The organism is Bacillus sp. K2I17 (assembly GCF_002209985.1).
GTDB lineage: Bacteria > Bacillota > Bacilli > Bacillales > Bacillaceae_G > Bacillus_A > Bacillus_A wiedmannii.
Genome location: NZ_NJGF01000028.1, coordinates 1 through 56,037, shown reverse-complemented (window position 1 = coordinate 56,037; position 56,037 = coordinate 1). Strand labels below are relative to the sequence as shown.

Here is a 56,037-nt window from a genome sequence, read left to right as displayed (position 1 = left end):
TGGCATACTAGCAAACAGTCGGTTAATTCAATCTGCAGAAGCGGCCACTTGCTTATCAGATGTACGACTTGGTATTGATTTAGGATATATAAAAGGTGTATCGAGAAATATTTTGACTGAGCTAATGGTTCTTACACAACCAGGCATTTTACAACAATATGCAGGTGGACCTTTAGGACCAGAAGAAAGAGATTATCGAAGAGCAACCTTAATCCGTGAGCGATTACGTATTGAAAAAAACTAAGCGCAAGTAGGAGGCGATTTCTATGATGTTTGGAAGATTTACAGAAAGAGCACAGAAAGTATTAGCTTTATCTCAAGAGGAAGCAATTCGTATTGGGCATAATAATATTGGAACAGAACACATTTTACTTGGGCTTGTACGCGAAGGGGAAGGAATTGCAGCAAAAGCGTTAATTGCTCTTGGATTAAGTCCAGAGAAGGTTCAAAAAGAGGTAGAAGCGTTAATTGGACGCGGAACAGAAGCTTCTCAAACTGTACATTATACACCGCGTGCTAAAAAGGTTATTGAGTTGTCTATGGATGAAGCTCGTAAATTAGGTCATTCTTACGTTGGAACAGAACATATCTTACTTGGTTTAATCCGTGAAGGTGAAGGTGTAGCAGCACGTGTTTTAAATAACTTAGGTGTTAGCCTAAATAAGGCAAGACAACAAGTATTGCAACTCCTTGGAAGTAATGAAGCAAGTTCAGGTCACCAAGGTGGTTCTTCAACGAATGCAAATACACCGACACTGGATAGCTTAGCACGTGATTTAACAGTTGTTGCACGTGAAAATCGTCTAGATCCTGTTATCGGTCGTGGTAAAGAAATTCAACGTGTAATTGAAGTTTTAAGCCGTAGAACAAAAAATAATCCTGTATTAATTGGAGAACCTGGTGTAGGTAAAACGGCAATTGCAGAAGGATTAGCACAACAAATTGTAAATAATGAAGTTCCTGAAACATTAAGAGATAAGCGTGTTATGACACTAGATATGGGTACAGTTGTAGCTGGAACGAAATATCGTGGTGAATTTGAAGATCGTTTAAAGAAAGTTATGGATGAAATCCGTCAAGCTGGAAACATTATTCTATTTATTGATGAACTTCATACATTAATTGGTGCAGGTGGAGCAGAAGGTGCAATTGATGCATCTAACATTTTAAAACCATCTTTAGCACGCGGAGAGTTACAATGTATTGGGGCGACAACCTTAGATGAATATCGTAAATATATTGAAAAAGACGCGGCTTTAGAAAGACGTTTCCAACCAATTCACGTTGATGAGCCAAGTTTAGACGAATCAACTCAAATATTGAAAGGTTTACGTGATCGTTACGAAGCGCATCACCGTGTATCTATTACAGATGATGCAATTGATGCAGCTGTAAAGCTTTCAGACCGCTATATTACAGATCGTTTCTTACCAGATAAAGCAATTGATTTAATTGATGAAGCTGCTTCAAAGGTTCGCTTACGCTCTTATACAACACCACCAAATTTAAAAGAGCTTGAAGTAAAACTTGAGGAAATTAGAAAAGAAAAAGATGCAGCTGTGCAAAGTCAAGAATTTGAAAAAGCTGCTTCCTTACGTGATATGGAACAACGCTTACGTGAAAAGTTAGAAGATACGAAGCGTCAATGGAAAGAGCAACAAGGAAAAGAAAACTCAGAAGTGACAGTAGAAGATATTGCAAATGTCGTTTCTACGTGGACTCGTATACCGGTTTCTAAACTTGCACAAACAGAGACTGATAAATTATTAAACTTAGAATCCATTCTTCACAACCGTGTTATTGGTCAAGATGAAGCGGTAGTAGCTGTAGCGAAAGCTGTTCGTCGTGCTAGAGCAGGATTGAAAGATCCGAAACGTCCGATTGGTTCATTTATTTTCTTAGGACCAACAGGTGTAGGTAAAACAGAACTAGCAAGAGCATTAGCGGAATCTATGTTCGGTGATGAGGATGCAATGATTCGCATCGATATGTCTGAGTACATGGAGAAGCATTCGACTTCTCGTTTAGTTGGATCTCCTCCAGGATATGTTGGATATGAAGAAGGTGGACAATTAACAGAAAAGGTTCGCCGTAAGCCATATTCAGTTGTCCTATTAGATGAAGTAGAGAAAGCTCATCCTGATGTGTTTAACATTTTACTACAAGTATTAGAAGATGGTCGCTTAACGGATTCTAAAGGGCGTACAGTTGATTTCCGTAATACAATTGTTATTATGACATCTAACGTTGGTGCAGATGCGTTAAAACGTAATAAACATCTTGGATTTAACGTACAAGATGAGAGCCGCGATTATTCAGATATGAAAGGTAAAGTAATGGATGAACTGAAAAAGGCATTTCGTCCAGAATTCTTAAACCGTATTGATGAAATTATCGTGTTCCATATGCTTGAGAAAAAACATATTCAAGAGATTGTAACACTTATGGTGAATCAGTTAGTGAAGCGCTTAAAAGAGCAAGAGATTGAATTGCATTTAACAGAAGGAGCGATTTCAGCCATTGCTGATAAAGGATTTGACCGAGAATACGGTGCTCGTCCGCTTCGTAGAGCAATTCAGAAACATGTAGAAGATAGACTATCGGAAGAACTTTTAAAAGGTGCTATTGAGAAAGGACAAAAAGTTATCTTTGATGTTGAAGGGGAATCATTTGTCATTCATAGTGCTGAAAAGGTAAAATAAGTATAGACAAACTAAGAGGGCTACGAGATAGCCCTCTTTCTTGTACGAGAAGGATAAACTGTTTATAGATGAAAGTGAAGTGAAATATAAAACGATATGGCTAAAAAGAAAACAAAATTCACATGTCAAGAGTGTGGTTATCAGTCACCAAAATATATGGGGAAATGCCCTGGTTGTGGTCAATGGAATACGCTTGTTGAAGAGATGGAACCGGTTGTATCATCAAGACGCCTTAATTATGCCAATGCAATTCAATCGGAAGTAACAAAACCAAGACGCCTAACAGAAGTAGAAACAAAATCTGAGGCACGTATTGAAACGAAATTCCAAGAGTTTAACCGTGTACTTGGTGGTGGGATTGTAGATGGATCCTTAGTACTTATTGGTGGAGACCCTGGGATTGGGAAATCAACATTGTTATTACAAATTTCATCGCAATTAGCAGATTCTTCATATGATGTACTATACATATCAGGTGAGGAGTCAGCAAAGCAGATTAAACTTCGTGCAGATCGTTTGCATGTAAAGGGTAGTAATCTATTTGTTGTAGCAGAAACTGATCTACAGCGAATTGCAGCGCACATTGAAGAAATGAATCCGGCTTTTGTTGTTATTGACTCTATTCAAACGATACATTTACCTGAAGTGACGTCAGCCCCAGGAAGTGTAGCGCAAGTACGTGAATGTACAGCGGAATTAATGAAACTTGCAAAAACGAAAGGAATTCCTATTTTTATCGTCGGACATGTAACAAAAGAGGGGGCAATTGCAGGACCTCGTATGTTAGAACATATGGTCGATGCAGTTCTTTACTTTGAAGGAGATCGTCATCATACATATCGTATTTTGCGAGCTGTGAAGAATCGTTTTGGCTCCACGAATGAAATGGGTATTTTTGAAATGAAAGAGCTCGGTCTTGCGGAAGTCTTAAACCCTTCTGAAATTTTTCTTGAGGAAAGACCCGTTGGAGTCGCAGGATCAACAGTAGTTGCCTCAATGGAAGGAACAAGACCGGTTTTAGTAGAAATACAAGCATTAATCTCCCCTACTAGTTTTGGAAACCCTCGAAGAATGGCGACGGGAATTGATCATAACCGTGTATCGCTTATTATGGCAGTGCTAGAAAAAAGAACAGGTTTATTATTGCAAAACCAAGACGCATATTTAAAAGTAGCAGGTGGTTTGAAATTAGATGAACCAGCAATTGATTTAGCTGTGGCTTTAAGTATTGCTTCAAGTTTTAGAGATAAATCTACGACACCAACTGATGCAGTAATAGGAGAAGTAGGATTAACTGGAGAAATAAGAAGAGTATCAAGAATTGAACAACGTGTACAAGAAGCAGCTAAATTAGGATTTCAACGTGCTATTATTCCTAGAAAAAATTTGGGAGGATGGACAATTCCGGATGGGATTGAGGTAGTAGGTGTATCTAATTTAGGGGAAGCGCTTCGTTTGACATTAGGAGGCTAGGCTATGGAAGAAAACAAGCAACGTGTCAAAAGTATGATTAATATTTTACAGCTCGTGGCCCCAGGAACACCACTGCGCGAAGGGATAGATAATGTGCTTCGCGCACAAACAGGGGGACTAATTGTTCTTGGATATAATGAACAAATTAAAAGTATTGTTGATGGGGGATTTCACATTAATTGTGCATTCTCTCCTGCTAGTTTATACGAATTAGCAAAAATGGATGGGGCACTTATTTTAAATGAAACTGGAAGTAAAATTTTAATTGCAAATGCACAGTTAGTTCCAGAGGCATCTATTGATTCTATTGAAACAGGTATGCGCCACCGGACGGCAGAGCGTGTAGCAAAGCAGACAGGTAGTCTCGTTGTGGCTATTTCACAAAGACGTAACGTAATTACACTATATCAAGGGAATTTACGTTATACACTAAAGGATATAGGTGTTATTTTAACAAAGGCAAACCAAGCTATTCAAACGTTAGAAAAATATAAGGCTGTATGGAATGATGGTATTACGAATTTGGGCATTCTAGAATTTGAAGAAGTCGTTACAATGTCCGAGGTGGTTCATGTGTTACATAGTGTTGAAATGGTACTGCGGATTAAAAATGAAATATTGAGCTATATTCATGAGTTAGGAACGGAAGGTAGGTTAATTCGTTTACAACTTACAGAACTACTAGCTGATTTAGAGGCAGAGGCAGCGTTATTAATTAAAGATTATTATCAAGAAAAAACACAAGACCATCATCAAATTTTGAAAAAGTTACAAGATCTTGCGAATACACAACTTCTAGAGGATAGCGATTTAGTTAAATTGCTTGGCTATCCAGGACAAATGAGTTTAGAAGAAAGTGTGACGCCGAGAGGATACCGAATCACAAGCAAAATTTCGCGCGTTCCGCCACTTATCATTGAAAATTTAATTAATCGATTTAAGACTTTGCAAGGTGTTTGTCGAGCAACTATTAATGAATTGGATGATGTGGAAGGAATTGGAGAAGTAAGGGCGAAGAAAATACGAGAAGGCTTAAAAAGAATCCAAGAGCATCTCTATATGAGTAGACACAATTAAGAATATTACATTGATTCCATAATATAACGACACTAGAACATTTTTGGTATAAGATATGGTATATTGGTAAATAAAACTATTTATAAAAAAACACGTCCGCTTTTGCATTCGGCGTTTTGATTAGCGAAACAATGGTTAATAATGAGTAGGAGGTGGTTGGATGTTAAAACGGATTGTACAGCTCTTCTTTCTAGTAATTGGCGGAGCGTTAGGGATTTACTTAATCCCAAAAGTTATTAATGTATTAGACATCGGTGCCGTTCCTTTATTGGAAGGATCGTATGTTCGTGCAATTATTGGTGCAATTATTTTATTTTTAACAACATTTTGGCTTGTAGATTATATTGTTCAACTTATTAAGCATATTGAAGAGGCTCTTGTAAAGGCGCCTGTAGCGGATGTTTTATTTGGTACATTAGGGTTAATCTCTGGTCTTATTGTTGCATATTTAATTTTAATACCAATTCGTGAATTTACAATTCCAGTTATTAGCACAGTGTTGCAAGTGTTCTTTACTCTTTTACTTGGATATTTAGGATTCCAAGTAGGGTTTAAAAAGAGGAATGAACTGCTAGGATTATTTACATTACCACAACGTGGGAAGAAGAAAAATAATAATAGTGAGAATGAAGAAACTGAGGTAGAAGAATCTACAACTCATTGGAAAATTCTCGATACGAGTGTAATTATCGATGGGCGTATTGCTGATATTTGCCAAACAAAGTTTTTAGAAGGAACAATTGTGATTCCACAATTCGTGTTAGAAGAACTTCAGCACATTGCCGATTCTTCTGATGCTTTAAAGCGTAATCGTGGTCGCAGAGGATTAGATATTTTAAATCGTATTCAAAAAGAGATGCCGATTCCGGTAGAAATTTATGAAGGCGATTTCGATGATATTCAAGAAGTGGATAGCAAACTTGTAAAGTTGGCGAAAATCACTGGTGGAACGGTAGTAACGAATGATTTCAATTTAAACAAAGTTTCTGAATTACAAGGGGTAACGGTGTTAAATATTAACGATTTAGCTAATGCAATTAAACCTGTTGTACTCCCAGGTGAAGAACTGAGTGTTTATGTTGTCAAAGATGGAAAAGAACAAAATCAAGGTGTTGCATATTTAGATGATGGCACGATGATTGTAGTAGAAGATGGTAGAGAATATGTAGGTTCACAACTCAATGTGCTTGTTACTAGTGTGTTACAAACATCGGCTGGGCGTATGATTTTCGCCAAACGTAAATTATTAGAAAAAGCATTATAAGTAGAGGATTATTAATATGTATACATTAATTATTCCAGCAGCTGGTCAAGGTAAGCGGATGGGTGCTGGTAAAAATAAGTTGTTCTTACTTATTAATGAAGTACCGATTATTGTGCATACGTTACGTGCTTTTGAAAAAGATAAAGCGTGCAAAAGTATTATTATGGCAATTAACGAAGAAGAACGTCCGTATTTTGAAGAATTAATGCAGAAGTATCCAATTGAAAAGCCAGTACAATTTATTCAGGGCGGAGCCGAAAGACAAGATAGTGTATATAACGCCATTCAGCATACTAGTGATGTTGAGTATGTTCTTGTACATGACGGCGCGCGTCCATTTGTAACGAACAAAGTGATTCAAGATGTATTAACTGCAGCGGAAAAATATGGAGCGTCCATTTGTGCGGTACCAGTGAAAGATACAGTTAAGAAAGTAGAGCAGGGTATCGTTGTCGAAACGGTAGAAAGATCTCAGCTTAAAGCTGTACAAACACCACAAGGGTTCGCTGTTTCTCTTTTGTTAGAAGCTCATAGAAGTGCAAAACAGGGTTGTTTCCTTGGTACAGATGATGCAAGCCTCGTAGAACGTATCGGGAAGCAAGTAGGTGTAGTAGAGGGGAGTTACTATAATATTAAAGTGACGACTCCAGAGGATTTATTAATTGCTGAAAGTTTCCTTCATGTTCAAAAGAAATGAAAGTGATGATTATAGCGAAAAAAAGCTCGGCAACAGCCGGGCTTTTCTTTATAAGGATAGCGATATAATATAGAATCATAAAGCTCTGTAGTTTAGCTTGAGGAGGATGTAAAAAATGTTTCGAATCGGACAAGGTTTTGATGTGCATGAGTTTGCGGAAGGTAGACCGTTAATTATTGGTGGAATTACAATTCCTCATGAGAAAGGATTAATTGGTCATTCAGATGCAGACGTATTGTTACATACGATTGCGGATGCATGTTTAGGTGCAATTGCAGCTGGGGATATTGGAAAGCATTTCCCTGATACAGATCCTGCTTTTAAAGATGCTGATTCAGCTGTATTGCTGCAAAAGGTTTGGGAATTTGTACGTGAACAAGGTTACGAGTTAGGGAATCTAGATTGTACAATTATTGCTCAAAAGCCAAAGATGGCACCGCATATTGAAAGTATGCGTAAACGTATTAGTGAACTATTAGAAACGTCTATTGACAATATCAATGTAAAAGCAACAACAACAGAAAAATTAGGATTTACAGGTAGAGAAGAAGGAATTGCTTCTCAAGCAGTTGTTTTATTACAGAAAAAATAATGGTTTTTAATTCGTAAGATGGATAATCACATTTTTTTGGTGTACAATTATAGAATGTGTTGACATTAAGAATGGAAGGTGTACCAATTATGGAAAAGCAAGTGAGAGTGCGCTATGCGCCAAGTCCAACAGGACACTTACATATCGGAAATGCGCGTACGGCATTATTTAATTATTTATTTGCTCGTCATCAAGATGGTAAGTTTATTATTCGTATTGAAGATACTGATGTGAAACGTAATGTTGCTGGTGGAGAAGAAAGCCAATTAAAATACTTGAAATGGCTCGGTATGGACTGGGATGAAGGTGTTGATGTTGGTGGTGAATTTGGACCATATCGTCAAACAGAGCGTTTAGATATTTATAAAAAATTATATGAAGATTTATTAGAACGCGGTTTAGCTTACAAATGTTATATGACAGAAGAAGAGCTAGAAGCAGAGCGTGAAGGACAAATCTCTCGTGGTGAAACACCGCGTTATGCTGGAAACCACCGTGATTTAACTGAGGAGCAAATGAAGGGATTTGAGGCTGAAGGCCGCATTCCGAGTATTCGTTTCCGTGTACCGGTTGATCGCGACTACACGTTTAAAGATATCGTAAAAGATGAAGTTGCATTCCATTCAAATGATTTCGGTGATTTCGTTATCGTGAAAAAAGATGGAATTCCAACTTATAACTTTGCGGTAGCAGTAGATGATCACTTAATGGAGATTACACATGTACTTCGTGGTGATGATCATATTTCAAATACGCCAAAACAAATGATGATTTACGAAGCTTTCGGTTGGGATATTCCGCAATTTGGTCATATGACTTTAATTGTAAACGAAAGCCGTAAAAAGTTAAGTAAGCGTGATGAATCTATTATTCAATTTATTGAGCAATATAAAGAGCTTGGATATCTTCCAGAAGCGATCTTTAACTTTATTGCACTACTAGGTTGGTCGCCAGTAGGAGAAGAAGAAATCTTCTCTCAAGAAGAATTTATCAAAATGTTCGATGCAGCTCGTTTATCAAAATCACCTGCATTATTTGATTCTCAAAAACTAAAATGGATGAACAACCAATATATGAAAAAGCAAGATTTAGATACGGTGGTAGAATTAAGCTTACCGCATCTAGTGAAAGCTGGACGTATAGGTGAAACTTTAAGCGAACAAGAACAAGCTTGGATTCGTGATGTAATTGCGTTATATCATGAACAAATGAGTTTTGGAGCTGAAATTGTAGAGCTTTCTGAAATGTTCTTCAAAGATCATGTTGATTATGAAGAAGAAGGACAAGAAGTATTAAAAGGTAAACAAGTACCAGAAGTACTTCGTGCATTTGCGAGTCAAGTAGAAGCACTAGAAGCGATGGAACCAGCAGCGATTAAGGCGGTTATTAAAGCAGTGCAAAAGGAAACAGGTCATAAAGGTAAAAACTTATTTATGCCAATCCGTGTTGCAACTACTGGTCAAACACATGGCCCAGAGCTTCCTAATGCTATTGCACTTCTTGGAAAAGAAAAAGTTTTAAATCGTCTTCAAAAAGTAATTGGTTAACATTTTCTAGATTTAGAAATATAATAAGTATACTTAAAACCTAATAAGGAAAAGCGACGAGAAGGAGAAGTAGAAAATCAGGCTTTTTACAGAGAGAACCACCTTTAGGCTGGAAGTGGTTTATAAGCGGATTTTTGAAATGCCCCTTCGAGTCTTCTGCTGAACAGCGAATTGTTTTGTGAAACGTCTTAGGGCGTAAAGTAAGCAGAAGCGGTGTACACCGTTATCATAGATGAGTTTGAGGCTTTCTTTAGCCTAAACAGAGTGGAACCGCGCTTATAAGGCGTCTCTGTCAATATGACAGAGGCGTCTTTTTTATACCGTAAAAATGGGTATGAGTATAAGTTTTATCCCCGTGTATAAAGATTTAGGGGGATAAGTAGGGAGTTAGTTCACTCGAAAAAGCAGCCCATAAAGGGGAGGGAGCGTCGATGTTTAAGAGGCTTCGGGAAGATATTGAAGTCGTTTTTGAACAGGATCCAGCGGCAAGAAGTTATTTCGAAGTCATTTTGACTTACTCTGGATTACATGCAGTTTGGGCCCATCGAATTGCACATGCTTTTTATAAAAAGAATTTCTTCTTTATTGCACGTTGGATCTCACAAGTTAGTCGTTTTTTTACCGGTATTGAGATTCATCCAGGAGCAACAATTGGTCGTCGTTTTTTCATAGACCATGGAATGGGGGTTGTAATTGGAGAAACGTGCGAGATTGGTGATAATGTAACGATCTATCAAGGTGTTACATTAGGTGGTACGGGTAAAGAAAAGGGGAAGAGGCACCCTACAATTCAGGATAATGTATTAATTGCAACAGGTGCTAAAGTACTAGGTTCTATTACAGTTGGAGAGAATTCTAAAATTGGAGCAGGGTCTGTCGTATTAAAAGAAGTGCCTGCACATTCTACAGTTGTAGGTATACCTGGCCGAGTCGTTATTCAAAATGGAGTAAAGATCGGTCAAGAATTAAATCATTCTGACCTTCCAGACCCAATTTTTGATAAGTTAAAGGTCATGGAAGTAGAACTTGATAAATTGAAAAAACAACTTGAAGTAAAGGTAGAAAGGAAGGATAAAAATGACTATTCACATTTATAATACGTTAACGCGTCAAAAGGAAGAGTTTACTCCATTAGAAGAAAATAAGGTAAAGATGTATGTGTGTGGACCTACAGTTTATAACTATATTCACATTGGGAATGCAAGACCACCTATGGTATTTGATACGGTACGCCGTTATTTAGAATATAAAGGGTATGATGTGCAGTATGTATCTAACTTTACTGACGTAGATGATAAATTAATTAAAGCAGCAAATGAATTAGGTGAAGATGTGCCGACAATTGCTGACCGTTTCGTTGAAGCGTATTTTGAAGATGTAACGGCACTAGGTTGCAAACATGCAACAGTTCATCCGCGTGTAACGGAAAATATGGATATCATTATTGAATTTATTCAAGAACTTGTGAATAAAGGATATGCATATGAATCAGAAGGTGATGTGTACTTTAGAACGAAGGAATTTGAAGGATACGGTAAATTATCGCATCAACCAATCGCCGACTTACGTCACGGTGCACGCATTGAAGTAGGAGAAAAGAAACAAGATCCTCTTGATTTTGCTCTATGGAAAGCTGCGAAAGAAGGAGAAATCTTCTGGGAAAGCCCTTGGGGGAAAGGTCGTCCAGGCTGGCATATTGAATGCTCAGCAATGGCGCGTAAATACTTAGGAGATACAATCGATATTCATGCTGGTGGTCAAGACTTGGCATTTCCTCATCATGAGAATGAAATTGCGCAGTCTGAGGCATTAACAGGAAAAACATTTGCACGTTATTGGATGCACAATGGATATATTAATATTAATAATGAGAAGATGTCTAAGTCACTGGGGAACTTCATTTTAGTTCACGATATCATTAAGCAATATGATCCACAGCTAATTAGATTCTTTATGCTATCGGTACATTACCGTCACCCAATTAATTTCAGTGAAGATTTACTACAAAGTACAAATAACGGACTGGAAAGAATTAAAACGGCTTACGGTAATTTAAAACACCGTATGGAAAGTAGTACTGATTTAACAGATCATAATGAGAAGTGGTTAGCGGAACTGGAAAAATTCCAGACTGCATTTGAAGAAGCAATGAATGATGACTTCAACACTGCTAATGCAATCACTGAGTTATATAATGTAGCAAATCATGCAAATCAATATTTACTGGAAGAACATACGTCTACAGTTGTAATTGAAGCATACGTAAAACAACTTGAAACATTATTTGATATTTTAGGGTTAGAATTAGCGCAAGAAGAGTTGCTTGATGAAGAAATTGAGGTACTTATTCAAAAGCGCATTGAAGCTCGTAAAAATCGTGATTTTGCGTTATCGGATCAAATTCGCGATGATTTAAAAGACCGTAATATTATTTTAGAAGATACCGCTCAAGGTACAAGATGGAAAAGAGGATAAGAATGATTGATGCAAAGCAATTAAACAGCTTAGCGTTAGCATATATGGGTGATGCGGTATATGAACAATATATCCGCTATCACCTACTTCAAAAAGGGAAAGTTCGTCCTAATCAATTGCATCGATTAGGGACAAGCTTTGTTTCGGCAAAAGCGCAGGCGAAAGTTGTTTATCATTTATTAGAGACAGCATTTTTAACAGAGGAAGAAGAGGCGGTACTAAGAAGAGGGCGTAATGCAAATTCAGGTACTGTCCCGAAAAATACTGATGTACAAACATATCGATATAGTACAGCCTTTGAAGCGCTAATTGGCTATCATCACTTATTAAATAATCGTGAAAGATTAGACGAAATTGTATATAAGGCAATTGCTGTTTTAGAAGAAAAGGAAGGGGGCACATCATCATGAGTAGTGAATATATTATCGGACGTAACCCTGTAATTGAAGCGTTACGCTCAGGAAGAGATATTAATAAAATTTGGATCGCGGAAGGTGCTGCCAAAGGACAAATACAAATTGTACTAGCACTAGCGAAAGAAAATAAGATTATTTTACAACATGCACCAAAGAAGAAGTTAGACCAGTTAGTTGAGGGGAACCATCAAGGTGTAATTGCTCAAGTGGCTGCATATCAATATGCTGAGCTAGAAGATCTATTTAAAGTGGCAGAGAAGCGTAACGAAGATCCGTTCTTCTTAATTTTAGATGAAATCGAAGACCCGCATAACCTAGGTTCTATTATGCGTACTGCGGATGCAACAGGAGCTCATGGAATTATTATTCCGAAAAGAAGAGCTGTGGGACTTACTGCATCAGTTGCGAAAGCATCGACTGGAGCAATTGAATATATTCCTGTTGCACGTGTAACGAATTTATCTCGTACAATCGATGAATTAAAAGAACGTGGACTTTGGATTGCTGGTACAGATGCAAAAGGGAAAACGGATTACCGTAATTTAGATGGTAAAATGCCAATTGGATTAGTAATTGGAAGTGAAGGAAAAGGTATGAGTCGTATTATTGGTGAAAAATGTGATTTCTTAATTACTTTACCGATGGTCGGTAAAGTTACATCCTTAAATGCTTCAGTAGCCGCAAGTTTGTTAATGTATGAGGTATATCGTAAGCGTCACGAAATTGGTAAATAAAAAATGAACGATATTTTAATCGTTGACGGTTACAACATTATCGGAGCTTGGGGAGACTTGAAGAAACTACGGGATGTAGATTTGCAATCATCAAGAGATGCACTGATTGATAAGATGGCGGATTACCAAGGATACACAGGTACAAAGGTAATGATAGTTTTTGATGCTTATACAGTCCAAGGTATTGAAAAAAAGATGAAACAATCGCGTGTGGAAGTCATATTCACGAGGAAGAATCAAACTGCAGATGAAAAGATAGAGCAGCTTGCGATTGAGCTTAGAAATATAAATACGCAAATATATGTTGCGACTTCTGATTATACGGAACAATGGGTTATATTTGCGCAAGGTGCTCTTCGGAAATCTGCACGTGAATTGGAGTTGGAAGTACAAGCGATGGAGCAACAAGTAAGAAGGCGTACACAAGACACAAAAGAAAAGCAACCCGCCATGCGAAAGATATTTAGTAAAGATATTACAGAAAAATTAGAAAAATTAAGAAGAGGAGAGCGTTGAAGCATTGACGCTCTTTATCTTTTTACTGTATAATATTGCTAAATAAATAGCGGTCGGAGGGATCAAGGTGGAAGCAGGCTTCGTAAGTGTAGGCGACGTTACATTTCGTGATTTAGAGGATGAGGCAATCGTTGAGTTAGTTCGAAAAGGTAATACTGACGCTCTAGAATATTTGATTCACAAATATAAGAACTTTGTTCGCGCGAAATCGAGATCTTATTTCTTAGTGGGTGCCGATCGAGAAGATATTGTTCAAGAAGGTATGATTGGATTGTTTAAAGCGATTCGTGATTATAAAGAGGACAAGCTGTCTTCATTCAAAGCATTTGCTGAACTGTGTATCACTCGGCAAATTATTACCGCTATTAAAACAGCAACAAGGCAAAAACATATTCCGTTAAATTCATATGTGTCTTTAGATAAGCCGATTTATGATGAGGAATCTGATCGGACATTATTAGATGTTATTTCGGAAGCGAAGGTAACGGATCCTGAAGAAATGATTATAAGTCAGGAAGAATATACAGACATAGAATCTAAAATATCTGAATTATTAAGCGATTTAGAAAGAAAAGTGCTTTCTTTATATCTAGATGGTCGTTCTTATCAAGAGATTTCGGAACAGTTAAATAGACATGTGAAATCTATTGATAACGCTTTACAGAGGGTGAAGCGGAAATTGGAACGATATATGGAAATGAGAGAGAGTACCACTTTAAATTCATAACAAATGCTACAGGTGTAAAAAATCACCTGTTTTCTTTTTGTAGAGAGTGCAAAAGGCATGTCATTGACATTGTCTTTTGTTGTATGATACATTTTTAGGGACATAATGTTACAAGGTTGGTGTAACTAATGAGGAAAAAAGTTGTACTCTCATGTGAAGAGTGTAAAAATCGAAACTACTCTACGATGAAAGATACGAGCTCAGTAGAGCGACTTGAAATAAAGAAGTTTTGTAAAACATGCAATCAGCATACAGTTCACAAGGAAACAAAATAAATAATTGAAATAATACACTGGAGGTCCCGTAGATGCGTTTAACGAACTTTTTCGGCGATGTAGGTCGCGAAATGAAAAAAGTAAGTTGGCCTAAAAAAGATGAATTACTCCGTTCAACAGCGACTGTTATCGCTACAGTTGTCTTCTTTGCGATTTTCTTCGCAGTGGTTGATATGGGCATTTCTTCTTTAATTCGGTTAATTCTTGGTTAATTCTTGAATAAGAAGCACTTATCCATGATATAATGTTATTTATAAGAACTGTGTAAAGGCCCGGTGAACGGGTTTTTTCATTTGCGCAAAAAAATGTACGTCAGGGAGGGAAGGACGCTCGTCCTAAATGAATGGAAAAAAGTTGGTATGTTGTCCATACTTATTCTGGATATGAAAATAAAGTAAAAGCAAACCTAGAGAAACGTGTAGAATCAATGGGTATGCAAGATAAAATTTTCCGTGTTGTTGTCCCGGAAGAAGTAGAAGTAGAAATGAAAAACGGTAAAGAAAAATTAATGAAAAGAAAAGTGTTCCCAGGTTATGTATTAGTAGAATTAATCATGACTGATGACTCTTGGTATGTTGTACGTAACACGCCAGGTGTAACTGGGTTCGTTGGTTCTTCTGGTTCTGGATCTAAACCATCACCTCTATTAGAAGAGGAAGTGGTTACCATTATGAAGCATATGGGAATGGACAACGAAGTGGTTGATTTCGACTTTGAACTTCATGAGACAGTGCGTGTAAATGAGGGGCCATTCGCAGATTATACAGGTGCTATTGAAGAAATTGATGTGGAGAAGAAAAAGGTTAGCGTGCTTGTGGACATGTTTGGTCGCGAGACTCCAGTTGAGCTTGACTTCCATCAAATTGAAAAATTATAAAATGAAACTTGAAATGAATTGTAAAAAGTGATAATATCTTTTAAGTCAGTACGTCTTCGTTATCGGAGACGTTTTTTGAAAGATTTTATCCTTACAGATAAAATATGACGTGGGAGGGCAAATCACTGTCCAATTGACCACATCACGGACTTAAGGAGGTGTGTCTCGTGGCTAAAAAGGTAATTAAAATGGTAAAGCTTCAAATTCCTGCAGGTAAAGCTAACCCAGCTCCACCAGTTGGTCCAGCATTAGGACAAGCAGGTGTTAACATCATGGGCTTCTGTAAAGAGTTTAACGCTCGTACAGCTGATCAAGCTGGTCTTATCATCCCTGTTGAAATTACGGTATTTGAGGACCGTTCATTCACTTTCATTACTAAAACTCCTCCTGCTGCTGTTCTTCTTAAGAAAGTAGCTGGTATTGAGTCTGGTTCTGGTGAACCAAACCGTAATAAAGTGGCAACTGTTAAGCGTGATAAAGTACGCGAAATCGCTGAAACTAAAATGCCTGACCTAAACGCTGCTAGTGTAGAAGCTGCAATGCGTATGGTTGAAGGTACTGCACGCAGTATGGGCATCGTTATCGAAGACTAATTCGATTTGTTTTTTTAAAAAGGTTGCGGGTCTGGAATTCCAATTCGCAACCTTTATTATCGTAAATGATTATCGTTTTTAAATAAATGGATGGCGCGCATCCTCAGGTTATACCTGAAAATAAGCGTAAACGTGGGAGGTTATTCCGCTAAAACCACATTCGAGGAGGAAATAAAAATGGCTAAAAGAGGTAAAAAGTACGTAGAAGCTGCAAAGCTTGTTGATCGTGCAACTGCTTACTCTGCAACAGAAGCAGTAGAATTAGTAAAGAAAACAAACACAGCTAAATTTGATGCGACTGTAGAAGTTGCATTCCGTTTAGGTGTTGACCCTAAGAAAGCTGACCAACAAATCCGTGGTGCAGTTGTTCTTCCACACGGTACTGGTAAAGTACAACGTGTATTAGTATTCGCTAAAGGTGAAAAGGCTAAAGAAGCTGAAGCTGCTGGAGCTGACTTCGTAGGCGATGCTGATTACATCGGTAAAATCCAACAAGGTTGGTTCGATTTCGATGTAGTAGTAGCAACTCCTGACATGATGGGTGAAGTTGGTAAACTTGGTCGCGTATTAGGACCTAAAGGTTTAATGCCAAACCCTAAAACTGGAACAGTTACTTTCGATGTAACTAAAGCTGTTAACGAAATCAAAGCTGGTAAAGTTGAATACCGCGTTGATAAAGCTGGTAACATCCACGTTCCAATCGGTAAAGTATCTTTCGAAGATGCTAAATTAGTAGAAAACTTCGGAACAATTGCTGACACTTTACAAAAAGTTAAGCCAGCTGCTGCAAAAGGTACTTACATGAAGAACGTAACAGTTGCTTCTACAATGGGACCTGGCGTACGTGTAGACGTTTCTACATTAGCGTAAAATTTGGAAGTTGACTTCATAAAGAAGTTTTTATATAATCATTTATGTTGTGAATTTAATTAGTGTACCGTAGACAGTAGGTGTCAATAGACTTAATTTCCTACCTAGGTGTTAATATACGAAACGGAATTTTTTTCTGTGACTATATGCCTCCATGTCTACAAGTTGGGCATGGAGGTTTTTAGTGCACTTTCGGTACATCTTCTATATAATCTACAGGAGGTGTAATAACATGAGCAAAGTAATCGAAACTAAACAACAAGTTGTAACTGAAATCGCGGACAAACTTCGCGAAAGTAAATCTACAATCGTTGTTGACTACCGTGGTTTAACAGTTTCTGAAGTAACAGAATTACGTAAAAACTTACGTGAAGCTGGCGTTGAGTTCAAAGTTTACAAAAACTCTTTAACTCGTCGTGCTGCAGAGTCTGCTAAAATGGCTGAGTTAAACGAATTCTTAACAGGACCAAACGCAATCGCGTTCAGTAACGAGGATGTAGTTGCTCCTGCGAAAGTATTAAACGACTTCGCTACAAAACATGAAGCTTTAGAAATTAAAGCTGGTGTAATCGAAGGTAAACTTGTAACACTTGATGAGGTTAAAGCTATCGCTACTCTTCCATCACGTGAAGGCTTACTTTCTATGCTTCTTAGCGTTCTTCAAGCTCCAATCCGTAACCTTGCACTTGCTACTAAAGCAGTTGCAGAACAAAAGGAAGAGCAAGGCGCTTAATTTTTTAAAAGATAATTACTTGTTATCTATAAAACAATACAAACCTATTTAAGGGAGGATATTTACAATGACTAAAGAACAAATCATTGAAGCAGTTAAATCTATGACTGTATTAGAACTTAACGACTTAGTAAAAGCTATCGAGGAAGAATTCGGCGTAACTGCTGCTGCTCCTGTAGCTGTAGCTGGTGGCGCTGGTGAAGCTGCTGCTGAGAAAACTGAATTTGACGTAGTACTTGCAAGTGCTGGCGCTCAAAAAATCAAAGTTATCAAAGCTGTACGTGAAATCACTGGTCTTGGCTTAAAAGAAGCTAAAGAATTAGTTGACAACACTCCAAAAGCAATCAAAGAAGGCGTTTCTAAAGAGGAAGCTGAAGAAATGAAAGCTAAACTTGAAGAAGTTGGCGCTGCTGTAGAAGTTAAGTAATTAACTTTTGATGCTTTAAAAAAAGCTCGCTCTCATGCGAGCTTTTTTTTTAACTGTAAAGAAAAGAGGTGGCCATATGGCAGACCATTATTTTTCTAACGACCCTTCTAGTAAAAGTGATCGTAAACGATGGGAATTTACACTTCGTGGATCTCAATTTACTTTCTTATCTGACCGTGGGGTGTTCTCGAAAAACGAAGTGGACTTTGGTTCTCGTCTTTTAATTGAAGCGTTTCAAGTGCCAGATATTAAAGGTGATATATTAGACGTAGGTTGTGGATATGGACCAATTGGTTTATCGTTGGCGAAAGAGTTTCAAGACCGTAAAGTTCACATGGTGGATGTGAATGAAAGGGCGCTTGAGCTTGCGAAAGAAAATGCCGCTAACAATAGAATTGGAAATGTACGCATTTTTCAAAGTAGCGTCTATGAAAATGTAGATGGTATGTATGCTGCTATTCTATCTAATCCTCCAATTCGTGCAGGTAAAGATATCGTGCATGAGATTTTAGAAAAGGCTGTAGAGTATTTAGTTCCAGGTGGAGAGTTGTGGATTGTTATTCAAAAGAAGCAAGGTGCACCATCTGCACTGAAGAAACTAGAGGAAGTATTTTCTGAAGTCGAAGTTGTAGAAAAGAAAAAAGGATATTATATCATAAAATCAAAAAAACGTTGACGGTTATTTTTGGCTATGTTAACATTATACAATGCCAATATATGATTTTCTGCGTTGAGAAAGATGTATATTTTTGTTTCTCTTGGAAAAGATAGTAAAATCAGCAGATTATGAAACAGAATGATGGTTTTCTTATAGAAGCCATTTTTCTTTTTTGAGCAGGTAGAAAGACTCAACGTATTTATCTTTAAGAGAAAAAACTACGCTAATAGCAGTAGTTGTATTTATTTGTGATTTTGCACAAATTTTTTTGTGCATTTATAATACTCATGATTTGAGGGGTGAAGCAGTTGACAGGTCAACTAGTTCAATACGGACGCCACCGCCAACGAAGAAGTTATGCCCGTATTAGTGAAGTATTAGAGTTACCAAATCTTATCGAAATTCAAACCTCTTCTTATCAGTGGTTTCTTGATGAGGGTTTGCGAGAAATGTTCCAGGACATTTCTCCGATCGAAGACTTTACGGGAAATCTATCGCTTGAATTTATCGACTACAGCTTAGGTGAACCTAAATACTCTGTAGACGAATGCAAAGAGCGTGATGTGACGTATGCAGCACCACTTCGTGTAAAAGTGCGTCTAATCAACAAGGAAACTGGTGAAGTAAAAGAACAAGATGTGTTCATGGGAGATTTCCCACTCATGACAGAGACTGGAACATTCGTAATTAACGGTGCAGAACGTGTTATCGTTTCCCAGTTAGTTCGCTCTCCAAGCGTATACTATAGTGGCAAAGTGGATAAAAACGGAAAACGTGGTTTTACTGCTACTGTAATTCCAAACCGCGGAGCTTGGTTAGAGTATGAGACAGATGCTAAGGATGTTGTATATGTGCGTATTGACCGTACGCGTAAACTTCCTGTAACTGTTTTGTTACGCGCATTAGGGTTTGGCTCTGATCAAGAAATCACCGAGCTTTTAGGTGATAACGAATACTTAAGCAACACATTAGAAAAAGACAACACAGATAGCACAGAAAAAGCATTGCTTGAAATTTATGAGCGTCTACGTCCTGGTGAACCACCAACAGTAGAAAATGCTAAGAGCTTACTTGTGTCTCGTTTCTTCGATCCAAAGCGCTACGATTTAGCAAATGTAGGTCGCTATAAGATCAACAAGAAGTTACACATTAAAAACAGATTGTTTAATCAACGTTTAGCTGAAACATTAGTGGATCCAGAAACTGGTGAAATTTTAGCGGCGGAAGGAACAATCTTAGATCGTCGTACACTTGATCGCATTTTACCTTACTTAGAGAAAAACATTGGATTCAAAACAGCGAAACCAATGGGTGGAGTGGTAGAAGGCGATGTTGAGCTGCAATCTATTAAGATTTATGCTCCTGAGTCAGAAGGCGAACGCGTAATTAATGTAATTGGTAATGCAAATATTACTCGTGATGTAAAACACATCACACCAGGTGATATCCTTGCTTCTATCAGTTACTTCTTCAACCTACTATACAAAGTGGGGGATACAGATGATATCGACCATTTAGGAAACCGTCGTCTGCGTTCTGTTGGAGAACTATTACAAAATCAATTCCGTATCGGTCTTTCTCGTATGGAACGTGTTGTTCGTGAGAGAATGTCGATTCAAGATACAAATGCAATTACACCACAAGCGTTAATTAACATTCGCCCGGTTATTGCATCTATTAAAGAGTTCTTCGGAAGTTCTCAGTTATCTCAGTTCATGGATCAAACAAACCCATTAGCAGAGTTAACTCACAAACGAAGACTATCTGCATTAGGACCCGGTGGTTTAACGCGTGAGCGCGCAGGCTTTGAAGTACGTGACGTTCACTACTCTCACTATGGTCGTATGTGTCCGATTGAAACGCCAGAGGGACCAAACATCGGTTTGATTAACTCATTATCATCGTTCGCGAAAGTAAATGAGTTTGGTTTCATTGAAACACCATACCGTCGTGTTGATCCAGAATCTGGTCTTGTAACAGGGCAGGTTGATTACTTAACAGCAGATGAAGAAGATAATTATGTTGTAGCCCAAGCGAATATGAAATTATCTGAAGAAGGAGAATTCCTTAGCGAAGATATCGTAGCTCGTTTCCGTGGTGAAAACATTGTCACAAATAAAGAACGCATCGACTACATGGATGTATCTCCAAAACAAGTAGTGTCGGCAGCGACAGCTTGTATTCCGTTCTTAGAAAACGATGACTCTAACCGCGCACTTATGGGAGCGAACATGCAACGTCAGGCGGTTCCGTTAATGAATCCGGAATCTCCGATTGTAGGTACAGGTATGGAGTACGTATCAGCAAAAGACTCAGGTGCTGCAGTAATCTGTAAACATCCTGGTGTTGTTGAACGCGTAGAAGCACGTGAAGTTTGGGTACGTCGCTATGTAGAAGTTGACGGTCAAACAGTAAAAGGCGACTTAGATCGTTACAAAATGCAAAAATTCATTCGTTCTAACCAAGGAACTTGCTACAACCAACGTCCAATCGTAAGTGTTGGAAATGAAGTTGTAAAAGGTGAGATTCTTGCGGATGGTCCTTCTATGGAATTGGGTGAATTAGCACTTGGACGTAACGTGCTTGTTGGCTTCATGACTTGGGACGGTTATAACTACGAGGATGCGATCATTATGAGTGAGCGCCTTGTAAAAGATGATGTGTACACTTCTATTCATATTGAAGAATATGAGTCAGAAGCTCGTGATACGAAGCTTGGACCAGAAGAAATTACACGTGACATTCCAAACGTTGGGGAAGATGCATTACGCAACCTTGACGAGCGCGGTATCATTCGCGTTGGTGCGGAAGTAAAAGATGGAGATTTACTTGTTGGTAAAGTAACACCTAAAGGTGTAACAGAATTAACAGCTGAAGAACGTCTATTACATGCTATCTTTGGAGAAAAAGCACGTGAAGTACGTGATACATCACTACGTGTACCACACGGTGGTGGCGGTATTATCTTAGACGTAAAAGTATTCAACCGTGAAGATGGCGATGAATTGCCACCAGGCGTGAATCAACTTGTACGTGCATATATCGTTCAAAAACGTAAAATCTCTGAAGGTGACAAGATGGCCGGACGTCACGGTAACAAAGGTGTTATCTCTCGTATTTTACCAGAAGAAGATATGCCTTACTTACCAGACGGTACGCCAATCGATATCATGTTAAACCCATTAGGGGTACCATCTCGTATGAATATCGGTCAGGTATTAGAGCTTCATCTTGGTATGGCAGCAAGATACCTTGGTATTCACATTGCAACACCAGTATTCGATGGTGCTCGTGAGGAAGATGTTTGGGGCACGATTGAAGAAGCTGGTATGGCAAATGACGCGAAAACAATCCTGTATGACGGACGTACTGGTGAACCATTCGATAACCGCGTATCTGTTGGTGTCATGTATATGATCAAACTTGCGCACATGGTTGACGATAAACTTCATGCTCGTTCTACTGGACCATACTCACTTGTAACGCAGCAGCCTCTTGGAGGTAAAGCTCAGTTCGGTGGACAGCGTTTCGGTGAGATGGAGGTTTGGGCACTTGAAGCTTACGGTGCTGCTTATACTCTTCAAGAAATCTTAACAGTGAAGTCTGATGATGTTGTTGGACGTGTTAAGACGTATGAAGCAATTGTTAAAGGCGAAAATGTTCCAGAACCAGGCGTTCCTGAATCATTCAAAGTATTGATTAAAGAGCTGCAAAGTTTAGGTATGGACGTTAAAATGATGTCTAGCGACGATAAAGAAATTGAAATGCGTGATACAGAAGATGACGATGATCATCAATCAGCAGATAAATTGAATGTCGAAGTTGAGACAACTAAAGAATAATTGGGATAACCTGTAGACTAAAAGGGAGGTAGGCCCCTTGATAGATGTAAATAACTTTGAATATATGAAGATTGGACTTGCTTCACCTGACAAGATTCGTTCTTGGTCATACGGTGAAGTTAAGAAACCAGAAACAATTAACTATCGTACGTTAAAGCCTGAAAAAGATGGCTTGTTCTGTGAGCGTATTTTCGGACCACAAAAGGACTGGGAATGTCATTGCGGAAAATACAAACGTGTACGTTATAAAGGTGTAGTTTGTGATCGATGTGGCGTTGAAGTAACGCGTGCAAAAGTTCGTCGTGAACGTATGGGTCATATCGAATTAGCTGCTCCTGTATCTCATATTTGGTATTTCAAAGGTATCCCGAGCCGCATGGGACTTGTCTTAGACATGTCCCCTCGCGCGCTTGAAGAAGTAATTTATTTCGCTTCTTATGTTGTAACAGAAAGTGGAGATACACCACTTGATAAGAAGCAATTACTTTCTGAAAAAGAATACCGTGCATATCGTGATCGATATGGTAGCACATTCCAAGCTGCTATGGGTGCGGAAGCGATTAAAAAGCTACTACAAGACATCGATTTAGATAAAGAAGTAGACTTCTTAAAAGAAGAATTAAAAACAGCGCAAGGACAACGCCGTACTCGTGCTATTAAACGTCTAGAAGTATTAGAAGCATTCCGTAACTCTGGAAATCACCCATCTTGGATGATCCTAGATGTTCTTCCAGTTATCCCGCCAGAACTACGCCCAATGGTACAGTTGGATGGTGGACGTTTTGCTACTTCTGACTTAAACGACTTATACCGTCGTGTAATTAACCGTAATAATCGTTTAAAACGTCTATTGGACTTAGGTGCACCAAGCATCATCGTTCAAAACGAAAAACGTATGTTACAAGAAGCTGTAGACGCATTAATCGATAATGGTCGCCGCGGCCGTCCAGTTACTGGACCAGGTAACCGTCCATTAAAATCACTATCTCACATGCTTAAAGGTAAACAAGGACGTTTCCGTCAAAACTTATTAGGTAAACGTGTTGACTACTCTGGCCGTTCTGTAATCGTTGTAGGACCGAACTTAAAGATGTACCAATGTGGATTACCGAAAGAAATGGCGCTTGAATTGTTTAAGCCTTTCGTTATGAAAGAGTTAGTTGGAAAAGGTTTAGCACACAACATTAAGAGTGCTAAACGTAAAATTGAGCGTGTACAACCTGAAGTTTGGGACGTTTTAGAATCTGTGATCAAAGAGCATCCAGTACTTCTAAACCGCGCACCAACACTTCACCGTCTTGGTATCCAGGCGTTTGAACCTACATTAGTAGAAGGTCGCGCAATTCGTCTTCACCCACTTGTATGTACTGCATACAACGCGGACTTTGACGGTGACCAAATGGCAGTTCACGTACCGTTATCATCAGAGGCACAAGCAGAAGCTCGTATTCTTATGTTAGCGGCACAAAACATCTTGAATCCAAAAGACGGAAAACCAGTTGTTACTCCATCTCAGGATATGGTATTAGGTAACTACTACTTAACACTTGAGCGTGAAGGCGCAATCGGTGAAGGTATGGTCTTCAAAGATGCAAACGAAGCAATACTTGCATACCAAAATGGATATGTACATCTGCACACACGTGTTGCAGTTGCTGCAAGTTCGGTAAATAATGTAACGTTTACTGAAGAGCAAAAGAGTAAGCTTCTATTAACAACAGTTGGTAAATTAATATTTAACGAAATCTTACCAGAGTCGTTCCCTTATATTAATGAACCAACAAACTCAAACCTTGAAAAAGAAACACCAGCGGAATATTTCGTTGAAAAAGGTGCGAACATTAAAGAAATTATTGCTAGTCGCGAAGAAGTGGCGCCATTTAGCAAGAAGATCCTTGGTAACATCATTGCGGAAGTATTCAAACGTTTCCAAATTACGGAAACATCTCGCATGCTTGACCGTATGAAAAACTTAGGATTTAAGTACTCTACAAAAGCTGGTATTACAGTTGGGGTATCTGACATTCTTGTATTAGGCGAAAAAGATGAAATTCTCCATGAAGCACAAGCAAAAGTAGATAATGTAATTAAACAATTCCGTCGCGGTTTAATCACGGAAGAAGAACGTTACGATCGCGTTATCTCTATTTGGAGTAATGCAAAAGATGTTATCCAAGGAAAACTGATGAAATCCTTGAATAAACGCAACCCAATCTTCATGATGAGTGATTCAGGTGCCCGTGGTAACGCATCGAACTTTACTCAGCTTGCTGGTATGCGTGGTCTGATGGCCAATCCATCTGGTCGTATTATCGAACTTCCAATTAAATCAAGTTTCCGTGAAGGTTTAACAGTACTTGAGTACTTCATCTCTACGCATGGTGCGCGTAAAGGTCTTGCCGATACAGCACTTAAAACTGCCGATTCTGGTTACTTAACACGTCGCCTTGTAGACGTTGCACAAGATGTAATTGTCCGTGAAGATGATTGTGGAACAGATCGTGGTCTATTAATTGGTGCGATTAAAGAGGGTAATGAAGTAATTGAGTCATTATATGATCGTCTTGTTGGACGTTTTGCAAGAAAAACTGTAAAACATCCTGAAACAGGTGAAGTATTAGTTAGTGAAAACCAACTAATTACTGAAGATATCGCGCATATCGTTGAAAATTCGGGTGTTGAAACTGTAAACATTCGTTCAGCGTTCACGTGTAACACTCGCCACGGTGTATGTAAGAAGTGTTACGGTCGAAACTTAGCAACTGGTACAGACGTAGAAGTAGGAGAAGCGGTAGGTATTATCGCAGCTCAATCTATCGGTGAGCCAGGTACACAGTTAACGATGCGTACGTTCCATACAGGTGGGGTTGCCGGAGATGATATCACTCAAGGTTTACCTCGTATCCAAGAGATCTTCGAAGCTCGTAACCCGAAAGGTCAGGCAGTTATCAGTGAAATCGATGGTGTTATCGCAGCGATTAACGATGTTAAAGATCGCCAAGAAGTAGTTGTACAGGGTGAAGTTGAAGCTCGTACGTATGCTATTCCTTACGGTGCACGTCTGAAAGTAACTCTAGGACAGCCAATTAGCCACGGTAAAGAGTTAACAGAGGGTTCTATTGATCCGAAAGAATTACTAAAAGTAACGGACATTACGGCGGTTCAAGAATACTTACTACGTGAAGTTCAAAAAGTATACCGTATGCAAGGGGTAGAAATTGGTGACAAACACGTAGAAGTAATGGTACGTCAAATGTTACGTAAAGTTCGTGTAAGTGATGCGGGTGAAACAGATGTATTACCAGGAACACTACTAGATATCCATCAGTTTACTGATGCGAATGCGAAGGTGTTACTGAAAGGTAAACAACCAGCAACGGCTAGACCTGTTCTACTTGGTATTACAAAAGCTTCACTTGAAACTGATTCATTCTTATCTGCAGCATCGTTCCAAGAAACGACACGTGTCTTAACTGATGCAGCGATTAAGGGTAAACGCGATGAGCTTCTAGGATTGAAAGAAAATGTTATTATCGGTAAACTTGTTCCTGCTGGAACAGGTATGAATCGTTATCGCAAAGTGGATCTTGTAAAAACAACACAAGGTGACATGAATGTAGAAAACGATGAAGTTTATGTGGAACAGTAAAATTTTCCGTCGTAAATTTTGTATAAAAACAGTTAATCCTAGTTGACATTGTATGAGTCAAAATGTTACTATAATCAAGGTTGCTCCTGAACGATGCTTTGGAGGATATTTATATGTCTTATCAAAAAGTGTCAAATGCTGAAAATGTAGTCGTTGGTCATAAACGCACATTGGAGGCAATCAAAAATGGTATAGTTAAAGAAGTTGTTATTGCGGAAGATGCTGATATGTGGTTAACCCATATGATCATTCGTACCGCCTTGCAACATAACATACCCATAACCAAAGTTGAATCATTTCGTAAGCTTGGAAAAGTTTCGGGGATTCAAGTGGGAGCTTCAGCAATAGGAATAATAAGTTAAAACTGTTTTTGTGAGGAGAGAGCATTTGCTCTTCCTTGCAAAAACTTTGTTTTCAACTAATAATGAACCACCTGGATATGTGGTCATACAAACATGCGAAGGGAGGATAATCAAATGCCTACTATTAACCAATTAGTGAGAAATGGTCGTACTGATAAAGTATGGAAATCTAAATCACCTGCGTTAAACAAAGGGTTCAACTCTTTAAAGAAAAAATCAACTGATATCTCTGCACCTCAAAAACGTGGTGTATGTACTCGTGTTGGTACAATGACTCCAAAGAAACCTAACTCAGCGTTACGTAAATACGCTCGTGTACGTTTAACAAACGGTATCGAGGTTACAGCTTACATCCCAGGTATCGGTCATAACCTACAAGAGCATAGCGTAGTATTAATTCGCGGTGGTCGAGTAAAGGATTTACCAGGGGTACGTTACCACATCGTTCGTGGTGCGCTTGATACAGCTGGTGTTGACAAACGTATGCAAGGACGTTCTAAATATGGTACTAAGCGACCAAAACCTGCTAAAAAATAATAAACTTATAATGAAAGGAGGAACTCAATATGCCTCGTAAAGGACCTGTTGCGAAACGTGACGTGTTACCAGATCCAATGTACAAGTCTAAGCTAGTAACACGCCTTATCAACAAAATGATGGTTGACGGTAAAAAAGGTAAATCTCAAACAATTCTTTATAACGCTTTCGATATCGTTCGTGAACGTTCAGATAAAGACCCTATGGAAGTATTCGAGCAAGCTCTTAAGAACATCATGCCTGTTCTTGAAGTACGTGCTCGTCGTGTTGGTGGTGCTAACTACCAAGTTCCAGTTGAGGTTCGTCCAGAACGCCGTACAACTTTAGGTCTTCGCTGGTTAGTAAACTATGCTCGTCTTCGTGGTGAAAAAACTATGGAAGAGCGTCTAGCTTACGAAATCTTAGATGCAGCTAACAATGCTGGTGCATCTGTTAAGAAACGTGAAGACACTCATAAAATGGCAGAAGCTAACAAAGCATTTGCTCATTACCGTTGGTAGGATTCAACGTAAAATAAATGTAAGCATAAACCGCTTTATTTGTCGCTTATGGAAGTGTGGAGAGGGAGAATGCCTCTCCCTTTCGTTGGGCGCTCGTTTTACATAATGAGGGTACTGGACATACTGACATGTGTAACAATATAAAGTGGCTTTTTTGCTACTTAAAATAAAAAAATCCAATCCATATATGGAAGGAGCAAGACACCAAATGACAAGAGAGTTCTCTTTAGAAAACACTCGTAATATTGGTATCATGGCTCACATCGATGCTGGTAAAACAACAGCAACTGAGCGTATTCTGTATTATACAGGACGTATTCATAAAATCGGTGAAACTCATGAAGGTGCATCTCAGATGGACTGGATGGAGCAAGAGCAAGAGCGTGGTATCACAATTACTTCTGCTGCAACTACAGCTCAATGGAAAGGTCACCGTGTAAACATCATTGACACTCCAGGACACGTAGACTTCACAGTAGAAGTAGAACGTTCTTTACGCGTACTTGATGGTGCGGTAGCAGTACTTGATGCACAATCTGGTGTAGAACCACAAACAGAAACTGTTTGGCGTCAGGCTACTACTTACGGTGTACCTCGTATCGTATTCGTTAACAAAATGGATAAGATTGGTGCGGATTTCTTATACTCTGTAGGAACAATCCACGATCGTTTACAAGCAAACGCACACCCAATTCAGTTACCAATTGGTGCTGAAGATGAGTTCAATGGTATCATTGACCTTGTTGAGGAATGTGCTTACATGTACGGTAACGATTTAGGAACAGACATCGAGCGTGTTGAAATTCCTGAAGAGCATAAAGAATTAGCTGCAGAATACCGTGGAAAACTTATTGAAGCGGTAGCTGAGCTTGATGAAGAAATGATGATGAAGTACCTAGAAGGTGAAGAAATCACTGTAGAAGAGCTTAAAGCTGGTATCCGTAAGGCTACAACTTCTGTAGAATTCTTCCCAGTAATCTGTGGTTCTGCATTCAAAAATAAAGGTGTTCAAATTCTGTTAGACGCAGTTATCGACTACCTACCATCTCCATTAGACGTACCAGCTATTAAAGGTACTCTTCCGGATACAGATGAAGAAATCGAACGTAAGTCTAGCGATGAAGAACCATTCGCAGCTTTAGCATTCAAAATCATGACTGACCCTTATGTTGGTAAGTTAACGTTCTTCCGTGTGTATTCTGGTGTGTTAAACTCTGGATCATACGTGAAAAACTCAACTAAAGGTAAGCGTGAGCGTGTAGGTCGTATCCTACAAATGCACGCTAACAGCCGTGAAGAGATTTCAACAGTTTACGCTGGTGATATCGCTGCTGCTGTAGGTTTAAAAGATACTACTACTGGTGATACTCTTTGTGATGAGAAGAGTCTTGTTATCCTTGAGTCTATGGAATTCCCAGAGCCAGTTATCTCTGTAGCTATCGAACCAAAATCTAAAGCTGACCAAGATAAAATGGGTACAGCATTATCTAAGCTTTCTGAAGAAGATCCAACATTCCGTGCTCACACTGACCAAGAAACTGGCCAAACAATCATCGCTGGTATGGGTGAACTTCACCTTGATATCATCGTTGACCGTATGCGCCGTGAATTCAAAGTGGAAGCAAACGTTGGTGCTCCTCAGGTAGCATACCGTGAGACTTTCCGCGCTGCTGCGAAAGTTGAAGGTAAGTTCGCTCGTCAATCTGGTGGTCGTGGACAATTCGGTCACGTTTGGATTGAGTTTGAACCTAATGAAGAAGGTAAAGGTTTTGAATTCCAAAACAAAATCGTCGGCGGTGTAGTTCCACGTGAATACATCCCAGCTGTTGGAGCGGGTCTTGAAGACTCACTTAAAAATGGTGTACTAGCTGGTTATCCACTAGTTGACATCAAAGCTGCGTTAGTTGACGGATCTTACCATGATGTCGATTCATCTGAGATGGCGTTCAAAATCGCTGCATCTATGGCACTTAAAGCTGCGGTTTCTAAATGTAGCCCAGTAATTCTTGAGCCAATGATGAAAGTTGAAGTTGTAATTCCTGAAGAGTACATGGGTGACATTATGGGCGACGTAACATCTCGTCGTGGACGTGTAGAAGGTATGGAAGCTCGCGGTAACGCACAAGTTGTTCGCGCTATGGTTCCACTTTCTGAAATGTTCGGTTATGCAACGGCATTACGTTCTAACACTCAAGGACGCGGAACATTCTCAATGACATTTGATCATTATGAAGAAGTACCGAAGTCTGTTTCTGAAGAAATTATTAAAAAAAATAAAGGTGAATAATTGATTTTTATCGATTGTTCAAGTATAACTACTTATGTAAGCTTAGAAAGTGGGACGTAAGTTTCACTTTCTAGTCTAAATATAAAATAACCTATATAAACTAAGGAGGAATTTAGAATGGCTAAAGCTAAATTCGAACGTTCTAAACCCCATGTTAACATCGGTACAATCGGCCACGTTGACCATGGTAAAACTACATTAACTGCTGCGATCACTACAGTTCTTGCAAAAGCTGGTGGTGCTGAAGCACGCGGATACGATCAAATCGACGCTGCTCCAGAAGAAAGAGAGCGCGGAATCACAATCTCAACTGCACACGTTGAGTACGAAACTGAAACTCGTCACTATGCACACGTTGACTGCCCAGGTCACGCTGACTATGTTAAAAACATGATCACTGGTGCTGCTCAAATGGACGGCGGTATCTTAGTAGTATCTGCTGCTGATGGCCCAATGCCTCAAACACGTGAGCACATCCTTCTTTCTCGTCAAGTAGGTGTTCCTTACATCGTTGTATTCTTAAACAAATGCGACATGGTAGACGACGAAGAATTATTAGAATTAGTAGAAATGGAAGTTCGCGACCTATTATCTGAATACGGATTCCCAGGCGACGATATTCCTGTAATCAAAGGTTCTGCTCTTAAAGCTCTTCAAGGAGAAGCTGATTGGGAAGCAAAAATCATTGAATTAATGACTGAAGTTGATGCTTACATCCCAACTCCAGAACGTGAAACTGACAAACCATTCTTAATGCCTATCGAGGATGTATTCTCTATCACAGGTCGTGGTACAGTTGCAACTGGTCGTGTAGAGCGCGGAATCGTTAAAGTTGGTGACGTAGTAGAAATCATCGGTCTTGCTGAAGAAAATGCTTCTACAACTGTAACTGGTGTAGAGATGTTCCGTAAACTTCTTGACCAAGCTCAAGCTGGAGACAACATCGGTGCTTTACTTCGTGGGGTTGCTCGTGAAGACATCCAACGTGGACAAGTTCTTGCTAAAACTGGCTCTGTAAAAGCTCACGCTAAATTCAAAGCTGAAGTTTTCGTATTATCTAAAGAAGAAGGTGGACGTCACACTCCATTCTTCGCTAACTACCGTCCTCAGTTCTACTTCCGTACAACTGACGTAACTGGTATCATCCAATTACCAGAAGGTACTGAAATGGTAATGCCTGGTGACAACATCGAAATGACTATCGAACTTATCGCTCCAATCGCTATCGAAGAGGGAACTAAATTCTCTATTCGTGAAGGTGGACGTACAGTAGGTTACGGTGTAGTTGCTACTATCGTTGAGTAATCTTAACTGATATAAAAAAACCAAGGGATTTTCCCTTGGTTTTTTTGTTTGTATTTATATAAGGAATGAAATGATTTTTTTATGTTTTGACGAGTTTCTTCTATAGTAATACAAAATCAATAAACTAAAATCCAGAAACTGTAAAACGGATTCTGTGAGATGAAAACTTGAAATTCTTTAAAGTGCCATGTATAATAGCAAAAGTAGAGAAAAGCAGATGCAAACAAAAAGATGCTTGCATCTAGACGAATAACATTGTATAATAGACAATGTTGGTCTTTGACTGCGATGAAGTGGAAGGTTGCTGACACACCCGGCCGCTTTGCCATGGCATGGTGTGGGGAAATTTCCATGGAGAAGGTCTATTTTAGAAATAGGCGAACGAAGGAGGGAAAATAATGGCAAAAGAAAAAATTCGTATCCGTTTAAAAGCTTATGATCACCGTATTCTTGATCAATCAGCTGAGAAAATTGTAGAAACAGCTAAGCGTTCTGGGGCAACAGTTTCTGGTCCGATCCCATTACCAACTGAGAAGACTATTTACACAATTCTTCGTGCTGTTCATAAGTACAAAGATTCTCGTGAGCAATTCGAAATGCGCACACACAAACGTTTAATCGATATCGTGAGTCCTACTCCACAAACAGTAGATTCATTAATGCGTTTAGACTTACCGTCTGGTGTAGATATCGAAATCAAACTATAATTCATATAACTTAAAAATGTAGGAGGTGTAACTCATGACCAAAGGAATCTTAGGAAGAAAGATCGGTATGACTCAAGTATTTGCTGAGAACGGTGAGTTAATCCCAGTAACAGTTATCGCTGCTAATCCAAACGTTGTTCTTCAAAAGAAAACAACTGAAACTGATGGCTACAATGCAATCCAGTTAGGATTTGAAGATAAACGTGAAAAGTTAACTAACAAACCTGAACAAGGCCACACTGCTAAAGCATCTACAACTCCTAAGCGCTTCATTCGCGAAATCCGCGATGCAGACGTGGACGGATTAGAGGTTGGTCAAGAGGTAAAAGTTGAAGTTTTCGCTGCAGGTGAAATCGTTGACGTAACAGGAATTTCTAAAGGTAAAGGTTTCCAAGGTGTTATCAAACGCCACGGACAATCTCGCGGACCTATGTCTCATGGTTCTCGCTATCACCGTCGTCCAGGTTCAATGGGCCCAGTTGCTCCGAACCGTGTATTCAAAGGCAAAAAACTTGCTGGACGTATGGGTGGAGACCAAGTTACTATCCAAAACTTAGAAATCGTTCAAGTTGACACTGAGCGCAACTTATTACTAGTAAAAGGTAACGTTCCAGGTGCTAAGAAATCTCTTGTAGTTGTTCAAGGCGCTGTGAAGGTTAGCAAATAATTCACAATAGGAAGGAGGAATTCCAATGCCAAAAGTTACTGTATATAACCAAACTGGTTCACAGGTTGGTGAAATCGAATTAGCTGAAGCTATTTTCGGTATCGAACCAAATGAAGCTGTACTTTTCGAAGCTGTAATGATGCAACGTGCATCTTTACGTCAAGGTACACACAAAGTAAAAACTCGTTCTGAAGTTCGTGGTGGTGGTCGTAAACCATGGCGTCAAAAAGGAACTGGACGTGCTCGTCAAGGGTCTATCCGCTCTCCTCAATGGCGTGGTGGTGGTACGGTATTCGGACCTACACCAAGAAGCTATGCGTACAAACTTCCTAAGAAGGTTCGTCGTTTAGCAATCAAATCTGCATTAGCTACTAAAGTAGTTGAGAACAACATTGTAGTTCTTGAAGACCTAGTGTTAAATGCACCAAAAACAAAAGACATGCTAGCAGTACTTAAAGGATTAACTGTTGAGAAGAAAGCTCTTATCGTAACTGCTGATGCAAACGAATCTGTAGAGTTATCTGCTCGCAATATCCCTGGAGTAACAGTAATCACTGCTGATGGCGTAAACGTTTTAGACGTGCTTCATCATGATAAGCTAATCATGACAAAAGCGGCAGTGGAAAAAGTAGAGGAGGTGCTTGCATAATGAGAGATCCTCGTGATATCATTAAGCGCCCAGTTATCACTGAACGTTCTATGGAAATGATGGCTGAAAAAAAATACACGTTCGATGTGGACGTTAAATCTAATAAAACAGAAGTTAAAGATGCTCTTGAAGCGATCTTTGGTGTTAAAGTAGAAAAAGTGAACATCATGAACTACAAGCCGAAAGCAAAACGCGTTGGTCGTCACGCTGGTTTTACTAGCCGTCGTCGTAAAGCAATCGTTAAGCTAACTGCTGACAGCAAAGAAATCGAAATCTTCCAAGGTGTTTAATTCTTACTAAAGAAGGAGGGAAATTGAGATGGGAATTAAAAAGTATAATCCAACTACTAACGGTCGTCGTAATATGACTACGAATGATTTCGCTGAAATCACGACTGACAGACCAGAAAAGTCATTACTTGCTCCTTTAAGCAAGAAGGCTGGTCGTAATAACCAAGGTAAAATTACTGTACGTCATCAAGGTGGCGGACATAAGCGTCAATACCGTATCATCGACTTTAAGCGTAACAAAGATGGAATTCCAGGACGCGTTGCTACGATCGAATACGATCCAAACCGCTCTGCGAATATCGCATTAATTAACTACGTTGACGGTGAAAAACGTTACATTCTTGCTCCTAAATCTTTAGAAGTAGGTATGGAAGTTATGTCTGGCCCAGAAGCTGACATCAAAATCGGTAATGCATTACCATTAATCAACATTCCAGTAGGTACTGTTGTTCATAATATCGAGCTTAAGCCTGGTCGTGGCGGACAATTAGTTCGTTCTGCTGGTACTTCTGCTCAAGTACTTGGTAAAGAAGGTAAATACGTACTTGTACGTTTAACTTCTGGTGAAGTACGTCTTGTATTATCTGCTTGTCGCGCTTCAATCGGTCAAGTAGGTAACGAACAGCATGAACTTATCAAAATCGGTAAAGCAGGTCGCTCTCGCTGGTTAGGTAAACGCCCAACAGTTCGTGGTTCTGTAATGAACCCGGTTGATCACCCACACGGTGGTGGTGAAGGACGTTCTCCAATCGGACGTAAGTCTCCAATGTCTCCATGGGGTAAACCAACTCTTGGATTCAAGACTCGTAAGAAAAACAAAGCGTCTGACAAATTCATCGTTCGTCGTCGTAAAAAATAATGGGATTGTAGTACGGTTCATTTCTAGAACCGTACGCCAATCACGAAGGGAGGCACCAAAATGGCTCGTAGCTTAAAAAAAGGACCATTTGTCGATGATCACTTAATGAGCAAAATGGAAAAATTAGTTGCATCTGAGCAAAAACAAGTTGTTAAAACTTGGTCTCGCCGTTCAACAATCTTCCCTCAGTTCATCGGACACACAATCGCTGTATATGATGGTCGTAAACACGTACCTGTGTACATCACTGAGGATATGGTTGGCCATAAGTTAGGTGAATTCGCACCAACTCGTACGTATAAAGGTCACCTTGCTGACGATAAGAAAACTAGAAGATAATGAGAGGAGGCACTTCAATGCAAGCTAAAGCAGTAGCGAGAACAGTTCGTATTGCTCCTCGTAAAGTTCGTTTAGTAGTAGACTTAATCCGAGGTAAGCAAGTGGGTGAAGCGATTGCTATCCTTAACCACACACCAAAAACTGCTTCTCCAGTTGTAGAGAAAGTTTTAAAATCTGCAATCGCAAATGCAGAGCACAATTATGAGATGGATATTAACAACCTAGTTGTTGAAAAAGTTTTCGTTGACGAAGGTCCAACGTTGAAACGTTTCCGTCCACGTGCAATGGGTCGTGCAAGCCAAATTAACAAACGCACAAGCCACATTACAGTTGTGGTATCAGAAAAGAAGGAGGGATAATCGATGGGTCAAAAGGTTAATCCAATTGGTCTTCGTGTCGGCGTTATCCGTGACTGGGAATCTCGTTGGTTCGCAGAGAAAGATTATGCTACATTACTACATGAAGACATCAAAATCCGTGAGTACATTACTGTACGCTTAAAAGATTCTGCTGTTGCTAAAGTAGAAATCGAACGTGCAGCAAATCGTGTAAATGTTACAATTCACACTGCAAAACCTGGTATGGTAATTGGTAAAGGTGGTACTGAAGTTGAAGCACTTCGTAAAGCTCTTAACCAATTAACAGGCAAGCGTGTACACATCAACATTTTAGAAGTTAAGAGAGCTGATCTTAACGCTAAATTAGTAGGCGAAAACATCGCTCGTCAATTAGAAAACCGTGTATCATTCCGTCGTGCACAAAAGCAAGTTATTCAACGTGCTATGCGTGCAGGTGCTAAAGGTATTAAAACACAGGTTTCTGGTCGTCTTGGCGGAGCTGATATCGCTCGTGCAGAATCTTACAGTGAAGGAACTGTTCCACTTCATACACTTCGCGCTGATATTGACTATGCAGCAGTTGAAGCTGATACAACATACGGTAAATTAGGCGTAAAAGTATGGATCTACCGTGGAGAAGTCCTTCCTACAAAAAAGAAAGCTTCTGAGGAAGGAGGAAAATAATATGTTAATGCCAAAACGCGTAAAATATCGTAGAGAGCATCGTGGTAAAATGCGTGGTCGTGCAAAAGGTGGAACTGAAATTGCTTTCGGTGAATTCGGTTTACAAGCACAAGCTGCTTCATGGATTACAAACCGTCAAATCGAAGCTGCTCGTCGTGCAATGACTCGTTACATGAAACGTGGCGGTAAAGTATGGATTAAAATTTTCCCTTCTAAACCTTACACTGCAAAACCTCTAGAAGTACGTATGGGTTCCGGTAAAGGGGCACCAGAAGGCTGGGTAGCAGTAGTAAAACCTGGGAAAATTATGTTCGAAATCGCGGGTGTATCTGAAGAGGTAGCACGCGAAGCATTACGTCTTGCAGCTCACAAGTTACCTGTGAAATGTAAATTCGTAAAACGTGAAGAAAATGGTGGTGAATCTAATGAAAACTAATGATATTCGTGAATTAACCACTGCCGAAATCGAAACAAAAGTTAAAGCTTTAAAGGAAGAATTGTTCAATCTTCGCTTCCAACTTGCTACAGGACAATTAGAGAATCCAACTCGCATTCGTGAAGTGCGTAAAGCAATTGCTCGTATGAAAACTGTAGTTCGTGAAAGAGAGATCGGAATTAATCGATAAATTGAGGGGAGGTTTGCATAGTGAGCGAACGTAACCAACGCAAAGTTTATACTGGTCGTGTTGTGTCTGACAAAATGGACAAAACGATTACAGTTTTAGTTGAAACTTACAAAACTCATTCCTTGTACGGAAAACGTGTTAAGTATTCTAAGAAGTACAAAGCCCATGATGAGCAAAACCAAGCGAAACTTGGCGATATCGTTAAAATCATGGAAACTCGCCCGCTTTCTGCTACTAAGCGTTTCCGTTTAGTTGAAATCGTTGAAGAAGCGGTTATTATCTAAATAGACGAATCGGAATTTTTAGTCCGAAGGGAGGTTTCATAACATGATCCAACAAGAATCTCGTTTGAAAGTTGCTGACAACTCTGGTGCACGTGAACTTTTAACAATTAAAGTATTAGGCGGCTCTGGTCGTAAATATGCTAACATTGGTGACATTATCGTTGCTACGGTAAAACAAGCAACACCAGGTGGCGTTGTTAAAAAAGGTGACGTTGTTAAAGCAGTAGTGGTACGTACGAAGAGCGGAGCTCGTCGTCCGGACGGTTCTTATATCAAATTTGATGAAAACGCAGCGGTTATCATCAAAGACGATAAGAGCCCACGTGGTACTCGTATCTTCGGACCAGTAGCTCGTGAATTACGTGATAGCAACTTCATGAAGATCGTTTCTTTAGCTCCAGAAGTTCTATAATTTAAGGTATTGCCTTGCTAAGGAGGTGCAGAATTAAGATGCATGTAAAAAAAGGTGATAAAGTACAGGTAATCACTGGAAAAGACAAAGGAAAACAAGGCGTTATCCTTGTGGCTTTCCCAAAGCAAAACCGTGTTATCGTTGAGGGTGTTAACATCGTTAAAAAACACTCTAAGCCATCTCAATTAAATCCACAAGGTGGAATTATTACTAAAGAAGCACCTATTCACGTTTCTAACGTTATGGTTTTAGATCCGAAAACAGGTGAACCTACTCGCGTAGGCTTCAAAGTAGAAGATGGTAAAAAAGTTCGTATTGCAAAAAAATCTGGTGAATTATTAGATAAATAATTTTCTTAAGAAAGGAGGTCACTTCATTGAATCGCCTTAAAGAGAAGTTCCAAAAGGAAATTACTCCTGCTCTAGTGAGCAAGTTTAACTATAAATCTGTGATGGAAGTACCGAAAATCGAAAAGATCGTAATCAACACTGGTGTTGGTGACGCGGTATCTAACTCAAAAGCTTTAGACAATGCAGTAGAAGAATTAACACAAATCGCAGGTCAAAAACCTGTTGTAACTCGTGCTAAAAAATCAATCGCTGGTTTCCGTCTTCGTGAAGGTATGCCAATCGGTGCGAAAGTAACTTTACGCGGCGAGCAAATGTATGAGTTCTTCGACAAATTAGTATCAGTTTCTTTACCACGTGTACGTGATTTCCGTGGTGTTTCTAAGAAATCATTCGATGGTCGTGGGAACTACACATTAGGTGTTAAAGAGCAACTTATCTTCCCTGAGATCGATTATGATAAAGTAAGCAAAGTCCGCGGTATGGACATCGTAATCGTTACTACAGCGAAAACTGATGAAGAAGCTCGTGAACTTTTAACACAATTCGGTATGCCATTCCAAAAATAATGGAAACCAACGCTAAGTAGAGGAGGCGAAAACGTGGCTAAAAAATCTATGATAGCGAAACAAAAGCGTACTCCTAAGTTTAAAGTACAAGAGTATACACGTTGCGAACGCTGCGGTCGTCCGCATTCTGTATACCGCAAATTTAAGCTTTGCCGTATTTGTTTCCGTGAACTTGCATATAAAGGTCAAATTCCTGGTGTTAAAAAAGCTAGTTGGTAAAACCCACAAATGGGAAGGAGGTAAAACACATGGTGATGACAGATCCAATTGCAGACATGCTTACTCGCATCCGTAATGCGAACATGGTACGTCATGAGAAATTAGAGGTTCCTGCTTCTAAAATCAAAAAAGAGATCGCTGAACTTTTAAAACGTGAAGGTTTCATTCGTGATGTAGAATACATCGAGGATAACAAACAAGGTATCCTTCGTATTTTCCTGAAATATGGTGCAAACAATGAACGTGTAATCACTGGATTAAAACGTATCAGTAAACCTGGCTTACGCGTTTACGCTAAAGCTGATGAAGTACCACGTGTACTTAACGGATTAGGTATCGCTCTTGTTTCTACATCTAAGGGAGTAATGACAGACAAAGACGCTCGTCAATTACAAACTGGTGGAGAAGTAGTAGCATACGTTTGGTAATATATATTTAAAACGAACGGAGGTGTGACCACATGTCTCGTATTGGTAAAAAGATTCTTGAAATCCCTGCAGGTGTTACTATTACAATTGCAGAAGACAATACTGTAGCAGTAAAAGGCCCTAAAGGTGAATTAACTCGTAAATTCAATGCTGATATGTCTATCAAAATTGAAGAAAATACACTAACAGTTGAGCGTCCATCTGAACAGAAGGAACACCGTGCATTACACGGTACAACTCGTGCTTTAATCGGAAACATGGTTGAAGGTGTAACTACAGGTTTCGCACGCGGACTTGAATTAGTCGGTGTTGGTTACCGTGCTCAAAAACAAGGAGATAAACTTGTATTAAGCGTAGGTTATTCTCATCCAGTAGAAATGACTCCGGAAGCAGGTCTTGAAGTTGAAGTACCTGTACCAACTAAAATCGTAATCAAAGGTATCGACAAGCAACGTGTTGGCGAATTTGCTGCTAACATCCGTGCTGTACGTGCTCCTGAGCCTTATAAAGGTAAAGGTATTCGTTACGAAGGCGAAGTTGTTCGTCGTAAAGAAGGTAAAACTGCTAAGTAAACCCGTTAGGTGAGAGAAAGGAGTGACAAGAATGATCACTAAAGCTGATAAAAATGCGACTCGTAAGAAAAGACATGCACGTGTACGTGCTAAACTTACTGGTACTGCAGAACGTCCACGTTTAAACGTGTTCCGTTCTAACCAACATATTTACGCTCAAGTTATTGATGATGTAAATGGTGTAACGTTAGTAAGTGCATCTACTCTTGATAAAGACCTTGCTCTTAACGGTACTAGCAATACTGAAGCTGCTACGAAAGTAGGAGAATCAGTTGCTAAGCGTGCTGTAGAGAAAGGCGTTAAAGAAGTAGTATTCGATCGCGGTGGTTACTTATACCATGGCCGTGTTAAAGCTCTAGCTGAGGCTGCTCGTGAGGCTGGATTACAATTTTAATGGTCAAAGGAGGGAAAATTGATGCATCGCATTGACCCAAGTAAATTAGAACTTGAAGAACGTGTAGTTACGATAAATCGTGTCGCGAAAGTTGTTAAGGGTGGTCGTCGTTTCCGCTTTGCTGCACTAGTTGTAGTTGGCGATAAAAACGGTCATGTTGGATTCGGTACTGGTAAAGCACAAGAGGTACCAGACGCAATCCGCAAAGCTATCGAAGACGCTAAGAAAAACTTAATCGCTGTACCATTAGTTGGTACAACAATTCCACACACAATCAACGGTCATTTTGGAGCTGGTGAAGTATTCTTAAAACCTGCTGCTGAAGGTACTGGTGTTATTGCTGGTGGACCTGTTCGTGCGGTACTTGAATTAGCTGGTGTACAAGATATTCTTTCGAAATCTCTTGGTTCTAACACACCAATCAACATGATTCGCGCTACTGTGAACGGATTAAGCGAACTTAAGCGCGCTGAAGATGTTGCAAAATTACGCGGTAAATCTGTAGAAGAGCTACTAGGTTAAGGAGGGAAAACAAATGGCGAAAAAGTTAGAAATTACCCTCACTCGTAGTGTAATTGGTCGTCCACAAGATCAACGTGCGACGGTAGAAGCTTTAGGTCTTAAAAAGTTGAATTCAACTGTAGTTAAGGAAGAAACTCCTGCTATTCTTGGTATGATCAACAAAGTTTCTCACCTTATAACTGTAACAGAAGCTTAAGGATAACTCATTAATATAAGGAGGTGCCTGGGAATGAAACTTCATGAATTAAAACCTGCAGAAGGTTCTCGTAAAGTACGTAACCGTGTCGGTCGTGGTATCGGTTCTGGTAACGGTAAAACTGCTGGTAAAGGTCATAAAGGACAAAACGCACGTTCTGGTGGCGGTGTTCGTCTTGGCTTCGAAGGTGGTCAAACTCCATTATTCCGTCGTTTACCAAAACGCGGCTTCACAAACATTAACCGTAAAGAGTTTACTATTGTAAACTTATCAACGTTAAATCGTTTTGAAGATGGTACAGAAGTAACACCTGAATTATTGCTGGAAACTGGCGTTATCAGCAAGTTAAACGACGGTGTTAAAATTCTTGCAAGCGGCGCAGTAGAGAAAAAATTAACTGTTAAAGCGCACAAGTTCTCTTCAAGTGCTAAAGAAGCAATTGAAGCAGCTGGCGGATCAGTTGAGGTGATCTAATGTTTCGTACAATCTCCAACTTTATGCGCGTTGCTGAGATAAGACGTAAAATATTATTCACTTTAGCGATGTTAATCGTATTCAGAATTGGCACGTTTATCCCAGTGCCATTTACAAATGGAGACGTACTGAAAGCACAAGATCAATTAAATGCCTTAGGTATCCTAAATACATTTGGCGGTGGCGCCTTGAAAAACTTCTCCATCTTCGCGATGGGAATCATGCCGTATATTACAGCATCCATCATCGTGCAATTATTGCAGATGGATGTTGTTCCTAAATTTTCGGAATGGTCGAAGCAAGGTGAAATGGGCCGTCGTAAACTAACGCAATTCACGCGTTACTTTACAATTGTTCTTGCGTTTATTCAGGGGTTTGGTATGTCAATTGGTTTTAACGGTATGGTAGGTGGGCAATTAATTTTGAATCCTGGTTGGAGCACTTATTTATACATTGCTACGGTACTGACTGCTGGTACTGCATTTTTAATGTGGTTAGGTGAACAGATTACAGCTAAAGGTGTAGGTAATGGTATTTCCATCCTTATCTTTGGCGGTATTGCCGCAGCGATCCCAAGTGTTATATCTCAAGTGTATCAACAACAGTTTCAAAATATCGGAGATCAATTGTTCATGAGTATCGTTAAAGTTGCATTGATCTTACTAGCTGTGCTAGCGGTTATTGTTGGTGTTATTTTCATTCAACAGGCTGTTAGAAAGATCCCAATTCAATATGCGAAGCGTGTAACAGGAGGGAATGGGAATCATGCTGGAGCACAAAACACACATTTACCCCTTAAGGTAAATAGTGCGGGTGTTATTCCAGTCATTTTTGCTGTTTCATTCTTAATTACGCCTCCAACTATTGCACAGTTCTTCCCGAATCATGATGTATCGCAGTGGATCATTGCAAACTTTAACTATTCTCACCCAGTGGGAATGATCATATATGTTGCGCTCATTGTAGCCTTCACATATTTCTATGCGTTTGTTCAGGTTAATCCAGAGCAAATGTCAGAGAATCTAAACAAACAAGGTGGATATGTTCCAGGTATTCGTCCGGGTAAGAATACGGAACAATATCTAACAAAAATCTTGTATCGTTTGACCTTTGTAGGATCAATTTTCCTAGCAGCGATTGCAATCTTACCAGTTATCTTTACGAAATTGGGAAATCTTCCTCCATCTGCACAGATTGGTGGAACGAGTATGTTAATCGTTGTCGGCGTTGCTTTAGAAACAATGAAGCAGCTAGAAAGTCAACTGGTAAAACGCCATTACAAAGGGTTTATCAAGCAATGAGTAAGTGGGAAGAATTGTCTTCCCTACATGCTCATGTACTCTGAGGGGGAACAAGGATGAACTTAATTTTAATGGGGCTTCCTGGTGCTGGTAAAGGTACACAAGCCGAACAGATTGTTGCCAAGTATAACATCCCTCACATTTCAACAGGAGATATGTTTCGTGCAGCTATGAAGGCTGAAACTGAAATGGGTCTACAAGCAAAATCTTTTATTGATAAAGGTGCACTTGTTCCAGATGAAGTTACAATCGGAATCGTTCGTGAACGTTTAAGTCAAGAAGACTGCGTAAGAGGTTTCTTACTAGACGGTTTCCCACGAACTGTTGCACAAGCATCAGCTCTTGAAGAGATTATGAAAGATCTTGGTAAAAAAATCGACTATGTTTTAAACATTAATGTGGATTCAGGGTTGTTATTAACACGCCTTACAGGCCGTCGCATTTGTAAAGAGTGCGGTGCGACTTACCACTTAGAATTCAATCCACCAGCAAAAGCTGATGTGTGCGATAAATGTGGTGGCGAATTATATCAACGCTCTGATGACAATGAAGAAACTGTGGCAAATCGTTTAGATGTAAATATTAAGCAAACAAAACCTTTGCTTGATTTCTACGAGGAGCTTGGTTACTTACAAAGCATTAATGGTGAGCAAGATATCAATAAAGTATTTGCTGATATCGATGTTCTCATCGGAGGCTTAGCGTAATGATCATCTGCAAAACTCCTCGCGAGATAGAAATCATGCGAGAAGCTGGCAGGATCGTTGCTTTAACTCATCAAGAGTTGAAACAGCATATTACTCCAGGAATTACAACGAAAGAGCTCGATCAAATAGCGGAAAAGACGATTCAAAAATATGGTGCTACGCCATCTTTTAAAGGATACAACGGATTTCCGGGGAGCATATGTGCTTCTGTAAATGAAGAGCTTGTACACGGAATTCCAGGGAAGCGCAAGCTCGAAGAGGGCGATATCATCAGTATCGATATTGGTGCGAAATACAATGGGTACCATGGAGATTCTGCATGGACGTATCCAGTTGGAAACATTTCTGAATCTGTTCAAAAGCTACTTGATGTCACAGAAAAATCGTTGTATCTTGGTCTAGAACAAGTAAAACCAGGCGAAAGATTATCAAATATCTCACATGCGGTTCAAACCCATGCTGAAGAGAATGGGTTCTCGATCGTTAGGGAGTATGTTGGTCACGGAATCGGGCAAGACTTACATGAGGACCCTCAAATCCCGCACTATGGTCCACCAAATAGAGGCCCTAGATTAAAGCCGGGAATGGTCATCTGTGTTGAGCCGATGGTGAATCAAGGAAGACGATATGTAAAAACACTATCTGATGACTGGACAGTGGTAACGGTAGATGGTAAATGGTGTGCACACTTTGAGCACACGATTGCTCTTACAGAAGCAGGATACGAAATCCTTACCACTTTATAAGTAGCTGGCTCTCCGGGATTTCAGAGCAGTGTAAAATGTTACTGATTTGAAGAAGGGAGAACTATTGAATGGCTAAAGATGATGTAATTGAAGTCGAAGGTACCGTTCTTGAAACGTTGCCAAATGCTATGTTCAAAGTAGAATTAGAGAATGGGCATGTCGTATTGGCTCACGTTTCTGGTAAAATCCGTATGAACTTCATTCGTATTTTACCAGGAGACAAAGTTACGGTAGAATTATCTCCGTACGATTTAAATCGTGGTCGTATTACGTACCGTTTTAAATAATATAGCACTCCGTAATCTTTAAGGAGGTTCGAGACATGAAAGTAAGACCGTCAGTTAAACCAATCTGCGAAAAATGTAAAGTTATTCGTAGACGTGGAAAAGTAATGGTTATTTGTGAAAACCCTAAACATAAACAAAAACAAGGTTAATCAGAAGGAGGTGCATTCAGAATGGCACGTATCGCAGGTGTAGATATTCCTCGAGACAAACGCGTTGTTATTTCTTTAACTTACGTATTCGGCATTGGTCGCACAACTGCTGAAAAAATTCTAACTGAAGCTGGTATTTCTTCAGAAACACGAGTTCGTGATTTAACGGAAGACGAACTAGGACGTATCCGTGATATCATCGATCGTATTAAAGTTGAGGGAGACCTTCGTCGTGAAGTATCTCTTAACATTAAACGTCTAATGGAGATCGGTTCTTACCGTGGTCTTCGTCACCGTCGTGGTTTACCAGTTCGTGGTCAAAACTCTAAAAACAATGCTCGTACACGTAAAGGTCCACGTCGTACAGTAGCAAATAAAAAGAAATAATAAGTAAAGGAGGTTGAACTAACAATGGCACGTAAAACAAACACTCGTAAAAAACGTGTGAAAAAGAATATTGAAGCTGGTATAGCTCATATTCGTTCTACTTTCAACAACACAATCGTAACACTTACAGATACTCATGGTAACGCACTTTCTTGGTCTAGTGCTGGTGCACTTGGTTTCCGTGGATCTCGTAAGTCTACTCCATTCGCTGCGCAAATGGCTGCTGAAGCTGCTGCTAAAGTTGCAATGGAGCACGGTTTAAAAACTTTAGAGGTTACTGTTAAAGGTCCTGGTGCTGGTCGTGAAGCTGCAATTCGTGCTCTTCAAGCTGCAGGTCTAGAAGTAACAGCAATTAGAGATGTTACTCCAGTTCCTCATAATGGATGTCGTCCACCAAAACGTCGTCGTGTGTAATTTTTCTGTATAGAATTTTCCCTTTTGTCTATAATGGATATGATGCATTATCGAGAAATTTCGTACAGAAACATCGCTTGTTGTGCACAATCGGGAACTGCCTAAGGGGGACTTTCGGTTAGACAGGGGGTATCCCTTTGTTTAACCGGGGTTTCGACGTTTTGAAGGAGGGTTTAGTTAATGATTGAAATCGAAAAGCCGAAAATCGAAACGGTTGAACTTAACGAAGATGCTAAATATGGTAAATTCGTAATTGAACCGCTTGAGCGTGGATATGGTACTACTTTGGGTAACTCCTTACGTCGTATTCTTTTATCCTCACTCCCTGGTGCCGCTGTTACTGCTATCCAAATCGATGGCGTATTACATGAATTTTCAACAGTTGAGGGCGTAGTAGAAGACGTTACGACGATCATCTTAAACTTGAAAAAGTTAGCTCTTAAAATCTACTCTGAAGAAGAGAAGACGTTGGAAATTGATGTGCAGGGCGAAGGTATTGTCACAGCTGCTGATATTACTCATGATAGTGATGTAGAAATCTTAAATCCAGATTTACACATTGCAACGTTAGCAAAAAATGCGCATTTCCGCATGCGTTTAACTGCAAAGCGTGGCCGTGGGTATACGCCAGCTGATGCAAATAAAAGCGAAGATCAACCAATAGGAGTAATTCCTATTGATTCTATTTATACTCCAGTATCACGTGTGACTTACCAAGTGGAAAAGACACGTGTCGGACAAGTGGCTAATTATGATAAGCTTACGCTTGATGTATGGACGGATGGAAGCATCGGGCCAAAAGAAGCTATCTCTTTAGGTGCCAAAATCTTAACTGAGCATTTAAATATCTTTGTTGGTTTAACTGATGAAGCACAAAATGCTGAGATTATGGTCGAGAAGGAAGAAGATCAAAAAGAGAAAGTTCTTGAGATGACTATCGAAGAACTAGATCTTTCTGTTCGTTCTTATAATTGCCTAAAACGTGCAGGAATTAATACTGTACAAGAGCTTGCGAACAAAACAGAAGAAGATATGATGAAAGTTCGTAACTTAGGACGTAAATCCTTAGAAGAAGTTAAACATAAGCTTGAGGAATTAGGTTTAGGTTTACGTAAAGACGACTGAGGATTTAAACCCATCAACAAAGGAGGGAACTACGAATGGCATACAGAAAATTAGGCCGTACAAGTGCGCAACGTAAAGCTATGTTACGTGATTTAGCTACTGATTTAATTATCAACGAGCGCATCCAAACGACAGAAACTCGTGCAAAAGAACTTCGTTCTGTAGTGGAAAAAATGATCACTTTAGGTAAACGCGGAGATCTTCACGCTCGTCGTCAAGCAGCAGCTTTCATTCGCAATGAAGTAGCTAACGCTGAGACTGGTCAAGATGCACTTCAAAAATTATTCGCTGATGTAGCTCCACGCTATGCTGAGCGCCAAGGCGGATACACTCGTATTGCAAAAATTGGTCCACGTCGCGGAGACGCAGCACCAATGGTAATTATCGAGTTAGTATAATGATAATTAAAAGGGCAGGACAGTTCTTTTCAAGAAACTGGTCATGGCCCTTTTTTTTAAATATAAAAATAGGCTAACTTGGCGAAGGAAAGGGTGCCTTGTATTGAAAAAAGAGAAACTTCGGACAGAAAATATATCATTTCAATATCCTGGGGCAGCCACTTATGCATTAAAAGATGTTTCATTTGCCTTGTATGAGGGAGAATGGGTATCTGTTATTGGACAAAACGGTTCAGGGAAGTCTACACTTGCAAAATTATTGAATGGTTTGTTTTTGCCGGAAGCAGGGACTATTACAGTAAATGATACAATGGTTTTATCAGAGGAAACGGTATGGGATGTTCGAAAACAAATTGGGATGGTATTTCAAAATCCAGACAATCAATTTGTTGGAACGACAGTGCAAGACGACGTTGTTTTTGGCTTAGAGAATATCGGAATGCCAAGAGAGCAAATGGTAGAAAGATTAAATCAGGCTCTCAAACTTGTCCGTATGGAAGATTTTCTTAATGATGAACCTCATTCGTTATCTGGTGGGCAAAAGCAGCGAGTGGCAATAGCAGGCGTTTTAGCACTTCAGCCATCTATTTTGATATTAGATGAAGCAACGTCAATGTTAGATCCTCAAGGGAGACGTGAAGTAGTAGAAACGGTTAGACAACTTGTTAATCAAAAAGGTATTACCGTGTTATCAATTACGCACGATTTAGAAGAAGCGGCACAATCAGATCGTGTCATTATTTTAAACAAGGGAGAAATATTAGAGGAAGGGACTCCAAAGCAAATCTTCAAGTCCTCTCATATGCTCCAAGAAATTGGATTAGATGTACCATTTTCAGTGAAAATAGCAGAATTATTAAAAAGAAATGAAATTCTCTTGCAAAATACGCATCTTACAATGGAAAGCTTGGTGAACGAACTTTGGAGATTACATTCCAAAAAGTAGAACATCGTTATCAATATAAAACTCCATTTGAAAGACGCGCACTTTATGATGTAGACGTGTCGTTTCCAAGTGGGGGCTATTATGCCATTATCGGTCATACTGGTTCAGGTAAGTCGACGATGATTCAACATTTAAATGGTTTATTGCAGCCGACGAATGGCACAGTTCAAATTGGTGAACATTTCATTTCGGCAGGAAAGAAAGAAAAAAAGCTAAAGCCACTACGTAAAAAGGTAGGGGTTGTCTTTCAATTCCCAGAACATCAGTTGTTTGAAGAGACTGTGGAGAAGGATATTTGTTTCGGCCCTACTAATTTTGGGGTATCTGTAGAAGAAGCGAAGCAAAAGGCAAGAGAGGCAATTGAACTTGTAGGGTTAGAGCCAGAACTGTTAACACGTTCACCGTTTGAGTTAAGTGGTGGGCAAATGAGGCGTGTTGCGATAGCGGGTGTATTGGCGATGGAACCCGAAGTGCTTGTATTAGATGAACCTACAGCAGGACTAGATCCAAAAGGGCAGAATGAACTTATGGAGATGTTTTATAAGCTGCATAAGGAAAAAGGTCTTACAGTTATCCTAGTAACACATAATATGGAGGATGCTGCTAAGTATGCAGAGCAGATTGTAGTCATGCATAAAGGAACGGTCTTTTTGCAAGGAAGTGCAGAGGAAGTATTTTCACATGCTGATGAACTAGAGAAAATTGGCGTGGATCTTCCTATGTCTTTAAAGTATAAACGTGCAATTGAAGAGAAGTTTGGCATTTCAATCCCAAAGGCTACCTTATCTTTAGAGGATCTTACTCATGAAGTTGTGCAGGTGTTACGAAAAGGTGGTCATGAATCATGCAGCAGTTGATTATTGGAAGATATATTCCAGGGAAGTCTCTTATTCATCAACTTGATCCACGTACGAAGCTGCTGATTGTCTTTTTATATGTATTTGTTGTTTTCTTAGCAAATAATGCGATTTCATATGGATTTTTATTTTTATATGCACTCATTGCTTTATTTTTTGCAAAAGTGCCGATTCGTTATGTACTTTCGGGCTTAAAACCAATTCTATGGATTTTTCTTTTTACATTTTTCCTGCATATTTTTACAAATAAAGAAGGGGAAGTACTATTCCAGCTTGGTTGGTTTTCGATACATGAAAAAGGATTAGAGCAAGGGATATACATTTCTATACGATTCTTCGTTATTATTTTAATGACAACATTATTAACGTTAACGACGACACCTATTGAGATTACAGATGGTTTGGAGACGTTATTAAAGCCGTTGAAACGTATAAAAGTTCCTGTTCATGAAATCGCATTAATGATGTCAATTTCTCTTCGTTTTATTCCGACATTAATGGATGAAACGAGTAAAATAATGAAGGCACAATCTTCACGCGGTATTGATTTCGCAGGAGGACCGATAAAAGATAGGATGAAAGCTATTATCTCACTACTCGTTCCTCTATTTATCAGTGCTTTTAAGCGTGCTGAGGACTTAGCAATTGCTATGGAAGCACGTGGGTATCAAAATGGTGAAGGACGTACTAAATTTAGGCAACTACGCTGGAAAACAAGTGATACAGTAACGATAATAAGCTTACTTTGTTTAGCTTGTATTTTGGCATGGGTGCGATCGTAATGGAGAATAGAGAAATGGATAGAATAAAATGTACGGTTGCATATGATGGCATGCATTTTTGTGGTTATCAAATTCAGCCGCAGCATCGTACTGTTCAACAAGAGATTGAGAAAGCTTTGCAGAAATTGCATAAAGGAGCGCTTGTTCGTGTTCAGGCATCGGGCAGAACGGATTCTACCGTTCACGCTAAAGGACAAGTCATACACTTTGATACACCGTTGTCGCTTGAAGAGTGGCAATGGAGTAATGCATTAAACACAATGTTGCCAGATGATATTGTTATCAGACAGGTAGAGAAAAAAACAGAAGAATTTCATGCGCGTTACGGTGTCGAGAGAAAAGAATATCGTTATCGTGTATTATTATCAAAGACTGCGGATGTATTCCGTAGAAATTACGTATATCAATATCCATATCCGCTCGAAATAAGCTCTATAAGAAAGGCGATTCCTTATTTTATTGGAACGCATGATTTCACTTCTTTTTGTTCGGCAAAAACTGACAAAAAAGATAAGGTGCGAACGATTTATGAAATTGAGTTAATTGAGCAAGGCGATGAATTAATTTTTCGTTTTGTAGGTAATGGATTTTTATATAATATGGTCAGAATTATTGTTGGTACGTTACTTAGCGTAGGGCAAGGAAAGCTTGATCCTGATAGCATTCCAGAGATTTTAGCGAAACAAAATCGTCAGTTTGCTGGAAAGATGGCTCCAGGTCATGGACTTTACTTATGGCAGGTAAACTATAACAACTAATCCTGGTGTAACATTTGCTTGACATTAGAAACTCAAAAGTATATCATAACATATGGTATTGTTTCTAAAACCACGATTAGCCCCGGAAGGAAATCGTGTTTAAGATAAACAATAGATTTTTTCTATGGAAAAGATAACGAGGAGGGAAACACATGCGTACGACTTTTATGGCAAAAGCTAACGAAGTTGAGCGTAAATGGTATGTGGTTGATGCTGAAGGTCAAACTTTAGGTCGCCTATCTACTGAAGTAGCATCTATTTTACGCGGTAAAAACAAACCTACATTTACACCACACGTTGACACGGGTGATCATGTAATTATTATTAACGCTGAAAAAATTCATTTAACAGGTAATAAATTAAACGATAAAATTTACTACCGTCACACTAACCACCCAGGTGGACTTAAACAAAGAACAGCTCTAGAAATGCGTACAAACTACCCTGTACAAATGTTAGAGCTTGCAATTAAAGGGATGCTTCCAAAAGGACGTTTAGGACGTCAAGTATCTAAGAAATTAAACGTGTATGCTGGAGCAGAGCATCCACACCAAGCACAAAAACCAGAAGTTTACGAACTTCGCGGATAATCAATTAAAGGAGGGCTTACTTTGGCACAGGTTCAATACTATGGCACTGGACGTCGTAAGAGTTCAGTAGCGCGCGTACGCCTAGTTCCAGGCGAAGGACGCGTTATCATTAACGGTCGTGATTTTGAAAACTATATCCCATTTGCTGCATTACGTGAAGTAGTGAAACAACCTCTAGTTGCAACAGAAACTTTAGGTAACTACGATGTACTTGTAAACGTAAATGGTGGTGGATACACTGGTCAAGCTGGTGCTATTCGTCACGGTATTTCTCGCGCTTTATTAAAAGCTGATCCAGAATACCGTCTAACACTAAAACGTGCAGGTCTATTAACTCGTGACGCACGTATGAAAGAGCGTAAAAAATACGGTCTTAAAGGCGCACGTCGTGCACCTCAGTTCTCAAAACGTTAATTTTTGCGAACTACAAACCCCAACCATTTTGGTTGGGGTTTTTTTATGTTTCATTCCTCTTTTGAAATTTTTGTAGTTTGGAATATTTTAGTGCTATTCTCTCGCGTATGCTTCTTCTTTAGAAGTTTAGACTAATACGTATTAGGGAGGTTTATAAGTACTATGAATGTCATTGTCAGCTTACAAGAAAAACAAAAAGAAAAGCAGTTGAAATATGAACGGAAGATGCTGCGAGAATTATCATTAAAAACATTACGTTCAAATATTAGGGATGCCTTTCAGATGCAGGAACTTCATCGTCAGTATGAAGATTACTGTATTGAATTAGGGATAGAATCGTATTTATTAGGAGCGAGATACAGTAAGTTTGGTTATTATGGTGAATCATTCTTTGATGTGAAATATAGAGCCTTAGAAGAAGAGCAACAATTAACGGAAACACTATTCCAATTTTTAACGAGCATGACTATGCGGGAAATTAAGTTACAAGATGAGGAATTACTTTTTGAATCTTGCCAGCAGTTTATCGGCTTATGGTGGCAGGAAGGATATGAAAAAGGTGAAAGAAGATATCGATTAAAGCTTCATTAAGACAAGCATAAACTTTCCTCTTGTCCCATATAAGTAATTAGAGGGACTAGCTGGAGGAGGAAAGGTATGAAGAGAATTCGAATTATCTCTTTTGCACTCGCTGCGGTTGTTTTGTTTTTTTTAGTCAAACAAGAATTTCAAATTACAAAATCGTGGCGAGCTTGGAATTTACCCTTATCAGGGAAAGTGATTGTATTAGATGCTGGGCATGGTGGGCCAGACGGAGGGGCTGTTGGTGGAAAAGATATTATAGAAAAAGATATTACGCTTGAAATTACAAAGAAGGTACAAGATTATTTACAAGAACAAGGTGCACTAGTTATTTTAACACGTGAGGGAGATTATGATTTAGCTCAGAAAGATACAAAATCATATAGTAGACGTAAAGCAGAGGATTTAAAAAAGCGTGTAGAGATTATTAATAAGCCTGATGTAGACTTTTTTGCGAGTATTCATTTAAATGCTTTAACTAGTAGTGGATCGAAAGGCGCACAAACGTTCTACTATCGTTCTTCGGTTGAAAATGAACGTGCTGCGAAATTTATACAAGCTGAATTGAGAACGAGTTTAGAGAATACGAATCGTTCTGCTAAAACAATTTCTCATGTGTATTTATTGAAGTATGCGAAAACGCCAGGTGCTCTAATTGAAGCTGGCTTTTTATCGAATGTAAACGAAAGGTATATGTTAAATTCGGAGAAATATCAGCAAAAGGTAGCGGCTGCAGTATATCGTGGTATATTACGTTATTTCACGGAAAAAGGGAATCCTCCAGAATAAGGAGGATTTTTTGAGTTTCTCTCGTTAACGAAGTTTTCCGAAAATATGTTATACTGGAAATGTAAACGCATTTATTTCAAAAATAAAGAGAGATAAATTTAATTAACATTACGTTATTTTTCATACAGGGGGCTGGGCTAACTATGGTAACGAAAGAGCAAGTAGTGGAAGCGTTAGAAGGGATTGTAGATCCGTTTTTACATAAAACGTTAAAAGAAACAGGTGCAATTAAAGAGGTAACAGTTAAGCCTGAGAAGGAACATGTAAGTGTTAAAATTGCAATTGTAAAAACCGGTACAGCGGAACAAATGCAATTGCAATCTGGAATTGTAAAATTAGTAAAAGAACTAGGAGCAGCAACAGTAGGGCTTCGCTTTGCAGAATTTACAGAAGAGGAATTAGCTCAGTTTGCACCGGAACAGGAAGAAGAGCAAACTGAATCTTTATTGTCACCAAATTCAAAAACAACATTTTTAGCAGTGGCGAGTGGAAAAGGTGGAGTCGGAAAATCAACAGTTTCTGTTAACCTTGCTATTGCTTTAGCTCGTCTAGGTAAAAAGGTTGGTATCATTGATGCTGATATTTATGGTTTTAGCGTACCGGATATGATGGGGATAGAAAAACGTCCTGTTGTAAGAGGAGATAGAATCATTCCAGTGGAGCGTCTAGGTGTAAAGGTAATTTCAATGGGATTCTTTGTAGAAGATAATGCACCGGTTATTTGGAGAGGCCCTATGCTTGGGAAAATGTTAAATCACTTCTTTACAGAAGTAGAGTGGGGCGATTTAGACTATTTAGTTTTAGATTTACCACCGGGTACAGGTGATGTTGCGCTAGACTTACACTCAATGTTGCCAGCTTGTAAAGAGATTATTGTAACAACGCCACATCCAACAGCGGCATTTGTGGCAGCGCGTGCTGGAGCCATGGCTTTACGTACAGAACATAGTATTCTTGGTGTTGTTGAAAATATGGCGTATTTTGAAAGTAAAACAACTGGTGAAAAAGAATATGTGTTTGGAAGAGGTGGAGGAGATAAATTAGCTACAGAACTTCAAACAGAAGTACTTGGCCGAATCCCGCTTCAACAACCTGATTGGAATAAAGATGACTTTGCGCCTTCAGTATATGAAGATACACATACGACGGGTCTTATTTATCGTACGATAGCTGAGACAGTAATTGATAAAATAGCTGTCGCGCAAAAATAAAATAATAATGAGTGGACGATACATATATTGTCCACTCATTATTATAATTATTATTTTTACTGTTGCTCCTTTTTACCGTCTTGGGAACCACCTTCACCGCCTGCTTCTTTTTTATCAGATCCACTTTTTTCGGCCTTTTGTACACCTTTACTAATAATATCAATCATCTTAGCTTGGAAGAGTGGGCTTTCAGCAGTTTCTGTTAGTACTTGTTGTAAATATTGGCGGTATTCTTTGCTCTTCATTGTTTGTAACATTATTTTTTCTACTTCAGGGTTTTTCATAATTTCTATAACGCCTGCTTGGTATTCAGGGTCTTTTAGTAATGTTTTCATTAAGGTTGTTTGTTCTTTCCCCATACTTTTAGCGAATTTCGATGAGAACTCAGGGTCTTTAAAGAGCTTTTCCCAGAATTGTTGCCCTTTGTCGGATACCATTGCATCTTCAATCGTTTTCTTTACTACTGTTTCATCTAGTATGAGTGCTTGTTTCATTTTTTCATCAGTTAACACATCTTGAATGGCTTTCTTACCTTGATCGGTTTTTAAAATATCAACAATCATTTTCTTCGTTTGATCATAATCAAGTTCGGACTTTGCTTCTTTTCCTTGTGCACATGCTACAAGTACAAGAAATAGAAAAGAAGAAGTCAAAACGAGCAGCATCCGTTTCATAAGTTGGAACTCCTTTCAACACAGTTCTCTCTTTTTAATATAAATATCTTTAAGGAATTTATACATGAACATGGCTAGCTTTTTGAAATTGTCATTGATACAATTTAATTAGAAATATAAGGATAATGGGGGATGTGTTGTGAATAGCCGCAAGTGGGTACGCCTGTTTTTTACGACGTTGTTTCTAGGTGGGATTAGCACGGTCATTATTGGGTTTGTTCTGGAGTGGGACAAGTACGCTAAATTTTTTCAAAATTTCGACGGAAAGGAGATTTTAGCAGTTTCCTTCTGGTTGATGGGTGTAGGATTTATTTTTAGTGTTATAAGTCAAATGGGGTTCTTTGCCTATTTAACAATCCATCGTTTTGGACTGGGGATGTTCAGGTCACCTTCTTTATGGAATGCAGTCCAGCTCTTCTTTATTGCATTCGTTTTATTTGATTTCGTGTATTTAAGATCCATATTGATTGCAAATGGGGAAGTTTCGTTAGGGAATAACATACTTGTTGCAGGTGTATTATTTGTGTTTGGGGCGATTGTTGCTTACATAAAAAGTAAAGAAACGAATAGAAAGGCATTTGTGCCCGCTTTGTTCTTTATGGTTGTTGTAACAATTCTTGAGTGGGTACCAGCGCTTCGTATTAATGACACAGATTGGTTGTATTTAATGGTGATACCACTTTTATTATGTAATGCATATCAGTTACTTATATTACATCGTTTAATTGGAAAGGCGAGTAAGTCAGCTTAAGTAAGAGAGATTTTTGAGTTTTTATGCAGGGTGGTTGTACGAATATAAATATCGGGATGAAAAAAGCTCTACTACCTTAATGATAGGTAGTAGAGCTTTTTATGTGTGAAGGCACGAGGGAAAAGAATTACCTTACATCTTTACTTTTTGTACTTGTGTTAGAAATAAGTTGTGATACCGATATTTGCTCATATCCGTCACTCTTTAATTTTTGTAGAAGCAGTGGTAAAGCTTTATTTGTTTGAAGGGCAGAATCGGATGCATGTAATAAGACGATATCTCCACCTTTTAAATTAGTAGAGACATTGGAAACGATATTGTTTACACCTGGGTTTTTCCAGTCGTTTGAGTTATTACTCCAATGGACGATGGTGTATCCGAGTGATTCTGCTATTTTAAGTGTTGCTTTGTTAAAGTCTCCACTAGGTGGACGTAATAGTTTGACTTGTTTCACACCAAGTTTTGTAAAAACATCTTGTGCTCGTAAAAGATCTCTTCGTATTTCATTTGTCTCTAGAGAAGTGTAGGACGTGTAATTATAGCCCATACTACCGATTTCATGTCCATCTTTTATGATGCGTTCAACAACATCAGGGTGTCTTTCTGCCCATGCAGCAGAAACGAAGAAGGTTGCATTCTTAATGTCTCTTTCTTTAAGTGTATCAAGGATTGGAATTGCTTTTTTGTCTCCCCAACTAATATCAAACGTGAATGCAACTTGTTTTTTAGAGGTGTCTCCTTTGTAAATAACTTTAGGTCCTGTCGCAGTTGAAAAAGCAGATTCATGTGAATATGTTTTCAAAAAGAGAAGCCATGCTGTAAATAAGGAAAGTATCACTATTAAGCTAATGTGTTTAAAAGCTCGTTTACTCGTAATAAAAAAGAAAAACATAATATTACGCCCCTTTGTCCAATCCTTTTCAGTTACATATATGCTTTAAATATTAAAAAGAGAACAAAGGATTAATATCGTAAGCAGTGGATATAATGAATGATAGGATTTTGATAAGTGAAAATGAGCGTAACGTTTATTGCTTTGTAAGAAATGATTGAGGTGATGATTTGCTTGGGTTTATGTTAACGAAAGAAGAGAAAAAAGAAATGGAATACATATTGAAGAGAGAGTTAGAAGAACTGTTATTTGATTTTGAAGATGAACGTATTCATGACGTTGTAAAAAAGGCGATGGAAGAAAGATATAAAATCATTTTTTGTTTGTTTCGAAGAGTCGCTAATGCAGAAGAGTGTATGCGTTATGTAAGGAAAAGAATTTTTTATTAAAAAGTGTTGACGTTAATAGTTATTATATGATAGATTAATAACCGTCGCTGATGCGGAAACGCAGAAGACGATAAAAAAGAAATTTGAAAAACTTAGTTGACATTGAAAAATGAAGATGTTAACATAAGGAAGTCGCAAATGAGCGACCAAGTAGTTCTTTGAAAACTGAACGAAACA

General features: G+C 39.0%; 72 protein-coding genes and 2 other annotated features (1 of these 74 only partly in view). Of the genes, 70 read left to right on the top strand and 2 right to left on the bottom strand.

The window, feature by feature from the left end; all coding sequences use genetic code 11:
* The 68 genes from CER22_RS23965 to CER22_RS23630 form a co-directional block, all read left to right on the top strand.
* Positions 1-244: the final stretch of a protein arginine kinase gene (locus tag CER22_RS23965; RefSeq protein ID WP_087983928.1), read on the top strand. It extends 821 nt beyond the left edge of the window; only the last 244 of its 1,065 coding nucleotides appear in the window; its start codon lies off the left edge, out of view; its stop codon occupies positions 242-244.
* Positions 245-266: 22 nt separating this feature from the next.
* The gene (clpC, locus tag CER22_RS23960) at positions 267-2,702 is read left to right on the top strand and encodes an ATP-dependent protease ATP-binding subunit ClpC (protein ID WP_000971181.1); all 2,436 of its coding nucleotides are present in this window, start codon (positions 267-269) and stop codon (positions 2,700-2,702) included.
* A 96-nt stretch (positions 2,703-2,798) separates the two neighbouring features.
* Complete coding sequence (gene radA / locus CER22_RS23955) at positions 2,799-4,175, top strand: DNA repair protein RadA (protein WP_001085205.1); 1,377 nt, start codon at positions 2,799-2,801, stop codon at positions 4,173-4,175.
* Positions 4,176-4,178: 3 nt separating this feature from the next.
* Positions 4,179-5,252, top strand: coding sequence for a DNA integrity scanning diadenylate cyclase DisA (gene disA / locus CER22_RS23950; protein WP_000392165.1), 1,074 nt, complete (start codon positions 4,179-4,181; stop codon positions 5,250-5,252).
* 160 nt (positions 5,253-5,412) lie between these two features.
* Positions 5,413-6,516, top strand: coding sequence for a PIN/TRAM domain-containing protein (locus tag CER22_RS23945; protein ID WP_000919686.1), 1,104 nt, complete (start codon positions 5,413-5,415; stop codon positions 6,514-6,516).
* A 16-nt stretch (positions 6,517-6,532) separates the two neighbouring features.
* Entirely contained in the window at positions 6,533-7,213 is a 681-nt protein-coding gene (gene ispD, locus CER22_RS23940) for a 2-C-methyl-D-erythritol 4-phosphate cytidylyltransferase (protein ID WP_048562648.1), read from the top strand.
* Between the two features lie 115 nt (positions 7,214-7,328).
* A complete protein-coding gene (gene ispF / locus CER22_RS23935; RefSeq protein ID WP_000488386.1) occupies positions 7,329-7,805 on the top strand; it encodes a 2-C-methyl-D-erythritol 2,4-cyclodiphosphate synthase in 477 nt (158 codons plus the stop codon).
* An 89-nt stretch (positions 7,806-7,894) separates the two neighbouring features.
* Positions 7,895-9,352, top strand: a complete 1,458-nt coding sequence (gene gltX, locus CER22_RS23930) for a glutamate--tRNA ligase (protein WP_088609728.1) — start codon at positions 7,895-7,897, stop codon at positions 9,350-9,352.
* Between the two features lie 47 nt (positions 9,353-9,399).
* Positions 9,400-9,646, top strand: a binding site (T-box leader).
* A gap of 137 nt (positions 9,647-9,783) precedes the next feature.
* Complete coding sequence (gene cysE, locus CER22_RS23925; RefSeq protein ID WP_000476500.1) at positions 9,784-10,449, top strand: serine O-acetyltransferase; 666 nt, start codon at positions 9,784-9,786, stop codon at positions 10,447-10,449.
* Positions 10,430-11,827, top strand: a complete 1,398-nt coding sequence (gene cysS, locus CER22_RS23920) for a cysteine--tRNA ligase (RefSeq protein WP_000152265.1) — start codon at positions 10,430-10,432, stop codon at positions 11,825-11,827. The genes cysE and cysS overlap by 20 nt, the downstream gene beginning before the upstream one ends.
* A gap of 2 nt (positions 11,828-11,829) precedes the next feature.
* Positions 11,830-12,237 (top strand): Mini-ribonuclease 3, encoded by a 408-nt coding sequence (locus tag CER22_RS23915; RefSeq protein WP_000564263.1) that lies wholly within the window; start codon positions 11,830-11,832, stop codon positions 12,235-12,237.
* Positions 12,234-12,977, top strand: coding sequence for a 23S rRNA (guanosine(2251)-2'-O)-methyltransferase RlmB (gene rlmB, locus CER22_RS23910; protein ID WP_000093757.1), 744 nt, complete (start codon positions 12,234-12,236; stop codon positions 12,975-12,977). The genes CER22_RS23915 and rlmB overlap by 4 nt, the downstream gene beginning before the upstream one ends.
* Before the next feature lie 3 nt (positions 12,978-12,980).
* Positions 12,981-13,493: an NYN domain-containing protein gene (locus CER22_RS23905; RefSeq protein WP_000997888.1), complete on the top strand. Its 513-nt coding sequence runs from the start codon at positions 12,981-12,983 to the stop codon at positions 13,491-13,493.
* A gap of 67 nt (positions 13,494-13,560) precedes the next feature.
* Positions 13,561-14,220, top strand: a complete 660-nt coding sequence (locus CER22_RS23900) for an RNA polymerase sporulation sigma factor SigH (protein ID WP_000387198.1) — start codon at positions 13,561-13,563, stop codon at positions 14,218-14,220.
* 128 nt (positions 14,221-14,348) lie between these two features.
* Positions 14,349-14,495, top strand: coding sequence for a 50S ribosomal protein L33 (rpmG, locus tag CER22_RS23895; RefSeq protein ID WP_002070160.1), 147 nt, complete (start codon positions 14,349-14,351; stop codon positions 14,493-14,495).
* 32 nt (positions 14,496-14,527) lie between these two features.
* Entirely contained in the window at positions 14,528-14,707 is a 180-nt protein-coding gene (gene secE / locus CER22_RS23890) for a preprotein translocase subunit SecE (RefSeq protein ID WP_001241321.1), read from the top strand.
* A 131-nt stretch (positions 14,708-14,838) separates the two neighbouring features.
* Entirely contained in the window at positions 14,839-15,372 is a 534-nt protein-coding gene (nusG, locus tag CER22_RS23885) for a transcription termination/antitermination protein NusG (protein WP_000415794.1), read from the top strand.
* Positions 15,373-15,539: 167 nt separating this feature from the next.
* The gene (rplK, locus tag CER22_RS23880; protein WP_001085872.1) at positions 15,540-15,965 is read left to right on the top strand and encodes a 50S ribosomal protein L11; all 426 of its coding nucleotides are present in this window, start codon (positions 15,540-15,542) and stop codon (positions 15,963-15,965) included.
* A gap of 177 nt (positions 15,966-16,142) precedes the next feature.
* The gene (rplA, locus tag CER22_RS23875) at positions 16,143-16,835 is read left to right on the top strand and encodes a 50S ribosomal protein L1 (protein ID WP_002096939.1); all 693 of its coding nucleotides are present in this window, start codon (positions 16,143-16,145) and stop codon (positions 16,833-16,835) included.
* 49 nt (positions 16,836-16,884) lie between these two features.
* Positions 16,885-17,028 (top strand) — a sequence feature (ribosomal protein L10 leader region).
* A gap of 39 nt (positions 17,029-17,067) precedes the next feature.
* Positions 17,068-17,568 carry a 50S ribosomal protein L10 gene (rplJ, locus tag CER22_RS23870; protein WP_088609727.1) on the top strand — a complete coding sequence of 167 codons (501 nt, stop codon included), beginning with the start codon at positions 17,068-17,070 and terminating at the stop codon, positions 17,566-17,568.
* Positions 17,569-17,635: 67 nt separating this feature from the next.
* Positions 17,636-17,995 (top strand): 50S ribosomal protein L7/L12, encoded by a 360-nt coding sequence (gene rplL / locus CER22_RS23865; protein ID WP_000159737.1) that lies wholly within the window; start codon positions 17,636-17,638, stop codon positions 17,993-17,995.
* Between the two features lie 76 nt (positions 17,996-18,071).
* Positions 18,072-18,671: a class I SAM-dependent methyltransferase gene (locus tag CER22_RS23860; protein ID WP_048543031.1), complete on the top strand. Its 600-nt coding sequence runs from the start codon at positions 18,072-18,074 to the stop codon at positions 18,669-18,671.
* A 290-nt stretch (positions 18,672-18,961) separates the two neighbouring features.
* Positions 18,962-22,495, top strand: a complete 3,534-nt coding sequence (gene rpoB / locus CER22_RS23855; RefSeq protein ID WP_000147550.1) for a DNA-directed RNA polymerase subunit beta — start codon at positions 18,962-18,964, stop codon at positions 22,493-22,495.
* A gap of 37 nt (positions 22,496-22,532) precedes the next feature.
* Positions 22,533-26,144 carry a DNA-directed RNA polymerase subunit beta' gene (gene rpoC / locus CER22_RS23850; RefSeq protein ID WP_000567950.1) on the top strand — a complete coding sequence of 1,204 codons (3,612 nt, stop codon included), beginning with the start codon at positions 22,533-22,535 and terminating at the stop codon, positions 26,142-26,144.
* 113 nt (positions 26,145-26,257) lie between these two features.
* On the top strand, positions 26,258-26,506 hold the full coding sequence (locus CER22_RS23845; RefSeq protein WP_088609726.1) for a ribosomal L7Ae/L30e/S12e/Gadd45 family protein: 249 nt from the start codon (positions 26,258-26,260) through the stop codon (positions 26,504-26,506).
* Positions 26,507-26,620: 114 nt separating this feature from the next.
* The gene (gene rpsL / locus CER22_RS23840) at positions 26,621-27,043 is read left to right on the top strand and encodes a 30S ribosomal protein S12 (RefSeq protein ID WP_001142341.1); all 423 of its coding nucleotides are present in this window, start codon (positions 26,621-26,623) and stop codon (positions 27,041-27,043) included.
* Positions 27,044-27,072: 29 nt separating this feature from the next.
* Complete coding sequence (gene rpsG, locus CER22_RS23835) at positions 27,073-27,543, top strand: 30S ribosomal protein S7 (RefSeq protein ID WP_001137489.1); 471 nt, start codon at positions 27,073-27,075, stop codon at positions 27,541-27,543.
* Positions 27,544-27,751: 208 nt separating this feature from the next.
* Positions 27,752-29,830, top strand: coding sequence for an elongation factor G (gene fusA, locus CER22_RS23830; RefSeq protein ID WP_000196381.1), 2,079 nt, complete (start codon positions 27,752-27,754; stop codon positions 29,828-29,830).
* 117 nt (positions 29,831-29,947) lie between these two features.
* Positions 29,948-31,135, top strand: coding sequence for an elongation factor Tu (gene tuf / locus CER22_RS23825; protein ID WP_001029617.1), 1,188 nt, complete (start codon positions 29,948-29,950; stop codon positions 31,133-31,135).
* A 398-nt stretch (positions 31,136-31,533) separates the two neighbouring features.
* Entirely contained in the window at positions 31,534-31,842 is a 309-nt protein-coding gene (gene rpsJ / locus CER22_RS23820) for a 30S ribosomal protein S10 (protein ID WP_001040595.1), read from the top strand.
* Positions 31,843-31,876: 34 nt separating this feature from the next.
* Positions 31,877-32,509, top strand: coding sequence for a 50S ribosomal protein L3 (rplC, locus tag CER22_RS23815; RefSeq protein WP_000160209.1), 633 nt, complete (start codon positions 31,877-31,879; stop codon positions 32,507-32,509).
* 25 nt (positions 32,510-32,534) lie between these two features.
* Positions 32,535-33,158 (top strand): 50S ribosomal protein L4, encoded by a 624-nt coding sequence (gene rplD, locus CER22_RS23810; protein ID WP_001127258.1) that lies wholly within the window; start codon positions 32,535-32,537, stop codon positions 33,156-33,158.
* Positions 33,158-33,448, top strand: coding sequence for a 50S ribosomal protein L23 (gene rplW, locus CER22_RS23805; protein WP_001205558.1), 291 nt, complete (start codon positions 33,158-33,160; stop codon positions 33,446-33,448). Before rplD ends, rplW begins: the two co-directional genes overlap by 1 nt.
* Positions 33,449-33,476: 28 nt before the next feature.
* Positions 33,477-34,307, top strand: coding sequence for a 50S ribosomal protein L2 (gene rplB / locus CER22_RS23800; protein ID WP_000511583.1), 831 nt, complete (start codon positions 33,477-33,479; stop codon positions 34,305-34,307).
* A gap of 60 nt (positions 34,308-34,367) precedes the next feature.
* Positions 34,368-34,646 (top strand): 30S ribosomal protein S19, encoded by a 279-nt coding sequence (rpsS, locus tag CER22_RS23795; protein ID WP_000124454.1) that lies wholly within the window; start codon positions 34,368-34,370, stop codon positions 34,644-34,646.
* Positions 34,647-34,663: 17 nt separating this feature from the next.
* The gene (rplV, locus tag CER22_RS23790; protein WP_001148024.1) at positions 34,664-35,005 is read left to right on the top strand and encodes a 50S ribosomal protein L22; all 342 of its coding nucleotides are present in this window, start codon (positions 34,664-34,666) and stop codon (positions 35,003-35,005) included.
* A gap of 3 nt (positions 35,006-35,008) precedes the next feature.
* On the top strand, positions 35,009-35,668 hold the full coding sequence (gene rpsC / locus CER22_RS23785) for a 30S ribosomal protein S3 (RefSeq protein ID WP_000529958.1): 660 nt from the start codon (positions 35,009-35,011) through the stop codon (positions 35,666-35,668).
* A 1-nt stretch (position 35,669) separates the two neighbouring features.
* Entirely contained in the window at positions 35,670-36,104 is a 435-nt protein-coding gene (gene rplP, locus CER22_RS23780) for a 50S ribosomal protein L16 (RefSeq protein WP_000928969.1), read from the top strand.
* Positions 36,094-36,294 carry a 50S ribosomal protein L29 gene (gene rpmC / locus CER22_RS23775; RefSeq protein WP_000855718.1) on the top strand — a complete coding sequence of 67 codons (201 nt, stop codon included), beginning with the start codon at positions 36,094-36,096 and terminating at the stop codon, positions 36,292-36,294. Before rplP ends, rpmC begins: the two co-directional genes overlap by 11 nt.
* Positions 36,295-36,314: 20 nt before the next feature.
* Positions 36,315-36,578 (top strand): 30S ribosomal protein S17, encoded by a 264-nt coding sequence (gene rpsQ / locus CER22_RS23770; protein ID WP_000004106.1) that lies wholly within the window; start codon positions 36,315-36,317, stop codon positions 36,576-36,578.
* Positions 36,579-36,621: 43 nt separating this feature from the next.
* A complete protein-coding gene (rplN, locus tag CER22_RS23765; protein WP_000615912.1) occupies positions 36,622-36,990 on the top strand; it encodes a 50S ribosomal protein L14 in 369 nt (122 codons plus the stop codon).
* Between the two features lie 38 nt (positions 36,991-37,028).
* Positions 37,029-37,340 carry a 50S ribosomal protein L24 gene (gene rplX / locus CER22_RS23760; RefSeq protein WP_000558201.1) on the top strand — a complete coding sequence of 104 codons (312 nt, stop codon included), beginning with the start codon at positions 37,029-37,031 and terminating at the stop codon, positions 37,338-37,340.
* A gap of 26 nt (positions 37,341-37,366) precedes the next feature.
* Positions 37,367-37,906: a 50S ribosomal protein L5 gene (gene rplE / locus CER22_RS23755; protein WP_001080829.1), complete on the top strand. Its 540-nt coding sequence runs from the start codon at positions 37,367-37,369 to the stop codon at positions 37,904-37,906.
* Positions 37,907-37,939: 33 nt separating this feature from the next.
* Positions 37,940-38,125, top strand: coding sequence for a 30S ribosomal protein S14 (gene rpsN / locus CER22_RS23750; RefSeq protein ID WP_001085700.1), 186 nt, complete (start codon positions 37,940-37,942; stop codon positions 38,123-38,125).
* A gap of 29 nt (positions 38,126-38,154) precedes the next feature.
* A complete protein-coding gene (gene rpsH / locus CER22_RS23745) occupies positions 38,155-38,553 on the top strand; it encodes a 30S ribosomal protein S8 (protein ID WP_000245511.1) in 399 nt (132 codons plus the stop codon).
* Positions 38,554-38,585: 32 nt separating this feature from the next.
* Positions 38,586-39,125, top strand: coding sequence for a 50S ribosomal protein L6 (gene rplF / locus CER22_RS23740; protein WP_000086550.1), 540 nt, complete (start codon positions 38,586-38,588; stop codon positions 39,123-39,125).
* A 31-nt stretch (positions 39,126-39,156) separates the two neighbouring features.
* On the top strand, positions 39,157-39,519 hold the full coding sequence (gene rplR / locus CER22_RS23735) for a 50S ribosomal protein L18 (RefSeq protein WP_000628818.1): 363 nt from the start codon (positions 39,157-39,159) through the stop codon (positions 39,517-39,519).
* A 21-nt stretch (positions 39,520-39,540) separates the two neighbouring features.
* The gene (rpsE, locus tag CER22_RS23730) at positions 39,541-40,041 is read left to right on the top strand and encodes a 30S ribosomal protein S5 (protein WP_000554646.1); all 501 of its coding nucleotides are present in this window, start codon (positions 39,541-39,543) and stop codon (positions 40,039-40,041) included.
* Positions 40,042-40,054: 13 nt separating this feature from the next.
* Complete coding sequence (rpmD, locus tag CER22_RS23725; RefSeq protein WP_001085232.1) at positions 40,055-40,237, top strand: 50S ribosomal protein L30; 183 nt, start codon at positions 40,055-40,057, stop codon at positions 40,235-40,237.
* Between the two features lie 33 nt (positions 40,238-40,270).
* The gene (rplO, locus tag CER22_RS23720; protein WP_000766083.1) at positions 40,271-40,711 is read left to right on the top strand and encodes a 50S ribosomal protein L15; all 441 of its coding nucleotides are present in this window, start codon (positions 40,271-40,273) and stop codon (positions 40,709-40,711) included.
* Positions 40,711-42,012 carry a preprotein translocase subunit SecY gene (gene secY / locus CER22_RS23715; protein WP_000490119.1) on the top strand — a complete coding sequence of 434 codons (1,302 nt, stop codon included), beginning with the start codon at positions 40,711-40,713 and terminating at the stop codon, positions 42,010-42,012. Before rplO ends, secY begins: the two co-directional genes overlap by 1 nt.
* A gap of 56 nt (positions 42,013-42,068) precedes the next feature.
* Positions 42,069-42,719, top strand: a complete 651-nt coding sequence (locus tag CER22_RS23710; protein WP_001048998.1) for an adenylate kinase — start codon at positions 42,069-42,071, stop codon at positions 42,717-42,719.
* The gene (map, locus tag CER22_RS23705; protein ID WP_000582534.1) at positions 42,719-43,465 is read left to right on the top strand and encodes a type I methionyl aminopeptidase; all 747 of its coding nucleotides are present in this window, start codon (positions 42,719-42,721) and stop codon (positions 43,463-43,465) included. The genes CER22_RS23710 and map overlap by 1 nt, the downstream gene beginning before the upstream one ends.
* Before the next feature lie 68 nt (positions 43,466-43,533).
* Positions 43,534-43,752: a translation initiation factor IF-1 gene (infA, locus tag CER22_RS23700; RefSeq protein ID WP_001029884.1), complete on the top strand. Its 219-nt coding sequence runs from the start codon at positions 43,534-43,536 to the stop codon at positions 43,750-43,752.
* Between the two features lie 35 nt (positions 43,753-43,787).
* Complete coding sequence (rpmJ, locus tag CER22_RS23695; protein WP_000868344.1) at positions 43,788-43,901, top strand: 50S ribosomal protein L36; 114 nt, start codon at positions 43,788-43,790, stop codon at positions 43,899-43,901.
* A 21-nt stretch (positions 43,902-43,922) separates the two neighbouring features.
* The gene (gene rpsM, locus CER22_RS23690) at positions 43,923-44,288 is read left to right on the top strand and encodes a 30S ribosomal protein S13 (RefSeq protein WP_000090790.1); all 366 of its coding nucleotides are present in this window, start codon (positions 43,923-43,925) and stop codon (positions 44,286-44,288) included.
* 24 nt (positions 44,289-44,312) lie between these two features.
* Positions 44,313-44,702 (top strand): 30S ribosomal protein S11, encoded by a 390-nt coding sequence (rpsK, locus tag CER22_RS23685; RefSeq protein WP_000101797.1) that lies wholly within the window; start codon positions 44,313-44,315, stop codon positions 44,700-44,702.
* Positions 44,703-44,882: 180 nt separating this feature from the next.
* Positions 44,883-45,827 carry a DNA-directed RNA polymerase subunit alpha gene (locus CER22_RS23680; RefSeq protein WP_000569644.1) on the top strand — a complete coding sequence of 315 codons (945 nt, stop codon included), beginning with the start codon at positions 44,883-44,885 and terminating at the stop codon, positions 45,825-45,827.
* Positions 45,828-45,862: 35 nt separating this feature from the next.
* Entirely contained in the window at positions 45,863-46,225 is a 363-nt protein-coding gene (rplQ, locus tag CER22_RS23675) for a 50S ribosomal protein L17 (protein ID WP_000331490.1), read from the top strand.
* Positions 46,226-46,328: 103 nt separating this feature from the next.
* Positions 46,329-47,171, top strand: coding sequence for an energy-coupling factor ABC transporter ATP-binding protein (locus tag CER22_RS23670; RefSeq protein ID WP_137035281.1), 843 nt, complete (start codon positions 46,329-46,331; stop codon positions 47,169-47,171).
* On the top strand, positions 47,147-48,028 hold the full coding sequence (locus tag CER22_RS23665) for an energy-coupling factor ABC transporter ATP-binding protein (protein ID WP_000406519.1): 882 nt from the start codon (positions 47,147-47,149) through the stop codon (positions 48,026-48,028). The genes CER22_RS23670 and CER22_RS23665 overlap by 25 nt, the downstream gene beginning before the upstream one ends.
* Positions 48,016-48,810: an energy-coupling factor transporter transmembrane component T family protein gene (locus tag CER22_RS23660; protein WP_087983922.1), complete on the top strand. Its 795-nt coding sequence runs from the start codon at positions 48,016-48,018 to the stop codon at positions 48,808-48,810. Before CER22_RS23665 ends, CER22_RS23660 begins: the two co-directional genes overlap by 13 nt.
* A 14-nt stretch (positions 48,811-48,824) precedes the next feature.
* Entirely contained in the window at positions 48,825-49,568 is a 744-nt protein-coding gene (gene truA, locus CER22_RS23655) for a tRNA pseudouridine(38-40) synthase TruA (RefSeq protein ID WP_088061486.1), read from the top strand.
* Positions 49,569-49,720: 152 nt separating this feature from the next.
* Entirely contained in the window at positions 49,721-50,158 is a 438-nt protein-coding gene (gene rplM, locus CER22_RS23650) for a 50S ribosomal protein L13 (RefSeq protein ID WP_001260795.1), read from the top strand.
* A 21-nt stretch (positions 50,159-50,179) separates the two neighbouring features.
* The gene (gene rpsI, locus CER22_RS23645; RefSeq protein ID WP_000079986.1) at positions 50,180-50,572 is read left to right on the top strand and encodes a 30S ribosomal protein S9; all 393 of its coding nucleotides are present in this window, start codon (positions 50,180-50,182) and stop codon (positions 50,570-50,572) included.
* Between the two features lie 162 nt (positions 50,573-50,734).
* Complete coding sequence (locus CER22_RS23640; RefSeq protein ID WP_001101006.1) at positions 50,735-51,163, top strand: YbaK family protein; 429 nt, start codon at positions 50,735-50,737, stop codon at positions 51,161-51,163.
* Between the two features lie 66 nt (positions 51,164-51,229).
* Positions 51,230-51,943 (top strand): N-acetylmuramoyl-L-alanine amidase CwlD, encoded by a 714-nt coding sequence (cwlD, locus tag CER22_RS23635; RefSeq protein ID WP_000822446.1) that lies wholly within the window; start codon positions 51,230-51,232, stop codon positions 51,941-51,943.
* 143 nt (positions 51,944-52,086) lie between these two features.
* Positions 52,087-53,154, top strand: a complete 1,068-nt coding sequence (locus CER22_RS23630) for an Mrp/NBP35 family ATP-binding protein (RefSeq protein ID WP_000256609.1) — start codon at positions 52,087-52,089, stop codon at positions 53,152-53,154.
* A 56-nt stretch (positions 53,155-53,210) separates the two neighbouring features.
* Here the strand turns inward: CER22_RS23630 and gerD are convergent, their stop codons facing one another.
* On the bottom strand, positions 53,211-53,828 hold the full coding sequence (gerD, locus tag CER22_RS23625; protein ID WP_087983920.1) for a spore germination protein GerD: 618 nt from the start codon (positions 53,826-53,828) through the stop codon (positions 53,211-53,213).
* A gap of 139 nt (positions 53,829-53,967) precedes the next feature.
* On the opposite strand from gerD, the gene kbaA reads away from it, so the two are divergent.
* Entirely contained in the window at positions 53,968-54,579 is a 612-nt protein-coding gene (kbaA, locus tag CER22_RS23620; protein WP_087983919.1) for a KinB signaling pathway activation protein KbaA, read from the top strand.
* Between the two features lie 127 nt (positions 54,580-54,706).
* On the opposite strand, the gene pdaB is transcribed toward kbaA, so the two are convergent.
* Positions 54,707-55,471, bottom strand: coding sequence for a polysaccharide deacetylase family sporulation protein PdaB (gene pdaB, locus CER22_RS23615; protein WP_000464700.1), 765 nt, complete (start codon positions 55,469-55,471; stop codon positions 54,707-54,709).
* Positions 55,472-55,641: 170 nt separating this feature from the next.
* Here pdaB and CER22_RS23610 point away from each other — a divergent pair, with 170 nt between their 5' ends.
* On the top strand, positions 55,642-55,860 hold the full coding sequence (locus CER22_RS23610) for a hypothetical protein (protein ID WP_000900297.1): 219 nt from the start codon (positions 55,642-55,644) through the stop codon (positions 55,858-55,860).
* The last annotated feature ends 177 nt before the right edge of the window (positions 55,861-56,037 follow it).

Excerpts from the sequence above, each read along its gene's own strand:
- clpC (WP_000971181.1), top strand. The coding sequence starts at position 267 with ATGATGTTTGGAAGATTTACAGAAAGAGCACAGAAAGTATTAGCTTTA.
- radA (WP_001085205.1), top strand. The coding sequence starts at position 2,799 with ATGGCTAAAAAGAAAACAAAATTCACATGTCAAGAGTGTGGTTATCAG.
- disA (WP_000392165.1), top strand. The coding sequence starts at position 4,179 with ATGGAAGAAAACAAGCAACGTGTCAAAAGTATGATTAATATTTTACAG.
- CER22_RS23945 (WP_000919686.1), top strand. The coding sequence starts at position 5,413 with ATGTTAAAACGGATTGTACAGCTCTTCTTTCTAGTAATTGGCGGAGCG.
- ispD (WP_048562648.1), top strand. The coding sequence starts at position 6,533 with ATGTATACATTAATTATTCCAGCAGCTGGTCAAGGTAAGCGGATGGGT.
- ispF (WP_000488386.1), top strand. The coding sequence starts at position 7,329 with ATGTTTCGAATCGGACAAGGTTTTGATGTGCATGAGTTTGCGGAAGGT.
- gltX (WP_088609728.1), top strand. The coding sequence starts at position 7,895 with ATGGAAAAGCAAGTGAGAGTGCGCTATGCGCCAAGTCCAACAGGACAC.
- cysE (WP_000476500.1), top strand. The coding sequence starts at position 9,784 with ATGTTTAAGAGGCTTCGGGAAGATATTGAAGTCGTTTTTGAACAGGAT.
- cysS (WP_000152265.1), top strand. The coding sequence starts at position 10,430 with ATGACTATTCACATTTATAATACGTTAACGCGTCAAAAGGAAGAGTTT.
- CER22_RS23915 (WP_000564263.1), top strand. The coding sequence starts at position 11,830 with ATGATTGATGCAAAGCAATTAAACAGCTTAGCGTTAGCATATATGGGT.
- rlmB (WP_000093757.1), top strand. The coding sequence starts at position 12,234 with ATGAGTAGTGAATATATTATCGGACGTAACCCTGTAATTGAAGCGTTA.
- CER22_RS23905 (WP_000997888.1), top strand. The coding sequence starts at position 12,981 with ATGAACGATATTTTAATCGTTGACGGTTACAACATTATCGGAGCTTGG.
- rpmG (WP_002070160.1), top strand. The coding sequence starts at position 14,349 with ATGAGGAAAAAAGTTGTACTCTCATGTGAAGAGTGTAAAAATCGAAAC.
- secE (WP_001241321.1), top strand. The coding sequence starts at position 14,528 with ATGCGTTTAACGAACTTTTTCGGCGATGTAGGTCGCGAAATGAAAAAA.
- nusG (WP_000415794.1), top strand. The coding sequence starts at position 14,839 with ATGGAAAAAAGTTGGTATGTTGTCCATACTTATTCTGGATATGAAAAT.
- rplA (WP_002096939.1), top strand. The coding sequence starts at position 16,143 with ATGGCTAAAAGAGGTAAAAAGTACGTAGAAGCTGCAAAGCTTGTTGAT.
- rplJ (WP_088609727.1), top strand. The coding sequence starts at position 17,068 with ATGAGCAAAGTAATCGAAACTAAACAACAAGTTGTAACTGAAATCGCG.
- rplL (WP_000159737.1), top strand. The coding sequence starts at position 17,636 with ATGACTAAAGAACAAATCATTGAAGCAGTTAAATCTATGACTGTATTA.
- CER22_RS23860 (WP_048543031.1), top strand. The coding sequence starts at position 18,072 with ATGGCAGACCATTATTTTTCTAACGACCCTTCTAGTAAAAGTGATCGT.
- CER22_RS23845 (WP_088609726.1), top strand. The coding sequence starts at position 26,258 with ATGTCTTATCAAAAAGTGTCAAATGCTGAAAATGTAGTCGTTGGTCAT.
- rpsL (WP_001142341.1), top strand. The coding sequence starts at position 26,621 with ATGCCTACTATTAACCAATTAGTGAGAAATGGTCGTACTGATAAAGTA.
- rpsG (WP_001137489.1), top strand. The coding sequence starts at position 27,073 with ATGCCTCGTAAAGGACCTGTTGCGAAACGTGACGTGTTACCAGATCCA.
- fusA (WP_000196381.1), top strand. The coding sequence starts at position 27,752 with ATGACAAGAGAGTTCTCTTTAGAAAACACTCGTAATATTGGTATCATG.
- tuf (WP_001029617.1), top strand. The coding sequence starts at position 29,948 with ATGGCTAAAGCTAAATTCGAACGTTCTAAACCCCATGTTAACATCGGT.
- rpsJ (WP_001040595.1), top strand. The coding sequence starts at position 31,534 with ATGGCAAAAGAAAAAATTCGTATCCGTTTAAAAGCTTATGATCACCGT.
- rplC (WP_000160209.1), top strand. The coding sequence starts at position 31,877 with ATGACCAAAGGAATCTTAGGAAGAAAGATCGGTATGACTCAAGTATTT.
- rplD (WP_001127258.1), top strand. The coding sequence starts at position 32,535 with ATGCCAAAAGTTACTGTATATAACCAAACTGGTTCACAGGTTGGTGAA.
- rplW (WP_001205558.1), top strand. The coding sequence starts at position 33,158 with ATGAGAGATCCTCGTGATATCATTAAGCGCCCAGTTATCACTGAACGT.
- rplB (WP_000511583.1), top strand. The coding sequence starts at position 33,477 with ATGGGAATTAAAAAGTATAATCCAACTACTAACGGTCGTCGTAATATG.
- rpsS (WP_000124454.1), top strand. The coding sequence starts at position 34,368 with ATGGCTCGTAGCTTAAAAAAAGGACCATTTGTCGATGATCACTTAATG.
- rplV (WP_001148024.1), top strand. The coding sequence starts at position 34,664 with ATGCAAGCTAAAGCAGTAGCGAGAACAGTTCGTATTGCTCCTCGTAAA.
- rpsC (WP_000529958.1), top strand. The coding sequence starts at position 35,009 with ATGGGTCAAAAGGTTAATCCAATTGGTCTTCGTGTCGGCGTTATCCGT.
- rplP (WP_000928969.1), top strand. The coding sequence starts at position 35,670 with ATGTTAATGCCAAAACGCGTAAAATATCGTAGAGAGCATCGTGGTAAA.
- rpmC (WP_000855718.1), top strand. The coding sequence starts at position 36,094 with ATGAAAACTAATGATATTCGTGAATTAACCACTGCCGAAATCGAAACA.
- rplN (WP_000615912.1), top strand. The coding sequence starts at position 36,622 with ATGATCCAACAAGAATCTCGTTTGAAAGTTGCTGACAACTCTGGTGCA.
- rplX (WP_000558201.1), top strand. The coding sequence starts at position 37,029 with ATGCATGTAAAAAAAGGTGATAAAGTACAGGTAATCACTGGAAAAGAC.
- rpsH (WP_000245511.1), top strand. The coding sequence starts at position 38,155 with ATGGTGATGACAGATCCAATTGCAGACATGCTTACTCGCATCCGTAAT.
- rplF (WP_000086550.1), top strand. The coding sequence starts at position 38,586 with ATGTCTCGTATTGGTAAAAAGATTCTTGAAATCCCTGCAGGTGTTACT.
- rplR (WP_000628818.1), top strand. The coding sequence starts at position 39,157 with ATGATCACTAAAGCTGATAAAAATGCGACTCGTAAGAAAAGACATGCA.
- rpsE (WP_000554646.1), top strand. The coding sequence starts at position 39,541 with ATGCATCGCATTGACCCAAGTAAATTAGAACTTGAAGAACGTGTAGTT.
- rpmD (WP_001085232.1), top strand. The coding sequence starts at position 40,055 with ATGGCGAAAAAGTTAGAAATTACCCTCACTCGTAGTGTAATTGGTCGT.
- rplO (WP_000766083.1), top strand. The coding sequence starts at position 40,271 with ATGAAACTTCATGAATTAAAACCTGCAGAAGGTTCTCGTAAAGTACGT.
- secY (WP_000490119.1), top strand. The coding sequence starts at position 40,711 with ATGTTTCGTACAATCTCCAACTTTATGCGCGTTGCTGAGATAAGACGT.
- CER22_RS23710 (WP_001048998.1), top strand. The coding sequence starts at position 42,069 with ATGAACTTAATTTTAATGGGGCTTCCTGGTGCTGGTAAAGGTACACAA.
- map (WP_000582534.1), top strand. The coding sequence starts at position 42,719 with ATGATCATCTGCAAAACTCCTCGCGAGATAGAAATCATGCGAGAAGCT.
- infA (WP_001029884.1), top strand. The coding sequence starts at position 43,534 with ATGGCTAAAGATGATGTAATTGAAGTCGAAGGTACCGTTCTTGAAACG.
- rpmJ (WP_000868344.1), top strand. The coding sequence starts at position 43,788 with ATGAAAGTAAGACCGTCAGTTAAACCAATCTGCGAAAAATGTAAAGTT.
- rpsM (WP_000090790.1), top strand. The coding sequence starts at position 43,923 with ATGGCACGTATCGCAGGTGTAGATATTCCTCGAGACAAACGCGTTGTT.
- rpsK (WP_000101797.1), top strand. The coding sequence starts at position 44,313 with ATGGCACGTAAAACAAACACTCGTAAAAAACGTGTGAAAAAGAATATT.
- CER22_RS23680 (WP_000569644.1), top strand. The coding sequence starts at position 44,883 with ATGATTGAAATCGAAAAGCCGAAAATCGAAACGGTTGAACTTAACGAA.
- rplQ (WP_000331490.1), top strand. The coding sequence starts at position 45,863 with ATGGCATACAGAAAATTAGGCCGTACAAGTGCGCAACGTAAAGCTATG.
- CER22_RS23660 (WP_087983922.1), top strand. The coding sequence starts at position 48,016 with ATGCAGCAGTTGATTATTGGAAGATATATTCCAGGGAAGTCTCTTATT.
- truA (WP_088061486.1), top strand. The coding sequence starts at position 48,825 with ATGGATAGAATAAAATGTACGGTTGCATATGATGGCATGCATTTTTGT.
- rplM (WP_001260795.1), top strand. The coding sequence starts at position 49,721 with ATGCGTACGACTTTTATGGCAAAAGCTAACGAAGTTGAGCGTAAATGG.
- CER22_RS23640 (WP_001101006.1), top strand. The coding sequence starts at position 50,735 with ATGAATGTCATTGTCAGCTTACAAGAAAAACAAAAAGAAAAGCAGTTG.
- cwlD (WP_000822446.1), top strand. The coding sequence starts at position 51,230 with ATGAAGAGAATTCGAATTATCTCTTTTGCACTCGCTGCGGTTGTTTTG.
- CER22_RS23630 (WP_000256609.1), top strand. The coding sequence starts at position 52,087 with ATGGTAACGAAAGAGCAAGTAGTGGAAGCGTTAGAAGGGATTGTAGAT.
- gerD (WP_087983920.1), bottom strand. The coding sequence starts at position 53,828 with ATGAAACGGATGCTGCTCGTTTTGACTTCTTCTTTTCTATTTCTTGTA.
- pdaB (WP_000464700.1), bottom strand. The coding sequence starts at position 55,471 with ATGTTTTTCTTTTTTATTACGAGTAAACGAGCTTTTAAACACATTAGC.